A 57,671-nucleotide genomic window follows, 5' to 3' on the forward strand; every position below is an offset into this window, starting at 1 on the left:
AAAACGTCACTATCTGCCTTGCGGCCGCTTGGCTATCTTTGCTCTGCCGCCGCCGCGCTGGCGCCAGGAAACACGACGACTTTCGGGGTGAGGGTCAACAGGTTTCCGGCGCTCGCCGGCGGCGCAATCAATTTGCAGGCAGCCGCGTCCTCGTCCACGGCGGACAGCGACGCCAGCGACAACGACGCCTCCGCCGAGACCCGGGTGTGCTCCTGGCGCGGATGCTGAACAGGACTCGCGCGACCGCGATCGAAGTAGGAAACTAAGGAACGCGGCTCCGGCCGCGTTCCTTGTTTGTGCATGGCAACAAGCCGACGGGCTGAAGAGGGTGTTGCGCCGCAGGAGGGCTTTGCCGTCGCGGTTCCTTACCATGCGCATTCCTATCATTTGAAACTTCCTGCCAGGATGCAGCCCGCAATGACCGTTGCCGCACAGTTCCAGATCGATTTCCTGCAGTACCTCGACGCAGACGGGCAGCGCGTCGGCCAGGCCGCGCCATCGGCCTTCGCCGACCCGCAGCTGCTGCTGCCCCTGTTCAAGCAGATGCTGGCCGCGCGCGTGTTCGACGCCAAGGCGGTGGCGCTGCAGCGCACCGGCAAGCTGGGCACCTATCCTTCCGCGCTCGGCCACGAGGCCACCCACATCGGCATCGGCGCGGCCATGCGCCGGGGCGACGTGTTCGCGCCCAGCTACCGCGAGATCGGCACGATGTTCGCGCGCGGCGTGCGCGGGCGCGACGTGCTGCTGTACTGGGGCGGCGACGAGCGCGGCAGCGACTTCCCGCGCGAATCCGACGCCGCGCGCGACTTCCCGTTCTGCGTGCCGATCTCCACCCAGTGCCTGCACGCGGCCGGCGCGGCGCTGGCGTTCAAGCTGCGCGGCGAGCCGCAGGTGGCGGTGACCTGCTGCGGCGACGGCGGCAGTTCCAAGACCGACTTCTACGCCGCGCTGAACTCGGCCGGCGCCTACACGCTGCCGCTGATCCTGTGCGTGATCAACAACGGCTGGGCGATCTCGGTGCCGCGCGCGGCCCAGACCGGTGCGCAGACGCTGGCGCAGAAGGGCATCGCCGGCGGCCTGCACTGCCTGCAGGTGGACGGCAACGACCTGATCGCGGTACTCGAGGCGATGCACCGGGCGCGCGAGCGCGCGCTGGCCGGCGACGGCGGCAGCGTGATCGAGTTCCTCACCTACCGCCTGTCCGACCACACCACCGCCGACGACGCCCGCCGCTACCGCGACGAGGCCGAGGTCAAGGCGGCGTGGGCACGCGAGCCGATGATCCGCCTGCGCCGCTACCTGACCGCGCAGGGCGTGTGGGACGAGCAGGCCGAGGCCGCCTGGAAGGACGAATGCGCCGCCCGGGTGGACGAGGAGGTCGACGCCTACCTGGCCACGCCGGTGCAGCCGGTGGCGGCGATGTTCGACCACCTGTATGCCGACCCGCCGCCGGAACTGCTGGCCCAGCGCGCCGCGGCCATTGCCCTGGAGGAGCAGCGCCATGGATGAGATCCGCCACAAGAACGCCCCGCTCGACGCCGCCGACGCCGCCGCCCACCACGCCGCCAGCACGCCTGCGGAGGCCCCGATGAACACTGCCGCCACGACCACGCCGATCACACTGATCGAGGCCGTCACCCAGGCGCTGGCCTGGGAACTGGAGCACGACCCGTCGGTGCTGGTGCTGGGCGAGGACGTGGGCGTGAACGGCGGCGTGTTCCGCGCCACCGCCGGGCTGCAGCGCCGGTTCGGCGCCGAGCGCGTGCTCGACACCCCGCTGGACGAGACCACCATCGCCGGCCTGGCCGTGGGCCTGGCCGCGCAGGGCATGAAGCCGGTGGCCGAGTCGCAGTTCGACGGTTTCGTCTACCCGATGGTGGACCACCTGGTCAGCCACGCCGCGCGCCTGCGCAACCGCACCCGCGGCCGTCTGCACTGCCCGATGGTGCTGCGGGTGCCGTGGGGCGGCGGCATCCGCGCCCCGGAGCACCACAGCGAGGCCAACGAGAGCCTGTTCACCAACGTGCCCGGCCTGCGCGTGGTGCTGCCGTCCAGCCCGCAGCGCGCCTACGGCCTGCTGCTGGCCGCCATCCGCGATCCCGACCCGGTGGTGTTCTACGAGCCCAAGCGCATCTACCGCCAGTACAAGGAAGTGGTGGCCGACGACGGCGAGGCGCTGCCGCTGGACGTGTGCTTCGTGCTGCGCGACGGCAGCGACGTGACCCTGGTGGCGTGGGGCGCGCAGGTCAAGGAGGCGCTGGAGGCGGCCGACAGGCTCGCCGGCGAGGGCATCAGCGCCGAGGTCATCGACGTGGCCACGCTGCGGCCGCTGGACTTCGACACCATCGCCGAATCGGTGGCGCGCACCGGCCGCTGCGTGATCGTGCAGGAAGCCCCGCGTACCGCCGGCTTCGGCGCCGAGATCGCCGCGCGGCTGGCCGAGCAGTCGATGTACGACCTGCTGGCACCGGTGCAGCGCGTCACCGGCTACGACACCCATATCCCGCTGTTCCGGCTGGAGATGAAGTACCTGCCGAGCGTCGAGCGCATCGTCGCCGCGGCCAGGCGCGCGCTGGAACATGCTTGACGGGATGGCATACGCGCGTGTGGTGAGCGCGCATCGCGCACCGCAGCGCCCGCCCATCCGCATCGCCCCGGGCGATGCGGTGACACTGGGCGAGCGCGACACCGACTGGCCGCAGTTCGTCTGGACCACGCGGGCCGATGGCCTCGGCGGCTGGGTCCCGGCGGCGCTGTTCGACGCCGCGCGCGGCCCGGCGACGGCGTTGCAGGTCTACGACACCCGCGAACTGGATGCCGACGCCGGCGAGCTGCTGGCCCTGCAGCACGAGCTGGCGGACTGGTGGTGGGCGCGCAACGCGCGCGGCGACAGCGGCTGGATCCCGGCGCGCGTGCTCGCCCCCGCCACGGACGCCGGCGCGGCACCATGACCTGACCCCTATCCTGGCCGCCGCGCCGACGCCGGCGGCCCATCACCCCCTCCACTTGCCGAGACATCCATGAGCCAGACCAAGAACTTCCGACTGCCCGACCTGGGCGAAGGCCTGCCCGACGCCACCATCGTCGAGTGGTTCGTCAAGCAGGGCGACAGCATCCGCCTGGACGAGCCGCTGGTCTCGATGGAGACCGCCAAGGCGGTGGTCGAGGTGCCCTCGCCGATCTCGGGCACGGTGCTCAAGCTGGCCGGCGCGCCGGGCGACGTGATCGTCACCGGCGCGGTGCTGGCGCAGTTCCAGCCCGACCCGAACCTGCCGCAGCGCGCCGAGGGCCAGGACACCGGCCACGGCCACGGCGCCGGCGAACCGGACCAGGACGCTCCGGCGCAGGCGGCGGCCAGCGACGACGGCGGCCGCCTGGACGAGCGCCCGGCGCCGTCGCAGGCGCGCGGCGGCATCGACGCGGACCAGGAGCGCGGCGCCGACGCCGGCACCGTGGTCGGCGCGATGCAGGCCTCCGACAGCGTGCACAGCGAGCGCAGCGTCGCCGTCGGTGGCGTGCGCGCGATGCCGGCGGTGCGCGCGCTGGCCAGGAAGCTGGGCGTGGACCTGGCCCGGGTGCAGCCCAGCGGCCCGGACGGCACCGCCACCCTGGCCGACGTCAAGCGCGCCGCCGCGGCGGCCCCTGCAGGAGCGACTTCGGTCGCGACCGACGCAGGGGGGAGTTCGGCGGCCCGCGAAGAGCTCGCGACCGAAGTCGCTCCTGCGGGGGAGAGCCGGCGTTCGCGTACGCCGCTCTCCGCCGCCGGGCGTCCCATGCGCACCCAGCCGCCGGGCGTGGCCGCCAGCGGCCAGCCCGAGCAGCTCAAGGGCGTGCGCCGCAACATGGCGCGGGTGATGGCCGAGGCGCATGCGCAGGTGGTGGCGACCACGGTCAGCGACGATGCCGACATCCACGCCTGGACGCCGGGCAACGACGTCACCGCGCGGCTGGTGCGGGCGATCGTGGCCGCCGCGCGCGCGGTGCCGGCGCTCAATGCCTGGTTCGACGGCGCCGCGCTCACCCGCACCCTGCACCCGCAGGTGGACGTCGGCATCGCCGTGGATACCGACGACGGCCTGTTCGTACCGGCGCTGCGCAATGCCGACATGCTCGACGCGCGCGGCGTGCGCGAAGGCGTCGACCGCCTGCGCCGGCAGGTGGCCGATCGCAGCATCGCCGCCTCCGAGCTGACCGGCTACACCATCTCGCTGAGCAACTTCGGCATGTTCGCCGGCCGCTACGCCACCCCGATCGTGGTGCCGCCGTGCGTGGCCATCGTCGCCGCCGGCCGCGCCCGCCACCAGATGACCCCGGTGATGGGCGGGGTGGAGGCGCACCGGGTGATCCCGCTGTCGCTGACCTTCGACCACCGTGCCGCCACCGGCGGCGAGGCGGCGCGCTTCCTGCGCGCGATGCTCGACGACCTGGCGCTGCCGGGCTGAGCACCCGCGCAGCCTCCCCGCAGGAGCGCCGTAGGGGCACCGTAGGGGCACCGTAGGAGCGACTTCAGTCGCGATGGGGCTCTACCGGTAGAGCCTCATCGCGACTGAAGTCGCTCCTACAGGCGATCCCAGGCTCCGGGGCTGCCGCGGGGGTGCCGCCGCTACACTCGACATACACCTTCGACGGAGCAGCGCCATGGCCCACCGCAGCCGCCTTGCCGGTTTCATCATCGATTGCCAGGGCGGCGACCACGAGGTCGCCGCCGACTTCTGGAGCCAGGCGCTGGGCCTGCCGCGCGGGGCAACCTACGCCGACGGCGACGCCCGCTACACCGAACTGACCGGTGCGCCGGCGGCGCTGAACATCGAGGTGCAGCAGGTCGGGCATCCCTCGCGCGTGCACCTGGACATCGAGGCCGACGACATCGACGCCGAGGCCGCGCGGCTGGAGAAGCTCGGCGCGCGCCGCATCGGCTTCGTCAAGCGCTGGTGGGTGATGGAAGCGCCCAGCGGCCAGCGCTTCTGCGTGGTGCGGATGAAGCATCCCGAACGCGGCGCCGAACCCAGCACCTGGGAATGAAGCGGCCCGGCCGCATGCGCTCGACGCGCGGGGCGCCGCGGTTCCACGGGCGACGACGACGTGGCGCCGCCCTCCCCCGGCGTTTCAGTCCTCGTTGCCGTGCTGCGCCTCGACCGCCGCGGCATCGGCACGCGGCCGGCGCTTTTCCGGCCGGCTGAGGATCTCGACGTAGAAGCGGTCGTGGCTGGCGGCCACCAGCGCATCGACCGCCGGGATCAGCCCGGCCACGTCCACCACGGCGGCACTGGTCGCGTCGGCGCCCACGCGCACGTCGAAGTCCCAGAAATCGGCACCGGCGGGCAGGGCCTTGCGCCGCTCGCGCCGCAGGTACTTGCGGATGTCGTGCTTGCTGGCTTCGAGCAGGCGGTCGCGGTTCTTGCCCTCGATATCGAGCTGGTAGGTCTTTCTCACGGAATCTTGTCCTGGCAGGGGTGGAATGCAGCCGGTCGGGCGGCGGACGGATCGTCCGCCCGGTTCGCGCACCGGCCATGACGGGGCCGGTGCCGCCGGTTCGCACTCCATTATCGGCCCGCCGCGGCATTGCCGCGCCGGCAGCGCAGGCCGGGAGGCAATCGAACGCCGTGGCGCGGCCGCCGCCGGGCATTGCTGGCAAGGCGCGTTGCGCGAGGACAAGCGGGCTTGGCAAGGCATGATGACTGCGGTTCCAGCGCAGCGCGCCGCCGCCGCTGGCATTCGGCGGCGGTCGCAGTAGCCGGGAGGCCTGCCCTCGGCCTCCCATCAGTCCGGATTGCGCTGCAGCATCCGCGACGACGTGGTGGCCAGGTCCGAGGGGCAGTACACGCGCAGGCGATGGCCGTCCGGGTCCAGCGCCACGCCGGTATGGCCGAAGTCCATCACCGTCGCCTGCTGGGCGATGCGTGCGCCGCAACGGCGCCAGTGCGCCAGCAGGCCATCGACCTGCACCGGTTCGGGCACGGCGAGCGCCAGTTCGCCGCCACCGCCGCCGCCCTCGGCGGCCGGCTCGGCTTCCTCGCGCGACCACAGTCCAAGCGCCGGACCGGCATCGAAGGCGAACAGCGCGAAGCCGGGATGCGACTGCACCGGCTCGCGCTGCAGTGCCGCGCGGTAGAAGGCGACGCTGGCGGGGATGTCGGCGACGTAGAACAGCACCAGGGTGGGCTGGATCATTGCAGGGCTCCGATTGTGCAGGAGCCCCCATGCTGGCCGCCGCCGCTGTCAGCCGATGGCAGCAGTCAGTCCGGCAGGCCGGCATCGATGCCCTGCTCGCGCCGCCACTGCCGCAGCAGCTGCTGGCGCGGCAGCGGGTAGCGCTCGGCCAGCGCCTGGCAGTCCTCGATGCGGTCCACGCGGAAGTGCCGCAGCGCCTGCCGCCGCTCGCACCAGGCGACCAGGATGCGCACCTGCTCGAAGTAGCCCAGCGCGAACGGCCAGACCCGGCGTTCGCTGGCCTGGCCGGCGGCATCGCGATAGTGCAGCCGCAGCACCGCGCCATCGCGGATCGACTTGCGCAGCAGCGGCAGCCACGGCCGCGCGGTTGCCGGCAGCTCCTCGCCCGGACCGACCAGAAGCGTCACGCTGTCCAGCTGGTGGCGCACGGCCGGCGGCAGCACCGCGGCGATCTTCGCCAGGCCATCGCGGGCGGCCCCGGCCAGCGCCGGGTCGGTGCGCCGCATCACCCAGCGCAGTCCCAGCGTCAGCGCCTCCAGTTCCTCGACGTCGAACATCAGCGGCGGCAACGCGAACCCGGGACGCAGCACGTAGCCCACGCCCGCCTCGCCGGCGATGTCCGCGCCCTGCTGCTGCAGCGTGGCGATGTCGCGGTACAGCGTGCGCAGGCTGACGCCCAGTTCCTCGGCCAGCCGCCGCCCGCTCACCGGCCGCCGGTGGCGGCGCAGGATCTGCAGCAGCTGCAGCAGGCGTTGAGCACGGGACATGGCCGGTCATCATGCCAGAGCCCGGCGCGCGTCCCCGGGCCCGTGCCGCAGGCTGCTGACGGCGGCTGTCAGCAGGGCGGCGGCGGCCTCGGCGGGGTGCTGGACAACGCCTGCGGCCACGGCAGCGGCCATGACGACGCCAGCCGGCGCCCCGGGTTCGAGCTGGGCCCGATGGGCCGCGGTACGCCGCAACCGCGCGGCGCTTGCGAACCTGTGCCGCGGCTCCGATCCGGTGGCCATCTAAATCGGCTCGACCAACGGCTCGCACGCTGCCCCGCGTGCTGAGGCCTGTTGCACGCCGGCACCGGCCGCTCCGCCAGCGCCCGATAGCCCTCAGGCTCGCTGCAGGCCCGGATTGCCGTGTTCGATGGCAAACCGCGCAAAGCTCTCCAGCCTGCCGTCGGGCACCATCACCCGGTCGAGGATCTTCAGGTCGCCGGTCCAGACATCGCGGTCCACGTCGCACAGCACGTAGCCGCGCTTGTCGGTGGTGACCTTCAGGTACGGACTGTGCGCCAGCGTGTTCTCGGCCTGGGCATCGACGCCCAGGCCATCGGAGCCGGAGGAGATCGACGTGGCGAGGAACTCGCTGGAGATCACCCCGGAATCGGCGTGGTCCTGCACCAGGTCGCTGGCGTAATGGCGGTGCGCATCGCCGCACACCGTCACCACGTTCTTGAAGCCCACCTGCCGGATGTGGTCGAGCAGGCGCCGGCGGCTGGAGAGGTAGCCCGACCACTGGTCGTCGGACGTCACCGTCGCCCCGCCCTTCTCCCGTGCGTAGTTGCCCAGCGACACCTGGTGGGCGATCACGTGCCAGCGCGGGGCGGCATCGGACAGGCCATCGAACAGCCATTTCTCCTGCGCCGCCCCGGTGATGCTGCGCCCGGGCGATTCCACCTCCGCGCGGTTGCCCATGTCGGCCTGCTTGCTGCGGTACTGGCGGGTGTCGAGCAGATGCAGGTCCAGCAGGTCGCCATAGCGCGCGCGCCGATAGATCTGCATCCGCCCGTCGCGCGGGAACGCCGTGCGCCGCAGCGGCATGTTCTCGTAGTAGGCCTGGAACGCCTGCGCGCGCCGCAGCAGGAACAGCGGGCCGGGCGTGCCGTCCTGGTCGTCGCCGCCGGCCCAGTTGTTGTCCACCTCGTGATCGTCGAAGGTGACGAACCACGGCAGCGCCGCATGCGCCGCCTGCAGGTCGGGATCGGTCTTGTACTGCGCGTAGCGGCGCCGGTAGTCGTCCAGCGTGTAGAGCTGTGGGCCGACATGGTTGCGCAGGTTGGTGAACGGACGGCCGTTCATCTTGCGGATCCGCGTGGGGCTGGTGGCGCCTTCGTAGATGTAGTCGCCGTAATGGAACACGAAGTCCAGCGGTTCCTCGGCGATCTTCCGCCACGCGGTGTAGTAGCCCTCCTCGTAGTGCTGGCAACCGGCCACCGCGAAGCGCACGCGCTGCAACTGCGCACCCCGCGCCGGCAGCGTGCAGGTGCGCGCGGTTCCGGTGTCGTATCCGGCCACGTTGAACCGGTACCAGTACGGGCGCCCCGGCGCCAGGCCGTCGAGCTCGACGTGGACCGAGTGCCCCAGTTCCGGGTGCGCCAGTGCCGTGCCGCGGCGGATCACCCTGCGGAAGCCTTCGTCGTCGGCCAGTTCCCAGCCGACGACGATCGGCTGCGTCGGCATGCCGCCGCCGAATTCCAGCGGCTCGGTCGCCAGGCGCGTCCACAGCACCACGCCGTCGGGGGTGGGCTCCCCCGAGGCCACGCCCAGCGCGAACGGCGTCCTGCCGAACCAGGGCGACTTGAGCAGATTGCGCGGACTCAGGCTGCTGGCGTCCGTCTCGGCCGCCAGCAGCGATGCCATGCCCATCCATGCGCCCAGCCCGGAAAGGCCGGAAAGCGCGATGAACCGCCGGCGATTGATGCCATTCACGTCGGCCGGCCTCAGTTGTAGATGATGTGGAAGTAGAAGAAACGGCCGTAGTCGTCGATCTCGGTGCGGAACCTGCCGTTCGGCCCGGTGCTGTAGGTGGGCTGCTTGTTGAACAGGTTCTTCGCCTCGTACTTGAGCGTGACGTGCTTGGCGATCCTGTGGCTGAAAGCCAGGTTGAAGGTCATGTACGGGTCGTAGTACGAGTCGAGCCACTGCGTGTCGCCGAAGTCGACCAGCATCCTGCTGCGGTAGTTGCCCGACAGGCGCAGCTGCGCCTTCTGCCAGGGCATGCGCCAGATCAGCGAGCCGTTGAGCGACCAGTCCGGCTGGTAGAGCAGGCGGTCGAGCTCGCGGGTGCTGCCGTCGCCGATCAGGTAGTTGGTCCGGCCATCCAGGCGCGTGGCGTTGAAGAACATGTCCAAGCGCTGCCGGCCCCACTGCAGGTTGCGGTTGGAGACGGCCAGTTCGATGCCGCGCAGCCTGGACTTCTCGGCATTCATCGGCTGGGTCACCCTGTAGGTGACGTCGTCGAGGTCGGCGTAGGTGGTCAGGGTGTAGATGTCGTCCTTGATCTGCTTGTCGAACAGCGCCACCGACACCATGGCGTTGTTGCCGTTGAAGTACATGTCCCAGGCCAGGTCGAGGTTGGTCGACTTGCGCGGCTGCAGGTCCGGGTTGCCCTGCCTGATCGTGCAGTAGCCGAAACCGTCGTCGTCCTCGCCGCAGCTGGTGCTGGCTGCCTGGGCGATGTTGCTCGGCGTCGGCCGGCCGAGCGTGCGGCTGGCCGAGAAGCGCAGGCGCTGGTTGTCGCTGAGCTTGAACAGGGCGTTCAACGACGGCAGGAAGTTGCTGTAGCCGCCGCTGGTCCTGCGGAAATCGGCCGTGTACGTGCTGCCGCCATCGCCGCTGTACGGGCTGAACGCATCGAACGTGGCGTGGTCGTAGCGCACGCCGCCGACCAGCAGCAGCCGCTCCCAGGCGTACTGGGCCGAGAAGTAGGCGTCGGTGATGTCCTCCACGTACTTGTAGTCGCTGGTGTAGTCGGCATTGGGATAGGCGGCGTCGTTGTCCTGCAGCGTCGGCACCAGCTCGGACGTGAGCTTGGCGTTGTCGATCAACGGGAATCCGGAGAGGATCCCGAGCCTGGTCGAACCCGGGTAGAGGTAGTCGTTGACCGGCGCGCTGGTCTTGAAGTAGTCGAAATCGATGTCCTGCCAGATGTTCAGGTGCCGGTACTCGGCACCGGTGGCGAAACCGAAGCCTTCCGCGTCCGCGCCGACGTTGTAGCTGAAGTCGAGCCGCAGGTCGTCGATCTTCTCCTTGGCATCGCGCGCCGACACGTAGGCCTGCGCGGGATTGAGGTTGTAAGTGGATCCCTGCAGCAGGCTCGCGTCGGAAATGCCCACCGCGTTGGGGAAGCCGTGGCGGTCGTTGGCGTAGTCGGCGTACAGGTTGCTCGGGTAGGCGCGCACGCCCCAGTAGACCTGGGTGTTGTCGAAGGTCTCCTCGGTATGGCCGGCGCGGAACACCAGCTTCGCCAGCTCGCCCACGTCCCAGGTGAAGTTGGCGATCGCGCCGTAGTTACTGCGATCCCAGCGGTCGTGGCGGTTCTTGACGTAGATGCTGTTGATCTGCGTGGTGCCGCTGTCCCCGGTCTGGTCCTGGATGTCGAACCTGGCGTTGCCGTACAGGTCGGTCTTGTTCATCGTCGAGTTTTCGTAGAACCGGTACGAGTACATCAGCAACGAGGCGTAGAACGGATCGTTCGCCGGCTTCCATTCCAGCTTCACCGAGCCGCCGAAGTTGGTGATGTAGTTGGTGTAGGTGCCGGTGCTGTGGTTGCCGGGCGCGCGCAGGCCGTTCCAGTCGGCGTAATCGGTCGGCGCCGGGTTGCCGGAGGTCAGGTAGTTGCCATCGTCGTCGTGGTAGTAGTTCGATTCCACCCAGCGCTTGACGCTGTTGCGCGAGCGCTGCTGGTAGCGCCCGACCGCGACCACGCCGAACTCCTTGTCCGCGCCGAACTGGTCGGAGAACATCACCTTGGCGCTCTTGCCCCAGTGCCCCAGGGTCTTGTGGTCGCCGCCGGCACTCCGGGCGACATCGGTCTCGGCCGTGGAGTAGATGCCTGCGGCGTCGGCGAAGACGTACCTGCCGCTGCGGTCGAACGCGCTGCGGCTGATGATGTCGATGACGCCGCCGATGGCATCGGGCGCCTGCTCGGCACTGAAGGACTTGTAGATGTCGGTACGGGTGCCGATGTCGCTGGGGATCAGCTGCAGGTTGTTCATGCGCTCGCCGGAGCCGCTGCCGCCGACGCTGGCGATCGCGATGCCGTCGATCGTGGTGTAGTTGAGGTTCGGCTGCACGCCGCGGATGGTGACGTAGCGTGGTTCGCCGGCGTCCTCCACCGCGCTGATGCCGGGTGCCGACATCAGGATCTCGGCCAGCGTCTCGTCGCCGTAGCTGTCCATTTCATCGTAGATCACCGAGTCCCTGACCACGACCGACTGCTTTTTCTGGTCGATGACCTCGTGCGGCGCGATCACCTTGACCGTATCCAGGGTATTGGCGCTGCCGGCCGGCGGCTCTCCGCCGTCTTCCTGCGCGGCGGCCGGCGCTCCGGCGGATCCGCCCGGGTGTTCCAGGGCAAGGGCGGCGACCGGGGCCGAGAGGCCCATGGAGAAAAGCGAAACCGACAGTGCCCGGCGGACGGCCGGACAGGGGATGCAGCGGGAAGGATCGATCATTGCCACCACCCGGGAGGACAGCGCGCCATGATGGAAACGGTTTATTACCCGACCGTGACCAGATCCGGTGCGAGCGTCTGCAGGCCCGGCGGACCGCTACAATCGTGGCTTCCCGGCAGCCCACGCCTCCCATGACCGGATCACGCGCCCCCCTCGCCGATCGCCGCATCCTCGTCGCCGGTGCCAGCCGCGGCATCGGCTACGCCATGGCGCAGGCCTTCGTCCGCGCCGGCGCCCGGGTATCGATCTGCTCGCGCGGCACCGCCCCGCTCGAACTGGCCGCTGAGGCGCTGTCCGCACACGGGCAGCGCGTCCACCACATGGCCTGCGACGTGTCCGATCCGGCGCAGATCGAGGCCTACGTCGAGGCCGCCGCCAACGCCCTCGGCGGCCTCGACGTGGTGGTCAACAACGCCTCCGGCTATGGCAACGGCAACGACGACGCCAGCTGGCGCGCCGGCTTCGAGGTGGACCTGATGGCCGCGGTACGCTGCAACCGCGCCGCGCTGGCGCACCTGCGCCGCGGCACCGATCCGGCGATCATCAACATCAGCTCTATCAACGGCTCGCGCCCCACCCCGCGCGCGGCGGCCTATTCCACCGCCAAGGCGGCGCTGAACTACTACACGGTGACCCTGGCCGCCGAGCTGGCGCGCGAGCGCATCCGCGTCAACGCCATCGCGCCCGGCTCGATCGAGTTCCCGGGCGGACTGTGGGAGCGCCGCCGCGAGCAGGAGCCGGCGCTGTACGCCAGCATCCGCGACAGCATCCCGTTCGGCTGCTTCGGCACGGTGGAGGACGTCGCCCACGCCGCGCTGTTCCTGGCCTCGCCGCAGGCGCGCTGGATCACCGGGCAGGTGCTGGCGGTGGACGGCGGCCAGTCGCTGGGCGCCTGAGCCTCAATCGGCCAATTGCGCCGAATCGACCACGTGCACGCCCGGGCGTGGCGCCAGCGCCGCCTCGACCAGCGCGGCGGCGATGTTCTGCGCCGGATCGATGCGCCAGCGGCGTGGCAGCAGCGGCCGCAATGCGCCCATCACCTGCAGCGCCAGGTGCTCGCCGGCACGGCGCTGCGCGCGCTCTCCGCCGATCAGGCCCGGGCGCACCAGCGTCAGCGACGGGTATCCCAGCGCCTGCAGGTCGCGCTCCAGCTCGCCCTTGACCCGGCTGTAGAAGATGCGCGATCGCGCATGCGCGCCCATCGCCGAGTTCAGCGCGAACGCCTCGGCACCGTGGCTGCGTGCGCGGGCGGCGATCTGCAGCGGGTAGTCGTGGTCGATGCGGCGGAAGGCCTCGCGCGATCCGGCCTGGCGCATCGTGCTGCCGAGCGCGCACACCACCGCATCGACCTGCCACGGCGCGGCCGCCTCGGGCAGGTGCTCGAAGTCGGCCACGACATTGCGCACGCGGGCGTCGCTGCCCGGCAACGGCCGCCGCGTCAGCGCCACCACCTGGCCGCAGCGCGGATCGGCCCGCAGCCGTTCCAGCACGTGGCCGCCGACCAGCCCGGTCGCGCCCACCAGCAGGACCTTCTTCATCGCGATCTCCCGAGGCGGCAAGGCCCCAGCATAGACCGGCCGGCCCGGCCTCAGAAACTGGCGCCGACCGCCAGCACCAGGTTGTCGTGGTCGGCAAGCGGGTCGTACTTGTTGTCGCCCAGGTAGTGCGTGTACGCGGCGCTGGCGAAATAGTTGCCGGCGAACTTGGCCGCCACGCCGGCCACCAGCGTGCGGCGGCCGTCCACCAGCGCCGAGTCGACCGAGTAGCCGGACACGTCCTGGCCCCAGGTCAGGCTGGGCGACAGGGTGGCGCTGCCGAGCGCGTAGTCGAGCTGGCCGCGGATGCGGTAGCCCCAGGCCATGCGGGTGAAGAAGCCGTCGTTGACGCAGCCGTCCGGGTTCTGCACCGCGCCGCAGCTGCCGTCGAAGCCGACCGGCGAATAGCCCCAGTGGAAGCCGCGGCCATAGCGCGCCACCGACATCGGCGGCAGGTTGACGTGCTGGTACGCCGCCTCGGCCGCCAGCGTGCCGCCGCGCGCGCCCAGCAGCGGCCCCAGCGCGCGGCTGGCGCCGAGCTGCAGCTGCATCTTCTGGAAGCGGTCGTAGCCGCGCAGCAGGAAGCCTTCCGGCTGGCCGGCGGTGCGGTCGCCGACCGGCCCGCCGTTGCGGGTGAGCGCGGCGAACATGTCGGCGGTGTTGAGCTGCACCGGCAGGTCGTCGCTGTAGCTCAGCTCGCCGCTGAAGCGCCACTGCCGCCACTTCGTCGCCGCCGAGAACCCCATCAGGTGGATGCCGTCGGGGTATTCCCAGGACTCGGTGATGGTGGACAGCGTCTGCGACAGCTGCGCCTGCGCCAGCGGCACGCCGCCGGCGACCAGCTGCGCCACCAGGTCCGGCTGCAGCAGCGCGCTGTCCGGCGTGCTGGCGTTGAGGATCGGCGTGCGCGCGTTGTAGCGCATCCAGTACACGCCCAGGTCGGTGTTCCATTGCGGCACGGCGTAGCGCAGCGCGAAGCCGAACTGGCCGCCATCCTTGCCGTCGATGTCGGTGCCACGCGGCAGCACCGCGCCGGCGGCGTTCATGTAGCCGTCGCTGAGCCACTGCCCGGCGCCGGCGGAACTGGAGTTGAGCGGGTAGTAGGCATTGGACTGCAGGCCCGAGCAGCCCGGGTCGATGCCGATGTCGGTGCCGGAGAAGAACGTGCCGCACGGGTCCAGCTCGCTGGCGCGCCACTTCCACTGCCAGAAGCCCTCGATGCTGATGCCGTTGTCGAAGGCCAGCCGGCTCCACACCATCTCCACCGGCACCTGTACCTCGCTGGCGGCATCGGTGCCGGGCCGGCGCAGGGTGGTGACGTCGCTCGGGTTGACCTGGTTGAGGCCGCTGAAGAACAGCCCCTCGCCCCACTTCACCCGCTGCTTGCCGACGCGCGTGTCCCACTGCGCGTGGTCGCCCAGCTTCCAGCCGCCGTAGACGTAGGCATCGCGCAGCAGCACGCCGGAAAAGCGGTTCGAGCGCGAGAAGCCGCGGTCGCTGAGCGGGGTGTCGGCGGCGAAGCCGTTGCCGACGTTGCCCTGCGGCACGTCGTGGTCCTCCAGCACGGTGTCGTACCAGGCGCGGCCGCTGAGCGCGATGCCGACGTTGCGGTACTTCACGTCCACGCCGCTGGTGATCTTGAACAGGCCCGAGTACAGGTCGCCGGCGCCGTAGTTGAGGTTGCCGTCGTCGGAGGTGTCGCTGCCAAGCCCGGCCTGCGCGCCGCCCTTGGGCGCGCCGTCGGAGCGGAAGCCCTTGCCTACCAGTTCGCGCGCAGCACCCTCGGTGCGGATGCCCGCGCCGGCCACCACCCGGGTGTTCCAGGTCACCTTGCCCTCGCCCTCGGCGAAGTCGAACTCGGCCGCCGCCAGCGGTGCCGTGCAGGCCAACAGGAGCAGCGGGGCGGACAGGGACAGGGCGCGGCGGCTCGGCGGAATCGACATCGGCGGCGGTTCATCCGGTAGGGCTGGGCGTTATACCACCGCAACTTCCTTGCCGCTGCAACGAATGCGGCCACCGCGGTCCCGGCGGCGAGGCTCTCGAACATCGACGGCGTGGACGCTGACGGCGCAGCGCATCCGCCATGCCGTCCCGTCATTCGGGTACCCGGAACCATGCCCTTCAACGACTTCGCCGAAGGTTCCAGGTCGCGGCGCCCCCCTGAGCAGCCGCACAGGGCGGGCCTTGGCACGCCACCATTGATTCGGCCTGCGGCGGGCCTTGGCCCGCCCTGTGCCTGAGCGATGACGATCCCGCCGGACCCGCGCTTCCTGCTTGCTCGTTCCCCGATGACCCATCCCGTCTCTCGTGGAGGGCGCGCGGCTCGCAAGGCCGACTGTCCAGAGAGATGCCTCATCGGCGAAGCAGGAAAATCGACAGGCAACGGCAAGACCACGAACAACGCAAAGACCTTGAACGGCCCTGCCTTCAGAACCGGTAGGTGAAGGTCAGCGAGCCGTTGCGCGGCTCGCCCCAGGCGCCATAGCTGGAGATCTGCGAGTAGTACTTCTTGTCCAGCAGGTTGTTGAGGTTGACCTGCACGGAGAACTGCTCGGACAGGTGGTAGCGGGCGAACGCACCGACCAGCGCATAGGCCTTCTGCTCGAACCGGCCATGAGTCTCGTCCACGTCGTAGATGCGGTTCTGCCAGTTCACGCCGCCGCCGAAGGTCAGCTCGGCGAGGCTGCGCGGGGTGTAGCTGGTGTAGAGCTTGACCGTGGTCTGCGGCAGCTTGCTGTTGATGTCCGAACCGCCGGCATCCTTGGCCACGTAGCGCGATGCGCCGAAGGTGGCGTTCCAGCCCGGCGCCAGCTCGCCGTTCAGTTCGAACTCGAAGCCGCGGCTGACGGTGCCGCGCGCCGCCACGTAGGCGAACTCATCGGTCCCGGGGATCCTGTCGGTGGTGACCTGGGCCACGTTGTCCTGCTCGATGCGGAACACGGACAGCGAGGCGTTCAGGCGATCGTCGAACCAGGCTGCCTTGACCCCGACCTCGTAGCTCTTGCCGGTCACCGGGTCCAGGTAGGAGCCGTTGATGTCGCGCGCGGTCTGCGGCTGGAAGATGTCGGTGTAGCTGGCATAGGCCGACCAGGTGTCGTCGAAGTCGTAGACCAGGCCGGCATACGGCGTGGTGACCTTGTGCTGGCGGTCGGCGTCTTCGCCCTCGCTCTTCCAGTCGGTGTAGCGCGCGCCGGCGATCAGCTTCAGCGGGTCGGCCAGCGACAGGCGCACGGCGGCATAGGCGGCCTTCTGGGTGACGGTGCCGCGGCCGTACTCGGCCAGCGGCTCCCAGTCGGGCTCTGCATACTCGCTCCCGGTCCAGCCCAGGTAGGTCGGCAAGGTGTAGTACCCCGTGCCGTCTTCATTGGCAGGAAAACTGTAGGTGCCGGTGTTGATGTACCTGCGGCGGTTGTAGCTGACGCCGGCCATCAACTCGTGCTCGCGCCCGAACAACCGGAACGGGCCATCGGCGTAGCCGTCCAGGCCATCGACCTTGCGCTGGGTGACGTAGTAGCCGGAGTACGGCACCACCCCGGCGCCGGTGTCCTTGTCGAAGCCGTAGATCGTGTAGTACGGGTAGAACAGCTTGTCGGTGACGTCGGTCTGGTCGTGCGTGGCGTTGGCCTTGACCTTCCAGCCACCGGCGAAGTCGTGCTGCACGGTGGCGAAGGCGCGCTTGGTGGTGGTGTCCCAGAAGGTCCAGTCGGAGGCCGGATTGAACGACCTGGAGTAACGGGTGCGGCTGCCGTCGGAGTACCACAGCGGGAAGCCGCCCCAGGTGACGTCGTCGGACTGCTTCTTCTGGTAGTCGTAGCCCACGCTCAGCTGCGTGTTCTCGCCCAGGTCGGCATCGATCACCGCGTAGCCCAGGGTCTTCTGCTGGCTGTAGCGGTCCACGTACGAGTCGGTGTCCAGGTAGCTGCCGATCACGCGGGCGCGCACGCTGCCGCTGGCGTTGAGCGGGGTGGTGACGTCGACCGTGGAGCGGGTCCGGCCCCAGCTGCCGGCGGTGACCGAGACGGTGCCGGTCAGCTCGTGGCTGTCGGCGTGCTTGCGGATCAGGTTGACCGAGGCCGACGGGTTGCCGGCGCCGGTCAGCAGGCCGGTGGCGCCGCGCACCACCTCGACGCGGTCGTACAGCGCCAGGTCCAGCGCCGAGTCGCCGTAGCTCCAGTTCTGCACCATCGTGGTCGGGATGCCGTCGAACTGGTAGTTGTCGATGTAGAAGCCGCGCGCGTAGAACTCGAAGCGCTCGCTGTCGGAGCGGGTGTTGGACACACCGGTGGTGTTGCTCAGCACGTCGATGATGTCGTCCAGGCCCTGGTCCTCGATGCGCTGGTGGCTGATGATGCTCACCGACTGCGGGATCTCGCGCGCGGACAGGTTGAAGCGGGTGCCTGCCGTGGTCTTGCGCACGCTGTAGCCCTCGGCGCGCTCGCCCTTGACGTACAGCCGGTCGAGCGTGGCCACGTCGCCGGCGGCGGCGGCCTCCTGCGCATGGCCCGGCATGGCCATCGCGAGCAACGCGGCGAACAGCGCGCCCGGCAGGGCACCGCGGGGCGGGGCGGCGGGACGGGAAGACACATCGGCAAAACGGATCATGGGGTGACTCCAGGACAGCGATGGCAGCGCCGGGCGCCTGGCCGGCGACGGCAGCGGGAAAGAGGCAGGGATGGCTCGGCGGGCATGGGGCGCGGCTTGCAAACGACGCTCCCGGCTGGCGGTCATGACGACCCGGCCGGGTGCGCCCGGCCCCGCGAGGGAGAAGGACGGCGCCTGGCACGGCGCGCATTGTAAATGATTCGCATTGCCCCACAGCAGCGCCCGCCGCTCAAGCCGGCCACGGCCGCGCCGATAACCGGGCGTCGGCATTTGCCGGCGAACGCCGTCCGAGGACTGCCCCGCCCCATGTCGGAAGAACACGGTCAACCGCCCCGCGCGCCCGGAGGCCTGCGCCGGCTGCTGTCGCGCCGGCCCGGCCCGGCCGTGGCCGCCTCGGCCTCGGTAATCGAGGGCGACAGCCGCCGCCTGGCGCCCGCGGCCAGGCCCGCCGCGGCTGCCCCGGCCAGCGACGCCGCGGCGCTGCGGCGCCTGTTCGCCGAGGCGCACAAGCCCGAGGCGCTGCTGTGCGCCTTCGCCGACGGCATGGCCGGCCTGCACGGCGAGCTGCGCGACATGGGCCTGCGGCTGCAGGCGGCCCACGCCGGCGGCGACTGGCCCGGCTACGGCCGCGCCCTGCGCCAGCTGATCGACAAGTACATCCGCACCATCGACCTGGACAGTGCCGACGACGGCGGCAGCGATGCCGAGCGTCTGCGCGACCTGCTGCGGCACACCCTCGGCGCGGCGCTGGCGACCCTGCTGCAGCAGGCGCCGCCGCTGGCGGCCGAGGCGCAGGCCATCGGCGGCGCGCTGCGGCACTGGCAGCCGCGCCAGCCGTTGCAGCCGCTGGAGGCGCGCGTGCGCGAGCTGTGCCACCAGGTCGGCCTGCGCGGCGAGGACGTGCAGGAACAGCAGACGCTGCTGCTGGGCCTGTTCGACCTGCTGCTGGAGAACGTGGGCGAGCTGCTCGACGATCGCAGCTGGCTGCAGGGGCAGATCTCGGCGGTGCGCGACCTGATCGCCGGGCCGATCGAGCGCGGCGCCATCGAGCAGGCGCGCAACGGCCTGCGCGAGGTGATCTACAGGCAGGGCCTGCTCAAGCAGGGCATCGCCGAATCCAAGGCGGCGATGAAGGAGCTGATGGTCTCCTTCGTCGATCGCCTGGGCAGCATGGCCGCCAGCACCGGCGAGTTCCACGACCGCATCAGCGACCACTCCCAGGCCATCGCCGAGGCACGCAGCATCGCCGACCTCAACCGCCTGCTGCAGGAGCTGCTGGCCGATACCGGGCGCGTGCAGGAACAGGCGCTGCGCAGCCGCGACCATCTGCTGGCCGCGCGCGCGCAGGTGGACGAGGCCGAGCAGCGCATCGCCCGGCTGGAACAGGAACTGCGCGACGTCGCCGGACTGGTGCGCGAGGACCAGCTCACCGGCGCGCTCAACCGCCGCGGCCTCGACGAACTCTACCGGCGCGAGGCCGCGCGCACCGAGCGCAGCGGCCAGCCGCTGTGCCTGGCGATGCTGGACCTGGACGACTTCCGCCGCATCAACGAGCTGCACGGCCACGCCGGCGGCGACGCCGCGCTGCAGTACCTGGTGCAGGTGATGCACACCGCGCTGCGCAGCAGCGATGCGGTGGTGCGCCACGGCGGCGAGGAGTTCGTGCTGCTGCTGCCCGATTCCACCCTGTTCGAGGCCACGGCCGCGGTCACCCGCGTGCAGCGCGCGCTGGCGCAGCGCTCGCTGCTGTTCGAGGACGTGCGCATCTTCCTGACCTTCAGCGCCGGCGTGGCGCTGCGCGCGCCCGGCGAGACCCAGGAGGACCTGCTCAGGCGCGCCGACGCCGCCATGTACGAGGCCAAGAAGGCCGGCAAGAACCGTATCGTCAACGCCGATTGACGGCCCCGCCAGCGGGTACTTCCGCCACGCCGGCATCCTCGCTCAGGAGGGCGTTGCAAGCATTCGCTGCAGCGTGCGCGGGTGCACGTTGTAGCGCCGAGCCACTTCCTTCAACGGACTGTGGTTGTCTATCGCACGCAGCGCCTCGCGGCGCTGCTCCTCGGTCAATGCGCACCTGCGCCCGACATGGATCCCCCTGGCGCGCGCGGCGGCCATGCCGGCCCGGGTCCTCTCGCTGATCAAGGCACGCTCGAACTCGGCCAGCGCGGCCATCACGTGGAACAGCAGCATCCCCCCGGGCGAGGTGGTATCGATGTTTTCCGTCAGGGAAATGAAATGGACATCGCGTTTCCCCAGCTGGTCGACCAGTTCCACCAGCGAACGCAGCGAGCGCCCCAACCGGTCCAGCCGCCATACCGTCAGCGAGTCTCCGGGACGCAACCGCTCCATCGCCGCATGCAGTCCCGGTCGATCGAACTTTCCGCCGGAAAACCCGTGATCGGTGAGTATGCACCGGCAGCCTGCACGCTCCAGCGCGGCGACCTGCAGGTCCATGTTCTGATCTTCGGTAGAAACTCTCGCATATCCAACTTTCATTCGCCCGCCAAGTAACAGTAAACCCAAGAAGTGCCCGCGGAACCAGCGGGGAACGCAAAGCTGGCCGATGCCGCGCAGGCCGGGAAAGAGCGGTTTTGTTCACCTTTTCCAGCGGATGCCGCCGGCCTGCCGGGCCATCGAGGATTGACAAAAGCGGTCCCTTTTTTCACTCAGGATCGGAAAGCTGCTGCTAGGCTTTTTTCAGGTTTTTCAGGCAATCGACTTGGCTTTCACAAGCCGGTACCTATTTTGACGCAAGGGACCCCTTGCATGAAGGACGGCGTCACGGAAACACACACGCGCCGGCGTGAGGTCGCCCGGGCAACAGGGGATTGCCGTTGTCCGGATACGGACGCCATATCCGCGAACGCCGCGCCGACGCATGCGCTCATCGTGCTGCTGAACCATCCGCACCTGCGGATGGCCTACGGCATCGCCGTGGCGGAGCGGGTCGCGCGGGAACTGCAGTGGCGGATGCATCTGCGAGGCAGTTCCATCGCCGTGGTCGGCGAGGACTGTTTCCTGGCGACCCTGCCGGAAGGCGAGCCACCGCTCGGCGTGATCGGATGCTGGCTCGTCGCCCTGTGCAGCCAGCCCATCGCCTCTGTCGAGGGCAGCGTACTGCCGCTGATCTCCATCGGCCTGGTCCACGTCCAGGGCGTCGGCAGGCACACGCCATCGACGATCGACCGGCTGGGACCGGGCAGTGTCCAGCCGCCGCTTCCACCGCAGTACAGCCTGCAATGGCGCATCGATTACGAACGCGACATGGCCACTGCCTTGGTGTTCTTCGAAAGGATGCGCGCAGGCGCCTGCTCGCTGACGCTGCAACCGGTGGTCAGCCGGCATTCCTGCGGAACACAGCTGTACAGCGAAGCGCTGCTGCGCATACGCGACACGTCCACCGATGCTGCGCCGCCGCTGATGGACGTGCTGGGCGCGCTGCGCAGGACCGGGCTGATCCGCCTGCTCGACCATTGCGTGGTCCATGCGGCCATCGAAGGGCTGGCGCAGGACCCCGCCTTGCAGCTGGGATGCAACATTTCCGCCTGGAGCACGGTACTGGACAGCTGGTGGAGCGAGGCGATCGACCGTCTCTCGCGCCTGCCGGAAGTGGCCTCGCGCCTGACCATCGAACTGACGGAAGACGTGCCGCTTCCCGACCCGCGTTCGGCGCTGGCGCTCGTCAACCGACTGCACCAGCTTGGCTGCCGCGTCGCCATCGACGACTTCGGCGCGGGAACCGGTGCCGGCGGGCTGGAATTCAGCATCCGCGCGCGACCGGACGTGATCAAGATAGACCGCAAGTTCCTCCAGGCGGCCCACCGCAGCGGCCGCGAGCAGCGCGCCTTCGCCCACCTGGTAGGACTGTGCCGGACACTTGCCGACTACGTGGTCATGGAAGGAGTGGAACAGCCCGGCGATCTGGTGCATCTGGATGCGGCCGGTGTCGACTGGTTCCAGGGCTATCTGGTCGATGGATGGGAGAAGGCGCCGGTACCGGTGCCGATGCGGACGCCGGGGCGATGGGACGCGAACCCTCCGTCCATGTGATCCGACCGGCCTTGCCGGTGCCGGGCCAGCCGCCGCGCGCGGCGGACAGCGATGATGCGCGTGGCCGCAAACGGCGGCACGGGCGCCGGCCAGGGCCATGCCGCCACCGCCCGATCTCCCGTTTCCGGCGCAGGCCCGTCCACAGGAGCAGACCCGCATGATCTTCTTCCCGAAAATCGTGATCGGCGACGGCGAGCGCGGCCTGCTCTATCGCGACAGGCGCCTGCGCGGCGTGCTCGTCCCGGGCATCCACCGCTACTTCGATCCGTTCCGGCGCATCGAGGTGGAGGTGTACCCGGTCAACGCGCGCAGATACACCGGACCGGACGCCGGAACGCTGCTCGCCAGCCTCGGCGGCGAGGCCTACCGGCATTTTCTCGTGGCCGACATCGGCGAGGCCGAAGTCGGCCTGCTCAGCCGCGACGGCAGGCTGGAGGAGGTCCTGCCGCCCGGCTCGCGCCAGCTCTACTGGCGGGGCGAAGCCGACCTGCAGGTGCACACGCTTCCGCTGGAGCGGGTCCCGCGGGTTCCCCCGGACATCCGGCTGCGGCTGCGCCAGCTGGGCCTGTTGCCGCGCGTGGCGGTCACGCTGGACGTGCCTTCCGGATGGGCCGGACTGGTGACCATCGATGGCCAGATGGCGCCGGTGCTGGCGTCAGGCAGCCATGCGTTCTGGAACTTCCAGAGCAATATCCTCGCCGAGACGGTCGACCTGCGGGTGCAATCGCTGGAAGTCGACCGGCAGGCGCTGCTGACCCTGGACAAGGTGAGCATCCACATGAACCTGACGGCGAGCCTGCGCGTGCACGATCCGGCGAAGGCGCGCCAGATCGCACAGGTGGACGTCTTCGTCCGGCACCTCCTGCAGCACGCGTTGAGAAGCATCGCCGCGTCCCGCTCGCTCGACGAACTGGTCCAGGACAGGTCGGCGTTGGACGAGCAGATCCAGGCCCGCCTGTGTCCGGCGCTGCACGGCTTCGGCATCGAGATCCTCGGCATCAGCGTCAGGAACATCCTGCTGCCGGACCCGCTGGCGGAGAACCTCAACCGCCAGGCGGAAGCCAACAACCTGGCGGCCGGCCCGCCGGCACTGTCACCGACGGAAACCGACGCTCTGCAGGCCATGCTCGGCATCGCGCAGATGATCGGCAGTTCGACACGGCCGCTGAGTCCGCTGCCTGCCGCCCGTCCGCCCCACTCCATGGCCGGCCCCGACTAGCAGTGCCATCGGACAGGACGGTCCGTGCCCGGCCAGGGCGTGTCAGCGGCGCAGCCGCTGCACGCCGGCGACTGCCGCAAGCACGATCGCGCCGGCCAGCACGCCGGTGACCAGGCTGCCGAGGTTGGATACCACCATGCCGGCCACGCCCTGCGGTGCGATCCCCTGCACGAAATGGTGCAGCGGCGCGATGCCGTGCACCAGGATGCCGCCGCCGACCAGGAACATGGCCAGCGTGCCGACCACCGACAGCGTCTTCATCAGCCACGGCATCGCCGCCAGGATGCCGCGCCCCAGCAGCGCCGCCGCCGCGCCCTTGCGCAGCAGCCAGGTGCCGACGTCGTCGAGCTTGACGATGCCCGCCACCACGCCGTAGACGCCCACCGTCATCGCCAGGGCGATGCCGACCAGCACCAGCACCTGCTGCAGGAACGGGGTGCCGGCCGGGATCACGCCCAGCGACAGCACGATGATCTCGGCCGAGAGGATGAAGTCGGTGCGGATCGCGCCCTTGACCTTGTCCTTCTCCAGCGCGACCACGTCGACGCTGGTGTCGGCCAGTGCCTGCATGCGCTCGGCCCGGCGCTGCGTCTCGTCCTCCTTCGAATGCAGGAAACCGTGCGCCAGCTTCTCCACGCCCTCGTAGCACAGGAATGCGCCGCCGATCATCATCAGCGGCACGATCGCCCAAGGCAGCCAGGCGCTGATGGCCAGCGCCGCCGGCACCAGAACCGCCTTGTTGAGCAGCGAACCCTTCGCCACCGCCCACACCACCGGCAGTTCGCGGTCGGCGCTGACGCCGGTGACCTGCTGCGCGTTCAGCGCCAGGTCGTCGCCGAGCACGCCGGCGGTCTTCTTGGCGGCGACCTTGGTCAGGATGGAGACATCGTCCAGCAGCGTGGCGATGTCGTCGAGCAGGGTGAACAGGCTGGCTCCGGCCATGGGGCGTTCCGTCGGATGGGGGGGGAGCGGGATTCTCCCCGATTCTCCACCGCTCCGGCATGAAATCCTGCTGCCGTCGGCGGCGGGCGCCCGGGCCGGCACGCTCCACCTGCACGCCGCCGACACATTCCCCAACGTCGGGTGTGACCCAGTTCGCAACAAACATTTCAGTCAGCTTTGTGTTGGCATGCTCCGTGTCATACGGTTGTCATGGTGTCATGCACTGTGGCGACACCCATCCGGCAGGTGACGTGCGTGCGCACGCCTGCCCAACTCTTCACCGGATGAGCGTCGAACATGGCCTGGATCCTGCTGGTTTCGCTGTTGTTGCTGGTGGCGCTGACGCTCGCTTCGCGTCGCTGGGTATGGATGAAGGCCGCGGGGCTGTCGCTGCTGCTGGTGGCGCTGAGTTCGTGGTGGCTGATCGACCGCCTCAGCGGCGACGGCATCAACGCCGCCACCCTCTACCACCTGAGCGCGGACATGGAAGGCGCCGGCGTCGGCGACTTCAAGGGCTACATCGCCGCCTACTTGGCCCTGCTGCTGGTCTCGCTGCTGCCGCTGGCGCTGCCGCGCATCCGCCGCTTCGCCCGCGACAGCCGCGGCCACGCCTCGCTGGCCGGCTTCGTGGCGCTGTTCGTGGTCGCCGTCGGCGCCAGCCCGCTGTATGCCGACGGCCGCCGCATCTACCACCAGCTGCAGCCGGTGGACTACACCCCGGTGGTCGCCGAGTACGTGCGCCCGGAGCAGCCGCTGGCCAAGCGCCGCAACATCGTCTGGATCTACGGCGAGAGCCTGGAACGCACCTACCTGGACCAGAAGGCCTTCCCCGGGCTGATGCCCAACCTGTCGCGGCTGGCGGCGCAGGGCCTGGACTTCCGCAGCCTGGACTCGGCCGAGGGCGGCGGCTGGACCATCGCCGGGCTGGTGTCGTCGATGTGCGGCGTGCCGCTGACCACCTCGCCGGGCGACGAGAACAGCATGGGCCGGATGGGCCGCTTCCTGCCCGAGGCGCAGTGCCTGGGCGACTACCTCAAGGCCCAGGGCTACAGCAACCACTACGTCGGCGGCGCCACCGGCCTGTTCGCCGGCAAGGGCCACTTCCTGGAAAGCCACGGCTTCGACGAGGTGCGCGACCTGGAGTACTTCCAGCAGCGCAAGATCGGCCCGGAGCACTTCTCCACCTGGGGCGTGCACGACGACGTGATGCTCGACGACGCCTGGGACAGCTTCCAGAAGCTCGCGCGCAAGGGCCAGCCGTTCATGCTGACCGCGCTGACCATGGACACCCACCATCCGGCCGGCCACCTGCCGGTGTCGTGCAAGGACACCCGCTACGAAAGCCGCTACGGCAACATCGGCCTGCTCAACGCGCTCAAGTGCAGCGACCGGCTGATCTACGAGCTGGTGCAGAAGATCCGCAACAGCCCGCAGGGCGAGGACACCCTCATCGTCATCGCCTCCGACCACCTGGCCATGCCCAACGACCTCAGCCGCGTGCTGGCCAAGCTCGACCGCGAGAACCTGCTGCTGTTCCTGGGCAAGGACATCGTGCCGCAGCAGGTGGCCGCGAAGAACGGCACCACGCTCGATTCCGGCGCCACCCTGCTGAGCCTGCTGGACCCCAAGATCGACGCCATCGGCTTCGGCCGCTCGCTGCTGCTGCCGGCCAGTGCGCGCGCCAGCGCCAGCGCCGCCGCCTTCCGCGAGGACGGCAAGGACTACCCGCGCTACCTGGCCTACGCGCGCTCGCTGTGGACCGGTCCGCCCAACCGCACCCTGCGCATGGACGAGGACGAGCGCGTGGTCATCGGCGCCCAGCAGGTCAAGCCGCCGGTGCTGCTGGAGTACGACAGGCAGTGGAACATCAAGGCGGTGTACCTGGAGAACACCTCGCGCCAGTTCGAGCGCGCCAACCGCCGCAACACGCTGGCCTACGTCGACCGCTGCACCGCCTTCGAGGACGGCTCGGTCGACGGCGACTGGTGCGCGCTGCTGGTGGACCGCCACAGCGGCAGCCGGCTGGTGCACGACGCCGATCTCAAGCGCGGCATCGAGGTCGGCGCCGGGATCGGCCAGGTCGCCGACGCCTCGGCGCGGGTGCGGCAGTCGTTCATGATCACGCGCAAGGCCGAGAAGGCCAATCCCGGCCGCTACATCCTGCAGGTATGGGCGCGGCAGCAGCCGACGCGGCCGTTCTGGATCGAGGCGATCTCGGCCAACGGCAAGGTGGTGATGGCCCAGCAGTGGGTGCAGCCCGACGCCTCCGGCAGGATCAGCGTGCCGCTGGGCCTGGACTACGAGGTCGACGACCTGGAGATCCGCGCCTGGCTGGACTACACCGAGCGGCTGGCGGTGGAGAGCTACGCGCTGGTGCCGTCGCTGGACGCGGACGAGAGTTCCTGAGCCTGTCCCAAGGATCCGCAGCAGCGACCTGTGTAGGAGCGACTTCAGTCGCGATGGGGCTCTACCGGTAAGGCCTCATCACGACTGAAGTCGCTCCTACGTCGTTCCTATGTCGTTCCTGCGCATGTGGCCGCCTGGCGGCGATCGCGCGCCCTGTCGCTATTCCCGGCCGCCGCCGTCCCTGTCCTGGTGCACCTCGCCGACGATGCGGATGTCCTGCGGCGTGGCCAGGGCGATGTGCTCCTCGGCCAGGGCCTCGAGCAGGCGGAAATACAGGTCGCTGCGCACCCCGTAGACGTTGCGCGGACTGGAAACATAGGCGAACGAGTTGATCGCCACCTGTCCGCCGGCGATCGAATCGATGAACACCGACGGCGCCGGCTCGTCCAGCACGCCCGGGTGCTCGGCATAGAGAGCCAGCAGCAGCTCGCGCACCCGTCCCACGTCGCTGCCCAGCGGCAGCGAGAACTGGATCTGCACGCGCCCCAGCGGGCTGGACATGGTCATGTTGCGGATGGTCTTGGTGATCAGCTCGGAGTTGGGCACGATCAGCGTCGACTTGTCGGCCACCTGGATCTCGGTGGAACGCACGCTGATGCGGCGGATGTCGCCCTCCTGGTCGCCGATCTTGATCCAGTCGCCGATCTTCACCGGCCGCTCGGCCATCAGGATCAGCCCGGAGACGAAGTTCTGGGTGATCGCCTGCAGGCCGAAGCCGATGCCCACCGACAGCGCGCTCACCATCAGCGCCAACTTCTCCAGCCCCAGCCCCAGCGCGGTCAGCGTCCACAGCGCCACCAGCGCGATGCCGAGGTAGCGCGCCACCGTGGCGATGGACGACTTGGAGGAGGCGTCCAGTTCGGTCTTGGGCAGGTAGGTGTCCACCAGCCAGCGCTGGATCACCTGCATCAGCCCCAGGCCCACCGCCAGCACGATCAACGCGCGCAGCAGGTCGCCCGGCATCAGCTTGAGCTTGCCGATCTCCAGGCCGTTGTTGGCGATGTCCATCCAGCCGAACAGCGTGGAGAAGTTGGAGCCGAACGGCTGCAGCACCGCACTCAGCCCGAACACCAGCAGCATGATGCGCAGCACCGCCGACAGCAGCACCCCCGCCTGCTCCATGTGGCTGGGCCGCAGCCCCAGCGCGCTGTTGGCGGCGCGACCGAAGCGGCTGTCCGGGGCGAACAGCCAGCGCGAGAAGTCGTCGGCGAACATCGTCAGCACCGCCAGCGCGCCGAGCACCACCGCCACCCAGATCACCTGGCGGGTGGCGAACAGGGCGAAGTCGACATAGCCGGCCAGCACCGCCACCAGCGCCACGGCGACCACCAGGTTGACCACCAGCGCCACCAGCACCACGACCGAGCTGCGGCGCTGCGGCGCGGGCGCCGGTTCGCCCTCGGCGGCCGGCGCGTCCTGCGCCGGCGGGCGGTGCAGGCGCAGCAGGCTGGCGATCATCGCCATCACCAGCAGCGCGAACGCCAGCGCCACCGCACCCTCCACCACCAGCGTGGTGGAGGCACTGGTGCGCCCGGCGCGGTTGATCAGCAGGACCAGCCCGCTGATCCAGGCCAGCAGCGCGGTGGCTCGCGCATAGCGGCGCAGCCGCACCGCGGTGGCGTCGTCGATCGGCAGCAGCCGCCACGACGGCTGGTTCGGCATCAGCAGGCTGGCGCTGACCGCGCTGATCAGCGCGGACAGCACGCTGATGAGGACGAAGTTGCCCGCCAGCAGTTCCAGCCGCGGCGGCAGCGCGCCGATCCCGAGCAGCGCCTGCACCACCAGCGCCGCCGCCAGGCCCGGCATCAGCGTGCGCACCAGCAGTTGCCACAGCGCCAGCCCCGACCGCCGCAGCCGGCTGCCCGGCGCATTGCGGCTGGCGGCGTAGCGCCGGCCCAGCCAGCGCAGCAGCTGGTTCAGCGGCCACAGCAGCAGCGCCGCCGCCACCAGCTCGGCCAGCGGCAGCATCCAGCCGTCCTTGGCCACGCCGCTGCGGATGCCGTCGGCGACCACGCCGTACAGCGCCCGCAGACGCTGCAGGTCGTCCGGGAACTGCTGCCCGACCTGCCGCCAGGTCGAGGCCGCCAGCGGCGAGGAATAGCGCCGCGACAACTGCGCGCCCAGGCGCTGGCCGAACTCGCGCTCGATGGTGGCGTTGAGCTGCTGTGCCTCAACCTTCAGCAGGCCGGCGCGCTTGATCTGCGCGTCGACCTCGCTGCGCTGCTTGTTCAGCTCGGCGCGGCGGGTGGTCAGTTCCCGCGCCTCGGTGGTGCCGTCCGCGGCCGCGCCCAGCTGCGCCAGCCGCGCATCGAGCTGGTCGCGCTCCGGCGTCAGCGAACGCTCCACCGACTCGGCGTCGCGCTGCGCCGCCAGCACCGTGTCGCCCAATCCGCGCAGCGCATCCTGGTCGTCGGTGTCGTCCAGCTGCTTCTGCACCGTGGCCAGCGCCTTCTCGGCCTGGTCGAGCAGCGCCACCGGATCGGTGTCGGCCGCATCGTCCTGCACCTGCGCCAACGCCGGCATCGCCAGCAGCAGCCAGCCGCACAGCAGCAGCCACGCGTACAGGCGGCGACGGAGGGGAGATTCGGGGATCAGGCTCGGCACGGGCTTGGGCAGGCTCACGGGAGGAGCCGGCATATTAAGCCAGCGAGGGTGCAGGCCTGGTGCCGGTAGCCAAGCAAGGTCGCGCGACCTGTAGGAGCGACTTCAGTCGCGATCGGGCCTCACCGGTGAAGCCCGATCGCGACTGAAGTCGCTCCTACGGCCGGGCTACACGCTCATCCGCACTTGCTGTATCCGCAGTTCAGGCAGGTCGCGCAGCCATCCATGATCACCAGCGCCTTGGTGCTGCACTTGTGGCACATGGTGGCCGTGGGCGGGAAGCTGGCGCCCTCGCCGGTGACGGCGATGTCCTCCTCGTGCTCGGCGGTGGTGTCGGCCGGCCGCGCCGAGTCCGCATCCAGGTCGAGTCCGCCGCCGGCTACGTCCTTCCCGGCGCCGGGGCCGGGCGCTCCCGGTTCTTCAGTGTTTTTTTTTGAACGGTCCTCGAACTGCCTGCGCTTCTCGGCGATCAGCGCGCGCTGGTGCTCGCTCATCTCCGGATCGTGCAGCAGGCCGATCGACTTGAGGTGGTCCTCGACGATGTTGCCCAGCTCGGCCACCAGCGACGGCATGTACACGCCACCGGCCTTGAAGTAGCCGCCCTTGGGATCGAACACGGCCTTCATCTCCTCCACCAGGAAGGTGACGTCGCCGCCCTTGCGGAACACCGCCGACATGATGCGGGTCAGCGCGACGATCCACTGGAAGTGCTCCATCGACTTGGAGTTGATGAAGATCTCGAACGGGCGGCGCAGCTCGTGCTCGGTGCCGGCGTTGAGCACGATGTCGTTGATGGTCACGTAGAAGGCGTGCTCCACCAGAGGCGACTTGATCTTGTAGGTGCTGCCGATCAGTACCTCGGGGCGCTCGATGCGCTCGTGCATCTGCACGATGTTGTCGGCCGGACTGGCGGCCTCGGCGGTGGCGCGGTCGATCGACGCGGCGGGTACGGGCGCGGCCGCTTCGCGCGCCTTGTCCTCGGCAGTGACGACGGCGTAGCCCTTGATTTTCTTGTCGATCTTGACGGCCATGATGCGTGTCCTGGTTGCGTTGTTCGGTTCGGCCCGTTCCCGGCCCTCTCCCGCAACCGGGAGAGGGGGGACTGGAGCCTGTTTCAGCGGGTCTTGCTGGCAGCCTTGCCGGCGGCCCTGGGAGCGGTCTTCTTCGCGGCCTTGGCGACCTTGGCCACGGTCTTCCTGGCCGGTGCCTTCTTGACAGGTGCCTTCTTGGCCGGCGCTTTCTTCGCCGGCGCTTTCCTGGCCGCCGCCTTCTTGGGCGCGGGTTTCCTGGCCACGGCCTTCTTGACCGACTTCTTCGCCGCGGCGGTCTTGCCGGCGACGGCCTTCTTGGCCGTGGCGACGTCCTTCTTCACCGTCTTTCTGGCCGCGGCGGCCTTCTTGGCCACGCTCTTGCCGGCCTTGGCGACATCCTTCTTCGCCGTCTTCTTCGCAGGTGCCAGCCGGGTGGAGGCCTTCTTCCTGGCCGCGGTGGCCTTCTTCTTCAGCGTCGCCGCCTCGGACTGCGCGCTGGCCTTGGCGGCCTCGAGCTTCTTCCTGGCGCTGGCGACGCCCTTCTTCACGCTCTTGGCGGCTTTCTTGACCACCGAATCCGCGCGCCTGGCGACGGTCTTCTCGACCTTCTTGACCGCCTTCCTGGCCTTGGCCACGCGCGTGTTCACTTCCTTGCGCGCCTTGACCGCGGTCTGCTTGACCGTGGCCACCGCCTCGGTGGCGGTGGCTGCAACGGCATCGCCCAGTTGGCCCGCGCTTTCCTTAACGTTCTCGGCGGCCTGCGAAAGGGTCGCCGTCACACCATTACCGTTGCTCATATGGCCCTCCTCCGGGCGTCAGTGTCGTGTTGCGTGAGCGATGCTATACCGATGCCATGCGGCGTGGAACGGGGATGCAACGGGGTGCGGAAGCGCTGCCGGGAAGCTGCGGCCGGATCCGGCCGCGGCCGGCGCCGCGAGCGGGCGCCGGCCCTGCTCAGAACTTGCCGTAGTAGCCTTCCTTGAGGGCGTCGAACAGGTTGGCGGCGGTATGCATCTCGCCGTCGTACTCGATCTGCTCGTTGCCCTTGACCTCGACCACGCTGCCGTCCTCCAGCTCGAAGCGGTAGGTGGTGTTCTCCAGGTCCGCCTCCTTGACCAGCACGCCCTGGAAGGCGGCCGGGTTGAAGCGGAACGTGGTGCAGCCCTTGAGCCCCTGCCGGTAGGCGTAGCGGTAGATGTCCTTGAACTGCTCGTACGGGTAGTCGGTGGGGACGTTGGCGGTCTTGGAGATGGAGCTGTCCACCCACTTCTGCGCCGCGGCCTGCACGTCCACGTGCTCCTTCGGGCTGATGTCGTCGGCGGCGATGAAGTAGTCCGGCAGGCGCGCGGCCTCGTCGTCGGCGAACGGTATCGCCTTGGGATTGACCAGGTGGCGGTAGGCCAGCAGTTCGAAGGAGAACACGTCCACCTTCTCCTTGGACTTCTTGCCCTCGCGGATCACGTTGCGGCTGTAGTGGTGGGCGAACGACGGCTCGATGCCGTTGGAGGCATTGTTGGCCAGCGACAGCGAGATGGTGCCGGTGGGCGCGATGGAACTGTGGTGGGTGAAGCGCGCGCCGCTCTCGGCCAGCTCGTCCACCAGTTCCGGGGCGACCTCGGCGATGCGCTGCATGTAGCGGCTGTAGCGCGCGTGCAGCACCTTGCCCTCGATCTGCTGGCCCACGCGCCAGCCGTCGCGCGCCATCTCCGGGCGCTTGCGCAGCATCTCGGCGGTGACCTCGAAGGTCTCGTCCATGATCGGCGCGGCGCCCTTCTCGCGCGCCAGCGCAAGCCCGGTCTCCCATCCGGCCAGCGCCATCTCGCGGGCGATGGCCTCGGTGAACCGGCACGACTCGGGCGAGCCGTACTTCATCTTCAGCATGGTCACGGTCGAGCCCAGACCGAGGAAGCCCATGCCGTGGCGGCGCTTGCGCTCGATCTCGGCGCGCTGCTGCGGCAGCGGCAGGCCGTTGACCTCGACCACGTTGTCGAGCATGCGGGTGAACACCCGCACGACCTCCTTGTATTCCTCCCAGTCGAAGCGCGCCTTGTCGGTGAACGGCTCGCGCACGAAGGTGGTCAGGTTGACCGAGCCGAGCAGGCAGGCGCCGTAGGGCGGCAGGGGCTGCTCGCCGCACGGGTTGGTCGCGCGGATGTTCTCGCACCACCAGTTGTTGTTCATCTCGTTGACCTTGTCGATCAGGATGAAGCCCGGCTCGGCGTAGTCGTAGGTGGACACCATGATCATGTCCCACAGGTGGCGGGCGCGGATCTGCCCGTAGACCTTGCAGGCAACCAGGCCGTCGTCGCGGACGATGTAGTTCTCGTGCAGCGGCCACTCGCGCCACACCACCCGGGCCGGGTCGGCCAGGTCGATCTCGCCCTCTTCCTTGCGGTTGACCGGGAACACCAGCGGCCAGTCGCTGTCGTCCTCCACCGCCTGCATGAAGCCGTCGGTGATCAGCAGCGACAGGTTGAACTGGCGCAGGCGCCCGTCCTCGCGCTTGGCGCGGATGAAGTCCTTCACGTCCGGGTGCGACACGTCGAAGGTGCCCATCTGCGCGCCGCGGCGGCCGCCGGCCGAGGACACGGTGAAGCACATCTTGTCGAAGATATCCATGAACGACATCGGCCCGGAGGTGTAGGCGCCGGCGCCGGCCACGAACGCGCCGCGCGGGCGCAGCGTGCTGAACTCGTAGCCGATGCCGCAGCCGGCCTTGAGCGTGAGCCCGGCCTCGTGGACCTTCTCCAGGATGCCGTCCATCGAGTCGGCGATGGTGCCCGAGACGGTGCAGTTGATGGTGCTGGTGGCCGGCTTGTGTTCCTGCGCGCCGGCGTTGGAAGTGATGCGGCCGGCCGGGATCGCGCCGTGGCGCAGCGCCCACAGGAAGCGCTCGTACCAGTGCTCGCGGGTCTGCGGGTCGGCCTCGGCGTCGGCCAGCGCGCGCGCCACGCGCCGGTAGGTGCCGTCGATGTCGGCGTCCAGCGCCTCGCCCTGCTTGGTCTTCAGCCGGTACTTCTTGTCCCAGATGTCCAGCGAGGCGGGCTGCATCGGAATGCCGTCCGGACGGGTCTTGACCACTTCAAGGCGCACCGTGCTCATTGTTGCTCGTTCTCCTTCGACCTTCCCGATGGGAGGATGTCGCCATCCTGCTGGGCCCGGGACGAACAGCGAAGACGCCGGCGACCGACGCGATGCGCAGGGCATCGATCGGAATTATGGTCGGTTGGATCACGCCGCCACGCCATGCGTCATCGCCCGCTTCCCGAGGCTCTGTTGATGTCCCAAGCCAAGACCCTACAACTTGGGTTTGTGCGCCGCTTTACCGCTATATCTAGTGGCCGGCGAGGCGTTCCAAGCTACGCGCGGCGACCCCGCCTGTCAACGTCCGCACGGCCGCGGACCGCGGCCGCGGAACGGGCGCGGCCGCGCTTTCACTGGCGGTTAAATCGGGGCGCGGCACTCTCGTTCAGGTTGATCGACGGGCACTCCGTACCCATCCTTTCGTTCCCTGACCCCTCCCTCCGTTTCCTCCACGGAATCGACACGCCCATGCGACCGCTTCCCACCCTGCTCACCCTCGCCCTGGCCGCGGCCTTCGGCGGCTTCGCCGCCACCGCGATCAACGCCCACCTGGACAACCGCGCCCAGGCCGAACCCACCGCGCTCGCCGCCCCGGCCGCGGGCAGCCTTCCCGCCACGGTGGCCGGCCAGCCGCTGCCGACGCTGGCGCCGATGCTGCAGCAGGTGATGCCGGCCGTGGTCAGCATCAACACCAAGCAGGTGGTGCGGGTACGCAACCCGTTCTTCAACGACCCGTTCTTCCGCCGGCTGTTCCCGGACATCCCGCAGGAACGCATCAACGAGTCGCTCGGCTCGGGCGTGATCATCGACGCCAAGCAGGGCCTGGTGCTCACCAACCACCACGTCATCGACAACGCCGACGACGTGCAGGTGACGCTGGCCGACGGCCGCAGCCTCAAGGCCGAGTTCCTGGGCTCCGACGCGGACACCGACATCGCGCTGATCCGCATCACCGCCGACAAGCTCACCGCCATCCAGCTCGCCGACAGCGGCCAGCTGCGGGTGGGCGATTTCGTGGTGGCCATCGGCAACCCGTTCGGCTTCACCCAGACGGTGACCTCGGGCATCGTCTCGGCGGTGGGCCGCAGCGGCATCCGCGGGCTGGGCTACCAGAACTTCATCCAGACCGACGCCTCGATCAACCCCGGCAACTCCGGCGGCGCGCTGGTGGACCTGCAGGGACGCCTGGTGGGCATCAACACCGCCAGCTTCAACCCGCAGGGCAGCATGGCCGGCAACATCGGCCTGGGCCTGGCGATCCCCTCCAACCTGGCGCGCAACGTGGTCGAGCAGTTGCTCAAGACGGGCGTGGTGGTGCGCGGCACGCTGGGCATGGAGACGCAGAACCTGACCGCGCAGATGGCCCAGGGCCTGGGGCTGGACAACATCCGCGGCGCACTGGTCACGCGCGTGCTGGCGGGTTCGGGCGCGGCGGCGGCAGGCGTGCAGCCGGGCGACGTGGTGGTCGCCGCCAACGGCCAGCGCGTGGACAGCGCCGAGTCGCTGCACAACTACGAGGGCCTGCAGCCGGTGGGCAGCACGGTGGCGCTGGACGTGCGCCGCGACGGCAAGCCGCTGCAGCTCAAGGCGGTGCTCAAGGAGCAGGCGCGCGCGGTCAAGGGCGACAGCCTCGACCCGCGCCTGGGCGGTGCCACCTTCACCGACCTGCCCGAGTCGCTGCGCCAGTCCGGCCTGAACGGGGTGCTGGTGAGCGAGGTCGCGCGCGGCAGCCGCGCCGCCGCCAACGGCCTGGCCAAGGGCGACATCGTGGTCGCCAGCACGGTGGGCGAATTCGCCGACCTGGCCAGCTGGCGCGCCGGCTTCGAGCGCAAGCCGCAGCAGCTGGTGGTGCGCATCCTCCGCGGCAACCGGCAGTACGACGTACCGTTGCAGTGATGGCGAGGGCGCCGGCCGTGCTGCGGCCGTCGCCCCGCCGTGACACCCCCTACACCGGGGCGATGCTATTTGTGCCCTTCCACGGTCATGCAACCATGGCCGTTCCCATCAGTCCCCAGGAGATCGCGATGAGCCCCACCAACACCGAACAGCTGAAGGAAAACCTGAGCGAAGCCGGCTCCCACCTCAAGTCGGCCGCCTCTGCCGCCAGCGAGGCGATCAAGGGTGCCGCCGGTGCCGCCGGCGACGAGCTCAAGCTGGGCAAGGCCAACGTCAAGTCGGAGCTGTCCGATACCGCGCTGTCGGGCCTGAACGCGGCCGAGTTCGGCGGTGCCGCCGCCAAGGAGCAGGTGGACGTGCTGCTGGACAAGGGCCGCGACCTGCTCGACAGCGCCACCGACCTGATCCGCGAGAAGCCGCTGGCCTCGTTCGGCGTCGCCTTCGCCGCCGGCTGGCTGATCGCCAAGCTGGCCCGCAGCAGCGGCGAGAAGTAAGCCGGTCGCGTGAGCGAGCACGACACACGACCCGGGGACGGCGCCGCCGACGCGGCGCCCGAGGACACGACGCCTTCGATCGAGGCGTCGCTGCGCCAGTTCGGCGCGGCCGGCCGCGAAGGACTGGACGCGACCCTGGACACCGGCCGCGCGCTGCGGCGCCTGCTGTTCGCCGACCTGGCACTGGCACGCGCGGCACTGGCGCGCGCGCTGGTGTGGCTGACGGTGGCGGTGGCGTTCGGCGGCTCGGCGTGGCTGCTGCTGATGGGCGTGGTGATCGCACTGCTGCAGGCGATGGGCTGGTCGTGGCTGGCCTCGATCTCGTTCGCGGCGCTGATCAGCCTGATGGTCACCGGCATCGGTGCCTGGCAGGCGCTGCGCTACTTCGAGATGAGCAGGCTCCAGGCCACCCGCCGGCAACTGGCGCGCCTGGGCATCGGCGGCGACGGCGATGCCGACACCGACGACGAAGACGAAGCCGTTCCGCCCGCTTCGTCGCAGGGAGCACCGACGCCATGAAGTTCGAACAACTGCAACGACGCATCCAGCGCGCCGAGGAACTGCTGGAGGGCCGCGAGCAGCAGGTGGCGACGCAGTGGTGCGTGCTCAAGCGGGTCTGGCGCGAAGGCTGGACCCCGTTGCGCATCGTCGTCGCCGGGTTCGGCCTGGGCTTCCTCGGCGGCCGCACCGAGCCGGTGGCCGCCATCAACAGCGTGGCCGCCAAGCTCGGCGGCGCGCCCAAGCTACTGCAGATGATCTCCACGGTCTCCGGCCTGTTCGCCGCAATGCAGGCGCAGGACGCCTCCGACCAGGCCGAGCGCGCGGCCGACCAATCGCAGGACGCCGCCGCCGACGCCTCGCAACCGCCGCAGCCGGACCAGGCCCCGCGCCCGGCCCGGCGCGTCGACGCTGCCGCAGCGGAGCACGCCCCGCCGCGGCCGGCCGAGGCGGCCACGGAAATGTCCGAGCGCTATTGATCCGGCGACGTGGCGATGGCCGGGCCCGGGACGCCGCAGACGGGCTCTGCCGGCACCGGCCGTGCCGCCTTCGGCTGGCGTTCCCTGGCTGGCCCCGTAGCCCTGGCAAGCGAAGCGCACCAGCCACAACCATGCCCCGGAAGCGCTTCGCCTACCCGGACCACATCGCGGCGGCGCGTCGCCGCATCGCGCCCGCCGACGCTCACGTCCGCCGCACCTTGTCCGGGCCGATAATGCCCGCCCTTGTCCCGTGCCGGCTGCCGGCCTCGCCATGAACCAACCCGCCGACGCTGCCCGACCCGCCCACGACGAGCGTGCCGCTCCCCCGCTGCCGCGTCCGCGCGCGCCGATGTCGCTGGTGGTGCTGGCGACGCTGGCGGTCGGCTTCACCCTGTGGGCGGCGCAGGAGGTGATCCTGCCGATCCTGCTGGCGGCGTTCTTCGCCCTGGTCGGCAACCCGATCCTGCGCCTGCTGGGGCGGCTGCATGTGCCGCGCTTCCTGGCCGCGCTGCTGGTCATCACCCTGGGCGTGGCCGGCACGGTGGCGCTGACGATCCAGCTGGCCGGGCCGGCCACCGAGTGGGTGCAGCAGGCACCGCGGCAGATGCGCCAGATCGCCAACAAGGTGCGCGACCTCACCAAGCCGGTGATGCAGGCCAACCAGGCGGCGGAGAACTTCGCGCGGGTGGCCGGCGGCGAGGGCAGCCGCCGCGTGCAGGTGGTGCGCACCCAGCTCGACGATCCCTACCGCGCCCTGGTGCGCACGCCCAAGCTGGCCGCCTCGGTGCTGGCGGTGGTGCTGCTGACGTTCTTCTTCATGGTCTACGGGCAAAGCCTGCAGCGCCATGTCATCGCGCTGATGCCCGGCCGCCAGCAGCAGCGCTTCACCGCCGACATCCTGCGCTCGATCGAGCGCGAGGTCTCGCGCTACGTGCTGACCATCAGCGTGATCAACACCCTGGTCGGCGCGGTGCTGGCCGGCATCCTGTACCTGCTCGGCATCCCGGTCCAGGAAGCGGCGCTGTGGGGCACGGTGGCGGCGCTGCTGAACTTCGCCCCCTACATCGGTCCGCTGATCGGCGTGGTGCTGATGCTGCTGATGGGTTTCGTCGAGTTCCGCGACCCGCTCGCCGCCGCCCTGCCGGCGCTGCTGTACCTGGCGCTGCACACGCTGGAAGGGCAGATCGTCACCCCGATCGTGCTCGGCCGGCGCATGGCGATCTCGCCGCTGATGCTGATCCTGGCGCTGATGCTGTTCGGCTGGCTGTGGGGCATGATCGGCCTGCTGCTGGCGGTGCCGATGCTGGTGTGCATCAAGCTGGTGCTGGGCAAGCTCGAAGGCATGCAGCGCTGGGCCCGGCTGCTGGAGTGAACGGCCGTGACCGGCGCGCGTTGGCGTAAAATGGGCCGGTGAACTTTCCCGTCCGTGCAATCACCCTCGATCTCGACGATACCCTGTGGCCGTTCGCGCCGATCGGCGAGCGCATCGACAACGTGCTGCACGACTGGCTGCAGCAGCACAGCCCGCGCACCGCCGAGCTGTTCCCGATCGCGGCCATGCACCGCCTGCGCGCGCAGGTGTTCGAGCACAATCCGCACCTGGCCTACGACCTCGGCGCGATCCGGCGGCTGACGCTGCAGCAGGCGCTGGCCGCCAGCGGCGCCGACACCGCCCTGGTCGAGCCCGCCTACGAGGTGTTCTACGCCGAGCGCAACCGCGTGGAATGCTATCCCGACGCCCTCGGCGCGCTGGCGCGCATCGCCGCGCGGGTGCCGGTGGCCGCGCTCACCAACGGCAACGCCGACCTGCAGCGCATCGGCCTGGAGCGGCACTTCGTGTTCCAGCTCGGTGCGCGCGAGCACGGCGCGGCCAAGCCCGAGGCCAGCATCTTCCACGCCGCCTGCGCACGCCTGCAGCTGCCGCCGTCGCAGGTGCTGCACGTGGGCGACCACATCGAGATGGACGTGGTCGGCGCCATGCAGGCCGGGCTGCGCGGCTGCTGGATCAACCGCGAGCGGCAGCACTGGACGCATCCGCAACTGCAGCCGGACCTGCATTTCGACACCCTCGCCGGGCTGGCCGACTGGCTCGATGCCCAGGCCGGGGATACCCCTTCCACCGCCGGCGCCTGATGCCGGCCGCGGGCGCCGGCCCGGCGCCTGCCTCGAATACGCCTCCAGGAGGACGTCCCCCATGTCACTTCCCATCGGATTCACCGCCGACGCTGCCGACGCGCTGCCGCTGCACGTGCTCGACCGCGAAGGCCTGGCCGCCTGGCGGCAGGCGCAACCGGCCGCGATCGGCGGCTGGCTGGAGCAGCAGCGGTTCACCGCGGCCGCCGGCAGCTGCCTGCTGCTGCCGGGTGCGGCCGGCATCGCCGGCGCGGTGATCGGGGTGGGCGACCGCCTGGACGCGCATGCCTACGCGCACGCGCCGTTCGCGCTGCCGGCCGGAAGCCGCTGGCGCCTGGCCGGCGGGCTGGCCGAGGCCGAGCAGGCCGCGCTGCAGCTGGGCTGGGGCCTGGGCAGCTATCGCTTCGCCCGCTACAAGCGCCCGTTGCGCGAGCCGGCGCAGCTGCTGGCCACGCCGGCGCCGGAGGTGGCCACGCTGATCGACGCCTGCCTGCGCGTGCGCGACTGGGTCAACACGCCGACCGAGGACATGGGCCCGGAGCAGCTCGAGCAGGCCGCACGCGAACTGGCGCAGGCGCACGGCGCGCAGGTCGCCGTCATCAGCGGCGACGAACTGCTGCAGAGGAACTTCCCCACCATCCACGCGGTCGGCCGCGCCTCCCACCGCGCGCCGCGGCTGATCGAGCTGAACTGGGGCGACAGCGCCCACCCGCACGTGGCGCTGGTCGGCAAGGGCGTGTGCTTCGACACCGGCGGGCTGGACCTGAAGAGCGCCGACGGCATGCGCAACATGAAGAAGGACATGGGCGGCGCCGCGCACGCGCTGGCGCTGGCCGGGCTGGTGATGGCCAACGCGCTGCCGGTACGGCTGACGCTGCTGGTCCCGGCGGTGGAGAACGCGGTCGGCCCGGACGCGATGCGCCCCGGCGAGATCGTCACCACCCGCACCGGGGCCACGGTGGAGATCGACAACACCGACGCCGAGGGCCGGCTGATCCTGTGCGACGCGCTGGCCTACGCCGGCGAGCAGCGGCCCGAGCTGATCCTGGACTTCGCCACCCTCACCGGTGCCGCGCGCGTGGCGCTGGGCCCGGACCTGCCGGCACTGTTCGCCAACGACGACGCGCTGGCGCAGGCCTGGCTCGACAGCGGCGCGCAGACCCGCGACCCGGTCTGGCGCATGCCGCTGTGGCGCCCGTACCTGCGCTACCTCACCAGCCACGTCGCCGACCTCGCCAACGCCGGCTCGCGCATGGCCGGCGCGGTCACCGCCGCGCTGTACCTGGAGCGCTTCGTGCCGGCCGGCATCAAGTGGGCGCACCTGGACGTGTACGCCTGGAACGACAGCGAACGTCCCGGCCGCCCGGCCGGCGGCGAGGCGCTGGCGCTGCGCTCGGCCTGGGCGATGCTGAAGGCGCGCTACGGCCGCTGAGCGTCCTGCGCCCGACGTTGCCTGCGATAACGACGCAACCACCCGTGGCCCGGGCAAGCGCCACCGACCGGGGCAACCGGACCCGGCTGCGAGGGTCGTCCCGGGTGAGGCCTTCGGCCTGGCCCGGGCTGCGCGGCTGCGGCCGCTGACCGGACCGTCCGGGTTTTCATGGGGAAGGCCCCGGCCGGCCGGCCTTGGCCCGCACCACCCCGGGACCCGGTGCGACCAGCCCCGGCCGCCGCAGCGGTGGGCCGAGGCCCACCCCATGGCGACAGCAGAAACATGGCGACAGCAGAAACAATGCGTAGTCCGGGGCCACGCCCACGGTGCCCCACGGAATCCGGACACCCGGCGCCTGGCTGACCCGGGCACCCGGCACGCCGGCCGCGTGGGACCGGCCTACCTGCCGGCCAGCATCACCTGGTCGCGGCCGTTGCGCTTGGCCGCGTACAGCGCCTCGTCGGCGCGCTGCAGCAGCAGTTCGGGGGTGTTGCCGTGCGGCAGCAGCCCGGCCACGCCGATGGACACGGTGGCCGCCGGCAGTTCCGCGCCCAGGTGCTGGACCCGCAGCTCGGACACCGCCTTGCGGATCTCCTCAGCGCGCGCCAGCGCCGCCTCGGGCGCGGCCTCGGGCAGGATCAGGGTGAACTCCTCGCCGCCGTAGCGGCAGGCGATGTCCTCCTGCCGCGACATCGCCTGCAGCAGCTTGCCCAGCCCGGCCAGTAGCGCGTCGCCGCCGGCGTGGCCGTGGGTGTCGTTGAAACGCTTGAAGTGGTCCAGGTCGAGCATCATCAGCGCCAGCGGCAGGTTGCGCCGCTGGCAGCGCGCCAGTTCGCGCCCCAGCGACTCCTCCAGATAGCGGCGGTTGAACAGCCCGGTGACCGGGTCGCGGATGGACTGGATGCGCAGGCGCTCCTGCAGCTGCAGGTTGGACAGCCCCATCGACAGCTGCTCGGCGGCGGTGTCGATGATGTGCGTGCGCGACATGAAGGCTTCGTCCGGCGCCGAGACATAGATGAAACCCAGCTGCACGCCCTGCGCCATCAGCGGGATGCAGGCGCTGGCGGCACCCTCCGGGCCAGGCCCGTGCACGTGCACGCAGAAGGCATCGCCGCTGCGGCTGCGCGCCAGGTAGGGCTGGCCGCGGCGCAGCGCCCAGCAGTCGCCGACCGGCAGCATGTCCTCGGACGGCAGTGCGTGCGTCCCCCAGTGCACCAGGGCCTCGGCGTAGTCGCGCGAGGCGCGGACGCGGTAGATGGTGCCGCCGGTGCCCGGCAGCAGCCGCAGCATGACGTGGGTGGTGAGCTGCAGCGCCTCCTCGGTATGGGTGCAGCTCTGCAGCATGCTGGCGAAGCGGCTCAGCTCGCCCAGGTCCGCGGCGGCGCCCTCCAGCTCCTGCACGCTCTGGCGCAGCTTGCGGTTGCCTTCCAGCGACTTGCGCTCGGCCAGCTGGCGGCGGCGGTTCTCGCGCAGCATCATCACGTAGACCATCACGATCACGCCGATGCCGAACGGGATGCCCGCCATCGCCAGCATCTTGAGCAGCATGGCGCTCTCGTGGCTGGACTGGTCGCGCGCGCGCAGCAGTTCGGTCTCGGTCTCGGTCATCTCGGCCAGCAGCGCACGCACGGCCTCGGCGGTGGGGCGCGCGTCCTTGTGGATGCCCCCCGGTACTGCCGCCAGTCCCTGCCGCTCGTAGACGGCCAGCGTCGCGGCGATCTGCTCCTGGCGCATCTGCAGCAACCGGTCCAGGCGCTTGAAGCGCGCCACCTGCTGCGGGTTGTCCCGCACCGCCTCGCCCAGCCCCTTGAGCACGATCGGCATGCGTTCGCGGGCGGCGTAGTAGTCCGCCAGCGTGGACACGCGGCCGGCCAGCATGTAGCCGCGCTGCGCCGCCTCGATGTCGCGCAGGGTGGCATCGACCTGGTCGATGCGCGCGATCACGCTGTGGGTATGCGACACCCATTCGGCGTCGCTGATGAAGCGGTCCGCCCCTGCGGTCACGCCGAAGCCGATGCCGAGGAAGATCAGGCTGGCCAGCAGCGGGCCGAGATGGCGGGCTAGGAAATACTTACGAGCCATGGAGGAAAGACGACGGCAGGCAGGGGGGAGGACGGAAGTGGCGCCGCCCCTGCCGGCACCTTCGTGGCCCGGCATGCTACTACAGCCAGCCTTTCTGCCGGGCCAGGCGGTAGGCCTCGACGCGGTTGCCGACGCCGAGCTTGCCGATGCATCCGGACAGGTAGTTGCGCACGGTGCCGGGCGAAAGGCCCAGCCGCCCGGCGATCTGCGCCGCCGACAGCCCCTCGCCCGCCAGCCGCAGCACGCCGCGCTCGCGCTCGCTGAACGGATCAGCCTGCGACCAGGCGTCCAGCGCCAGCTGCGGATCGATGGCACGGCCGCCGCGGTGCACCTGGCGCAGCGCCGCGGCCAGCGTCTCGGCCGGCGCGTCCTTGAGCAGGTAGCCGCCGACCCCGGCGTCGAGTGCGCGGCGCAGGAATCCCGGGCGCGCGAAGGTGGTCACGATCACCACCCGCACCGGCAGGGCATGGCGCTGGACCCGCTGCGCCAGTTCCAGGCCGCTCAGGCCCGGCATCTCGATGTCGGTGACCAGCACGTCCGGACGCAGCCGCTGCAGCTCGCGCCAGGCGTTCTCGCCGTCGCCGGCGCTGCCGACCACCTCGATGTCGTCCTCCAGCTCGAGCAGCGCCGCCAGCGCGCCGCGCAGCATCGCCTGGTCCTCGGCCAGCAGCACGCGCATCGCATCGTCTCCACGCTTCACCTTGCCTGGCACATTAGCAGAGCGCGCCGCCCCGCCGCGCCTATCCCGCCGCCGCGCGCAGCGGCAGCGCCGCCTGCAGCCGCGTCCCCTGCCCGCGCAGCGAATCCACCCGCAGTTCCCCGCCCAGCGCCTGCAGCCGCTCGCGCATCCCGCGCAGCCCGTTGCCCGGGGCGATGTCGCCGCCGCGGCCGTCGTCGCTGACCTGCAACAGCGCGCGGTCGCCGGTGCAGGCCAGCTCGATGCGCACGCTGCGCGCGCGTGCATGCCGCTGGATGTTGGTGACGGCCTCGCGCACGGTCAGCGCGAACACGGTCTCCAGCTCCGGCGGCAGCGCGATGGCGGACAGGTCGTAGCTCAGGCCGATGCCGTCGGCCTCCAGCAGCAGGTGCGCCGAGGCCAGCTCGGCGGCCAGTTCGGCCGCGCGGATGCCGGTCACGGCATGGCGCACCTGCGCCAGCGCCTCGCGCGAGACCCGCGCCACCTCGTCGATCTCGTGCCGCGCGCGGCACGGATCGCGCTCGACCAGGCGCCCGGCCAGGTCAGCCTTGAGCGCCACCAGCGACAGCGTGTGCCCGAGCAGGTCGTGCAGGTCGCGGCCGATGCGCTCGCGCTCGGCGGTGGCGGCCAGCCGCCGCACTTCCTCGTGCGAGAGCTTCAGCGCGGCGCTGGTGCGCTGGTTGCGGCGTTCGACATGGACCAGGGTGCCGATGACCAGCGTGGTCACCGGCACCCAGACCAACGTCGTCCACGGATAGCCCAACCACCTGGCGAACGCCAGCAGCGCCACGTTGGCCAGCGCGATCTGCAGCAGGCGCAGCCACAGCGGACGCATGTCCCCGCCGCCGAACATGACGCAACCGAACACGAAATAGGTCAATGCCGGCGGATACCAGCGGAACAGCACCAGCGACAGTGCGATCATGCCCAGCGCGCACGCCCCGACCCGCCGCCGCGGCAGCATCAGCGTCGCCGCGTACAGCGCCAGGAACAGCGGATACGAGAGCAGCGTCAGCCCCAGCCAGCGCAGGTCGTAGCCGCGCGGGGTGAATATCGGCACCACGAACACCCAGGCCGTCCACAGCAGGTGCACGGCCTCGATCCAGGCCGGCTTGCCCTGTCGCAGCGTGTCCGCCAGCAGGGAATCGGGGGCCGGGTACATCCATGCGGGCAAGGGCCGGCTCATCTGCAGTCTCCATGTCGTCGGGCCCGCGGGCCGCGACTCAGCCACGGCGCAGCCGCCGCAGCGCAAGCGCGAAGCATAGCGCCGCGACCGCCAGCGGCATCGCCACGTGCAGCAGCGGCGATCCCAGCGCGGACTGGCCGGCAACGTGCAGCGCCAGTTGCGCCAGGTGCCACGACGGCCACAGCGGGGCCAATGCCGCGAACACCGGCGGCAGCAGAGACAGCGGCAGCCACAGTCCCGACAGCAGCGCCAGCGGCAGGTACACCAGGTTGACGATGGCCGGTGCCGCCGAGGCCGAGGCGCAGCTGCCGATCAGCAAGCCGATGGCGCAGAACGGCAGCGCCGCCAGCACATCCACCGCCACCAGCGCCAGCCCCTGCGCCGGCGAGATCTTCACGCCGCCCAACGACGTCCCGGCCGCCAGCAGCATCAGCGCGATGAGCAGCGCGAACAGCATCGCCATCAGCATCCGCGCCAGCAGCCATGCCGCCGGGGGCGCCGGCAAGGCGCGCTTGAGGGTGAGCAGCCCGCGCTCGCGGTCGATCGCCAGGGTGACGCCGAAGCCGAACAGGCCCGGCGCCATCGCCCCGAACACGCCGTAGGTGGCCAGCAGGTAGGCCGAGCCGTTGCCACGTGCCAGCAGCACGCCGAACAGCAGATAGAACAGCAGCGGGAACAACAGCGAGGGGATCGCGAAGGCCGGCGTGCGCAGTACCCGCAGCAGTTCGCAGCGGGCCTCGGCGAGATAGATCGGCCATTCGCGCACATGGCCGCTGGCGGGCCGGCGGTCGGTGGGTATGTTCATGCGGCCTCCGCGGTCCGGGCGATGTCGAGGAAGGCTTCGGCCAGGCCGGCGCGCTGCACTTCCAGTTCGGCCAGTTGCGGATCGGCGGCGAGCAGTCGCGCCACCACGGCTTCGGCGCGCGCCACGACGATCTCCAGGCGCATGCCGTCGGCGCCCACCGCCTTCACCTCGTCCCACTGCGCCACCTGCGCGGCGGCCAGCGCGGTGCGGCAACGTATCCGCGACTGCCCCACCCGGGCGCGCACCTCGTCGATGCCGCCTGCGGCGACGACGCTGCCGCGCTGCAGCACCACCACGCGATCGGCCAGCGCCTCGGCTTCCTCCAGGTAGTGTGTGGTCAGCAGCACCCCGCAACCGGCGCCGACCATCTCGCGAATCGAGCGCCACAGCCGCTGCCGCGCCTCGACGTCCAGCCCGGTGGTGGGCTCGTCGAGGAACAGCAGGCGCGGCCGCCCGCAGATCGCCAGCGCGAACTGCACGCGCCGCTGCTGGCCGCCCGAGAGCTGGCCGTAGCGGCGCCCGAGCAGGTCCTCCAGTCCGGCCAGCGTGGCGCAGTCGGCGATGCTGCGCGGCGCCGGGTAGTAGCGCCGGGTCAGGTCGAGCAGTTCGCGCACGCGCAGCACATCGGGCAGTCCCGCGCTCTGCAGCATCACCCCGATGTCGCGGCGCGCGGCGCGCTCGCTGGCCGGCAGGCCGCCCAGCAGCGCCTGGCCGCGGTCCGGGCGGTGCAGGCCGAGCAGCAGGCCGATGCTGGTGCTCTTGCCGGCGCCGTTGCCGCCGAGCAATGCGAGCAGTTCGCCCGCGCGCACTTCCAGGTCCACCCCGCGCACGGCATGGGCCGCGGCGAAATGCTTGTGTGCGCCAACCAGGCAGGCCAGCGGCGGGAACGGAATGGGCGGCATCGGAGTGCTCCGGCGGGACGTTGCGTGCAGCCTGCCGTGCCGCCGATCGCACCTGCAGTCACGGCCGTCAGCGAATCCGGGTGACAGCTGTCACTGGCCGCTGCGAAGGCGTGCGCGCATGCTGCAGGCCGCCGATCGGGGCGCGGCGAGGCAGCGGATGACTTCCGGCAGCTTGCGGCAGCCGCCCCGCGCGGTCACATTCGCTCCATCTTTCCGTCCCGTATCCACGATGAACGCATCCGCCGACCTGCTGAAGGAACTCCGCATCGACCGCAAGGCGCCGCCGTCCGAGCCGCCGCCCGGACGCAGGCGCGGCTGGATCGTGGCGATCGTGATCGCCGTGCTGCTGGCGCTGGCCGGCCTGGCCTTCGCCCTGCTGGGCCGCGGCCGCGCGCCGGAGGTGCACACCGCGCCGGTGGTGGCGATCGCCCCGGGCGGTTCCTCGTCCTCGGTGCTCGACGCCAGCGGCTACGTGGTGGCCCGGCGCATGGCCACGGTCTCGGCCAAGATCACCGGCAAGGTGCGCGAGGTGATGATCGAGGAAGGCATGCGGGTGGAGGAAGGCCAGGTGATGGCCACGCTCGACCCGATCGACGCCGACGCCCAGCGCCAGCTCGCGGCCTCGCAACTGGAAGCGGCGCGCTCGCAGGTGGACAACATGCGCGCGCAGCTCACCCAGGCCGAGGCCGAGGCGGGCCGCCTGCAGGCGCTGGTGGCGCAGCAGCTGGTGTCGCGCTCGCAGTACGACCAGGCGGTGGCGCAGCGCGACGCCCTGCGTGCACAGCTGCAGAGCGCGCAGCGCAACGTGCGCGTGGCCGGCGACCAGCTCGCCATCTCCGACCTCAACGTGGACAACAACATCGTGCGCGCCCCGTTCGCCGGCGTGGTCACCGCCAAGGCGGCGCAGCCGGGCGAGATCGTCTCGCCGCTGGCCACCGGCGGCTTCACCCGCACCGGCATCGGCACCGTGGTGGACATGGATTCGCTGGAGATCGAAGTGGAAGTCGGCGAGTCCTACATCGGCCGGGTGCAGCCGAAGATGCCGGCCGAGGTGGTGCTCAACGCCTATCCGGACTGGAAGATCCCGGCCGAGGTGATCGCGATCATCCCGGCCGCCGACCGCGGCAAGGCGACGGTGAAGGTGCGCGTGGCGATCCAGGTGAAGGATCCGCGCATCGTGCCGGACATGGGCGTGCGGGTGAGCTTCCTGGAGAAGCCGCAGCCGCAGCAGGACGGGCCGCAGGGCGTGCGCGTACCCGCCAATGCGCTGGTGCAGCGCGGCGGGCAGACGCTGGCTTTCGCGCTCAAGGGCGACGACCGCGTCGAGCAGCGCGCGGTGAAGGCCGGCATCGAGATGGGCCAGGACCGCCAGGTGCTGTCGGGCCTGGCGGCGGGCGAGACGGTGGTGGTCGAGCCGCCGCAGGAACTGGAAGACGGCGCCAAGGTGAAGCTGTCGCCGGCACCGCAGTAGTCAGTGTCAACGCTGTCCGCACGGGAGCAAGCCCCCAAAGGACAGCGCGAACCCCCTGCTGTTGCTGTTGCTGTTGCTGTTGCTGTTGCTGTTGCTGTTGCTGTTGCTGTTGCTGTTGCTGTTCTGCCCCCTCCCTTGCGCGAAGCGCAGGGGAGGGCTGGGGAGGGGTGCTCTTGCAGTTGCTTTGGCTCTTGATCTACCGGGTTCCCTTCCGAAGCGGCGGAGCCAGTGGGTAAAACCCCGCAGGGGCGGCGCACATGGATGTGCGCCGTTCGCGGCAGGGGCAGGATGCCCCTTCCGCGAATTCCCGCTGGCGGAGCAGACCTGGAGCGCGCAGCGCGGAAGGCGCGCAGGCAGGGCGTGCTTTCTTTTGGTTACCTTTTCTTTGCACGAGCAAAGAAAAGTAACTCGCTCCGCAAGGAGCGAAAGCCCTTGATCTTGCTGTTGTTATTGCCGTTTTTGTTCCACCACGCCAAACGAGGACAGAAGCAACAACTAAAGCCAAAAGCTTTCGCGCCCCTTCGGGGCACGAGCCACCTTTCTTTGCTCGTGCAAAGAAACGTGGCCCAAAGAAGCGCTTTCCCACAGCCGCAGGCTGGTCAAGCACGCCCTGCCTTCGCGCCCTCCGCGCTTACGCGCTCCGGGTTCGCGGATCCGGCAGGAACTTACGGAAGGGGCATCCTGCCCCTGCCGAAAACGGCGCACATCCATGTGCGCCGCCCCTGCGGGGTTTACCTGCCGGATCCGCCGCTACGGAAGGGAGCCGATAAGTCAAAAGCCAAAGCAAGAGCCCCCCTCCCCAGCCCTCCCCTGCGCTTCGCGCAAGGGAGGGGGCAGAACAGCAACAGCAACAGCAACAGCAACAGCGGAAATTTTCCCGATCTTCCCTGCCACCGCGCCAGCGTGCCGGCACGGACCAAACGCCACCCAGAGGAATCGCCATGTCCACCCTCGTCTCACTGCGCAACGTCACCAAGACCTACCAGCGCGGCCCCGAAAAGGTCCAGGTCCTGCACGGCATCGACCTGGACATCGAGAGCGGCGACTTCGTCGCGCTGATGGGCCCGTCCGGCTCCGGCAAGACCACCCTGCTCAACCTCATCGGCGGACTGGACACCCCCAGCGGCGGCGAGATCGAGATCGACGGCCAGCGCATCGACCGCATGAGCGGCGGCCAGCTCTCCACCTGGCGCAGCCACCACGTCGGCTTCGTGTTCCAGTTCTATAACCTGATGCCGATGCTCACCGCGCAGAAGAACGTCGAGCTGCCGCTGCTGCTGACCAAGCTCGGCGCCGCCGACCGCAAGCGCCGCGCGCAGATCGCGCTGACCCTGGTCGGCCTGGCCGATCGCCGCGACCACCGTCCCAGCGAACTGTCCGGCGGCCAGCAGCAGCGCGTGGCCATCGCCCGCGCCATCGTCTCCGACCCAACGTTCCTGATCTGCGACGAGCCCACCGGCGACCTGGACCGGCATTCGGCCGAGGAAGTGCTGGGCCTGCTGCAACAGCTCAACCGCGAGCACGGCAAGACCATCATCATGGTCACCCACGACCCCAAGGCGGCCGAATACGCCACCCACACCGTGCACCTGGACAAGGGCGAGCTGGTGGCCGAGGCCGCGTACTGAGCGCAGCGACAGACGGAGCATCCCGATGAAATACTTCTCGCTGATCTGGGCCCAGCTGTTCCGCAGCCGGACCCGCACCTCGCTCACGCTGCTGTCGGTGGTGGCCGCGTTCCTGCTGTTCGGCCTGCTCGACTCGGTGCGCGTGGCGTTCAATTCCGGCGGCAGCGTCGACGGCGCCAATCGCCTGATCGTGGCCTCGCGGCTGTCGATCACGCAGACGCTTCCGATCAGCCTGCAGCGGCAGATCGAGTCCGTGCCCGGGGTCGGGCAGACGACCTACGCCATGTGGTTCGGCGGCGTCTACCGGGACATGAAGAACTTCTTCCCCAACTTCTCGGTGGCGCCCAACTTCTTCGACGTCTACCGCAACTACGAACTGCCGCCGGAGCAGAACAAGGCGTTCCAGGACACCCGCACCGGCGCCGTGGTCGGCGAGTCGCTGGCCAACAAGCACGGCTGGAAGATCGGCGACACCATCCCGCTGCAGGCCACCATCTTCCCGCGCAGCGGCAGCAACGACTGGCCGTTGCAGCTGGTGGGCATCTTCCGCGTCAAGGACCGCAACGCCGTGGGCGAGGAGAACCAGCTGGTGATGAACTGGAAGTACTTCGACGAGGCCAACGACTACATCAAGGGCAAGGTCAGCTACTACACCGTGGTGCTGGACAACCCCGACCACGCCTCGCGCGTGGCGCAGGCGATCGACGCGCTGTCGGCCAACTCCGACCACGAGACCAAGTCGCAGACCGAGTCGGCCTTCCAGCAGGCCTTCGCCAAGCAGTTCGCCGACATCGGCCTGATCGTCACCGCGATCATGGGCGCGGTGTTCTTCACCCTGGTGCTGCTGACCGGCAACACCATGGCGCAGGCGGTGCGCGAGCGCATTCCCGAGCTGGCCACGCTGAAGACGCTGGGCTTCACCGACGCCACCGTGCTGACCCTGGTGATGGTCGAGTCGGTGCTGCTGATCGTGCTCGGCGGCTTGCTCGGCATGGGCCTGGCGGCACTGATCGTGCCGGCGCTGGCGAGCGCATCGCAGGGCATGCTGCCGATCCGCAGCATCCCGTGGCAATCGTGGGCGGTGGCGCTGGCGCTGATGCTGTGCATCGGCGCGGTGGTGGGGCTGCTGCCGGCGCTGCGCGCACGGCGGCTGAAGATCGTCGATGCATTGGCCGGCCGCTGAGCGGAGGAGGACATCATGAAATCCAGGAATTGGCTGTGGAACCTGCTTTCGATCCTGCTGCTGGCGCTGCTGCTGGCGATCTGGATCGTGCTGCCGTGGTATGGCGTGCTCGCCGTCGCGGCGGCCGTCGCGCTGTGGCTGCTGCTCGCCCGCAGCGGCCGGCTGGCGCTGGCGGCCGCGCGCATCGGCATCGCCAGCCTGCCGCAGCGCTGGGGCGCCTCGTCGGTGATCGTGGTCGGCATCGCCGGCGTGGTCGGCGTTCTGGTGGCGATGCTGGCGATGGGCGAGGGCTTCAAGGCCACGCTCGCCAGTACCGGCGACGACAGCAGCGCGATCGTGCTGCGCGGCGGCTCGCAGGCCGAGAGCAACTCGGTCATCACCCGCGACCAGGTACCGCTGGTGGCCAGCCTGCCCGGCATCGTCCGCGGACAGGACAACCGCCCGCTGCTCTCGCCGGAGATGTCGCAGGTGGTGAACCTGGCCTCCAAGGCCGACGGCACCGATACCAACGTGCAGTTCCGCGGCATCGGCGAGCTGGGCTGGGCGGTGCACGACAAGGTCAGGATCGTGCAGGGCCGCAGGTTCGGCGCGGGACTGCGCGAGGTCGTGGTCGGCCAGGGCGCGCTGGGCCAGTTCCGCGGCCTGGAGGTCGGCAGCACGCTGGCCCTGGGCCGCGAGCAGTGGACCGTGGTGGGGGTGTTCGCCTCCGGCGACGCCCACGACTCGGAGCTGTGGGGCGACGCGCAGACACTGGCCTCCACCTACAACCGCAGCGCCTACCAGTCGATCACCGTCAAGACCGGCGACAAGGCCGGCTTCGAGCAGTTCAAGGCGGCGATGGCCGCCGACCCGCGGCTCAAGCTGGACGTGGAGACCACCCGCACCTACTACGCCAAGCAGGGCGGCGGCATGAGCACCCTGATCACGGTCCTGGGCACGGTGATCGGCGCCATCATGGCGGTGGGCGCGGTGTTCGGCGCACTCAACACCATGTACGCGGCGGTGGCAACGCGTGCGCGCGAGATCGCCACCATGCGCGCCATCGGCTTCCGCGGCCTGCCGGTAGTGGCCGCGGTGATGCTGGAGACGATGCTGCTGGCGCTGGTCGGCGGCGTGCTCGGCGGACTGGTCGCCTGGCTGGTGTTCAACAACTACAGCGTGTCCACCCTGGGCAGCAACTTCAGCCAGGTGGTGTTCCAGTTCCGCGTCTCGCCGGAACTGCTGTGGAGCGGGTTGAAGTGGGCGCTGGGCATCGGCCTGGTCGGCGGGCTGTTCCCGGCGCTGCGCGCCGCGCGGCTGCCGATCACCGCGGCCTTGCGCGAGGTGTAGGCCGCACGCGGAACCCGAGCGCGGGACAAGGCTCTCGGGTTCCCGGAACCGGATAGAGGCACGAGCGCCGAACCTCGTTCTCGTCATCCCCGCGTTCGCATTGCTGTCGGGAGAAAATTCAGGATCGGACAGTTGTCAGCCGAAGTGGCATGGCTCGCGTTCGGAAGAATTGAACGCGTCGTCCCCGCGCAGGCGGGGAACCGGCGACTTGCGCGGCGAGATCAATCGGCTCCGCAATCTCCCGGTAGTTCCGCCTTTCAAGGCACAGGCACTGGTTCCCCGCCTGCGCGGGGACGACGAGCAACGGATGGCGGCCCACGACCCGGCTTTCCCCGGACCGCGGAGCGAACCCGGCGCCCCGCATCGGCGCCCCGTCCGGACCGGCCGCGTCCTTCGTCGCGCCGGCCCGGCGCTGAACGCCGACCGCACTGTCACCCAACTGTCATCCGGGCGTGGTAGATGGCGCGGGCACGGTGCCGTTAGCCTGCACGACCCCCGACGCCGTGCCCGCCTCCATGAAACGCCTGCTCGTGCTCGCCGGGCTGCCGGTCCTCTGCCTGGGCCTGTGGCTGACCGGCTGCTCGCTGTCCACCTCGTTCTCGCTCAGCCGCCAGCTGGAGGCGCCGCAGGGCGCCTCGCCGCTGCTGGACGCCGGCCGTATCGCCCAGGCCATCGCGCGGGTGCCCCATCGCAGCGGCTTCACCACTTCGCGCGACGGCGTGGCGCTGTTCTGGCGGGTGATCGATCCGGGCGACTATCGCCTGAGCTATCGCTATTCCGGGCAGGGCCGCAGCCATGCATCCGGCCGGCCGCTGGACGTGGACTTCGACTTCGCGCCGCCGCCGGCCACCGCCGCGGCGCAGGTCCCGCGCGGCACGCTGGTGCTGCTGCACGGCTGGATGATGGACGGCGACTCGCTGCTGCCGTGGTCGCTGACCTTCGCCCGCGCCGGCTACCGCGTGCTCACCCTGGACCTGCGCAACCACGGCCACTCCGGTCCCGGCCCGTCCGGCTACGGCACGCGCGAGTCCGACGACCTGGTCGACGTGCTCGCCGACCTGCGCAGGCGCGGCGAACTGGCCGGGCCGCTGCACCTGTTCGGCATCTCCTACGGCGCGGCCACCGCGCTGTTCGCCGCCGACAAGCTCGGCCCCGAGGTCGCGAGCGTGGTGGCGCTTGAGTCGTTCGACAACGCCGGCCGCGGCATCCGCGACATGGTCCCGCACATGCTGGCCAGCGAACCTTCCAACTGGGAAGGCCGGGCGCTGCTGGGCTATGCACGCTGGCGCTACGCCGACCGCGACCTGGGCGCGGTGATCGGCGAGGCCGACCGCGCGCTCGGACTGGACCTGGACCGCATCGACGTCGCCCCGGCCCTGCGGCGCGCCGCCGCCCATACCTGCACCCTGCTGCTGCACGGCGACCGCGACCAGCACATCCCGGTCGCGCACGGCCGCCGGCTGGCGACCGGGGCGCCGCAGGCACGCTACGTGGAAGTGCGTGGCGAGGACCACATCAGCCTGCCGCTGCGGCTGGACCTGCTCGGCGACGTGGTCACCGACTGGATGGCGCGCTCGCCGTCGGCCGGGGGCGGCTGCGGCCAGCCGCACCTGCCGGACGCCGCCGGCAACGACCTGCTGGTGCAGGGAGTGGACGGCCGCCGCGACTCGCGCGGCTGAAGCCGCCGGCGGCGCTCCGCTATCGCGGCTTGTGCCGCCGCGCCATCCGGTGCGCGCGTATCACCCGCATCGCGGTCCAGGCGGCCGCCGCGAACACCAGTCCATTGGCCACCACCACCGGCAGCGCGCCGATCGCCAGGCCGTAGCCGACCCACATCAGCGCACCGATCATCTGCAGCGAACGCAGCAGCACCGGGCGGTGGAAGAAGTAGGACGCCACGAACACCGCCGTGGCACCCCATCCCAGGTATTCGATCGCAGGCAAGAAACGCCTCCGTGTGATGAATGCTGCGGGCAGCCTAGCAATTCATGCGCAAGGCCGGCGTTCACGCCGGAGCGGACCGCCGCAGGCCGTCGCCGACGAACAACAGCAGGCCCGCCCAGATCACGGCGAAACCCGCCGCCCGCGCCGCGTCGAACGGCTCGTGGAAGAACCACACGCCCAGCAGCAGCTGCAGGCTCGGCGCGATGTACTGCAGGATGCCCACCAGCGACAGCGGGATGCGCTTGACGCCGTAGGCGAAGCCGATCAGCGGCAAGGCCGTCACCACCCCGCCCAGCACCAGCAGCAGGTCGTCGCGCAGGCCCCAGCCATGCACGAAGCCGCCGCCGTGGCCGTTCTCGGCCCAGGCCACGAACGCCATCGCCGGCAGGAACAGGTACACGCTCTCCACGCCGAGCCCGGCCACCGGATCGACCGCGACGATCTTGCGCAGCAGCCCGTACAGCCCGAACGAGGCCGCCAGGCCCAGCGCGATCCACGGCGGCGTGCCGGCATCGAAGGTCAGCCAGGCCACGCCGGCGCCGGCCAGCGCCACCGCCAGCCACTGCAGCGCGCGCAGGCGCTCCTTGAGCACCAGCACCCCGAGCAGCACGTTGACCAATGGATTGATGAAGTAGCCCAGGCTGGTCTCGATCACGTGGCCGGCATTGACCGCCCAGATGTACAGGCCCCAGTTGAACGCGATGGCCAGGCTGGTGACCGCCAGCGTGGCCAGCGCGCGCGGCTGCCGGGCGATGTCGCGCCACCATCGCAGGCGCGAGGACAGCAGCAGCCAGCCCACCACCAGCAAGGCGCTCCAGACGATGCGGTGGGCGATGATCTGCGGCGCCGGCACCGCCTTGAGCAGGTGCCAGTACAGCGGCACCAGCCCCCACAGCACGAAGGTCAGCGCCGTGATCGCGAAGCCGCGGCGGCGGTCGCTGTCGGCGTTCATCGTGCCCGCGCCAGCGTCAGCACCACCACGCCGGCCAGGATCACCGCCATCGCGGCGATGTCGTGCGCGCTGAAGCGTTCGTGGCCGATCCATGCGCCCAGCACCACCGCGATCACCGGGTTGACGTAGGCATAGCTGCCGGCCAGCGCCGGGCGCACGTTGTGCAGCAGCCAGACATAGGCGGTGAAGGCCACGATCGAGCCGAACACGCACAGGTAGGCCAGCGCCCACATTCCCTGCGCGGTGGGCCAGCCCTGCACCCGCTCGCCGCTGGCCAGCCCGGCCACCACCAGCAGCACGCCGCCGCACAGCATCTGCCCGGCCGCGGTCATGAACGGGCTGGGCAGTTCGCGCCCGCGCGACCAGACCGAGCCCAACGCCCAGGCCACCGGCGCGATCAGCAGCAGCACCAGGCCCTGCGGCGAAGCGGTCAGGCTGCTGCCGGCATTGAGCCAGACCACGCCGGCGAAGCCGATCGCGATGCCGAGCCATTCGCCGCGGCTGGAGACCTGCCCGCGCACGGCGCCGAACAGCGCCATCCACAGCGGCACCGAGGCTATCGCGGTGGCCGCCAGTCCCGAGGACACGCTGCGCTCGGCCAGCACCACCATGCCGTTGCCGAGCAGCAGCAGCAGAGCCCCCATGATCGCCATGTTGCGCCACTGCGGCCACGTCGGCGCCGCCGCGCCGCGCCAGCGCAGCACCACGTACATCACCGCACCGGCGACGATGAAGCGCCCGCCCGAGATCAGCGTCAGCGGCGTCACCCCGCCTTCGAGCGCAAGCCGGATCGCCAGGTAGGTCGAGCCCCAGACCACGTACACCAGCAGCAGCGCGACCACGATGCGGACACCGTGCGCGGACGAGGCGGGAGGAGCATCGGCGGACATGGCAAGCGCACGCGGGGAGGGGAGCGAGATTCTAGGGGAGGCGCGTTGCCGGCGATATCGCGCATCGGTATCAGCGCACGATTCGGCATCCGGACTTTCCTCGCCGTTGCAGCTCGATGGCCAACTTTCGCCGGACTTGCGTGCATCCACCGCACCGCACGCGCCACCCGGAACTCAATATTCCACCAGGCAGCGTGCTGCCAGTCCCGGGACCCTTGGATCGGCCCCACGTGGCCGACGCGCGAGGGACCGCCGGCGGCGACCGCGTGCGTGGCGCCGACCGGGTCGTCACCGCCGTGGCCGAGGGGCCGCCGTTCCCATCAGCGTCGGGCCTGGCCCCGACCTACTTCCGCGCGGCCTCGCTGCGGTCGCGTGCGGCCTTGAACTCCGAGCCGTCCTGCCAGCGCGGCCACTGGCGGTCATTGGCCAGCTCGGCGCCGAGGTCGTACACCAACTGGGTATCGGCGGCATGGCCGCTGGCGTCCCAACCGGGGTGCCAGCGATCGCACGGCTGGTGGTAGCAGTCGGCGAAGTACTTCTCGCGCAGCGCCTTGCCCGCGGCCACGCCGCCGTCGAGCTTGTCCAGCCCGGGACCGACGGTGATGGCCGGCACGCCGAAGCGGGCGAAGGCGAAGTGGTCGGCGCGGTAGAAGAAGCCCGACTCCAGGTTCGGATCCGGCGAGTAGCTGCGCCCGCGCGCGGCGGCCACGCGCGCCAGGTCGCCCTCCAGCGAGACCCTGCCCAGCCCCCACGAGGCGATGTCGCGGGTCGGGCCGTCCGGGCTGAACATCTCCATGTTCAGCACCGCCACGGTCCGCTCCAGCGGCGCCAGCGGATGCGCGGCGTAGTAGCTGGCGCCCAGCAGCCCCTTCTCCTCGGCGGTCAGGGCAATGAAGTACAGCGAACGCTGCGGGCGCGGGCCGGCGGCGAAGGCGCGCGCCAGCTCCAGCACGCTGGCCACGCCGGTGGCGTTGTCGATGGCGCCGTGGCGGATGCGGTCGCCCGAGGCGTCGGCCTGGCCGACACCGAAGGCATCCCAGTGCGCGGAGAAGATCACCGTCTCGTCCGGATGGCCGGCGCCCTCGATGCGGCCGATCACGTTGTGGGTGACCACGCGCTCGCGCTTGACCTTGAAGTCGACCGACAACCGCGCATCGCCCAGCGCCAGCGGCGTGAAGTCCGGCCGCTGCGCGGCGCGCTTGGCGGCCTCGAAGTCGAGCCCGGCGCGCTGGAACAGCGACACCGCCAGCGCCCGCTGCATCCAGCCGCGCACCGGCACGTGCTGCGCCAGCGCGTCGGCCTGGCTGCGCTCGATGTCGAACACCGGCGACAGCCCGGAGCTGCGCACCGTGTTCCAGCCGTACGCCGCCGGCGCGGTCTCGTGCACGATCAGCACGCCGGCGGCGCCGCGCCGCGCGGCTTCCTCGTACTTGTAGGTCCAGCGGCCGTAGTAGGTGACCGCCTTGCCGTCGAATGCGCCGGGTTCGGCGGTCTCGAAGTCGGCATCGTTGATCAGCACCACCGCGACCTTGCCCTTCAGGTCCACGCCCTTGTAGTCGTCCCACTGCCGTTCCGGCGCGGCGATGCCGTAGCCGACGAACACCAGCGGCGCGTCCTGGATCGACACGCGATCCAGCGGGCGCAGGCTCTGCAGGGTCACGTCCTCGCCGTTGACCAGCGCCTGCGACTGCCCGCCCACCGCCAGCGTCGCGGTGACCGGCCCGTCCACCTGCGCGCGCACCAGCGGCACCGCCTGCGTCCAGCCGCCGTCCTCGCCGCCGGGCTGCACCCCGGCCTTGCGGAACTGCTCGACCAGGTAGGCGACGGTCCTGTCCTCGCCGGGCGTGGCCGGCGCGCGGCCCTCGAACTCGTCGGAAGCCAGGATGCGCACGTGCTCGGACAGGGCTCGCGCATCGATCGCGGCCGTCGCGTCGTTGGCGGCCTGCGCCATGCCTCCGACGAACAGGCAGGCGGACAGCAGCAACATGCGCATCGGATTCACGGCGGGGCCTTCATCGGCAGAAACGAGGGCGCCTAGTGTACAAACCGCAACGACTTTCCTGTAGGAGCGACTTCAGCCGCGATGGGGCTTCACCGGCAAACCGATCGCGACTGAACGGCCTCGGCATGCCGGAGCAACCCCTACGGGAAGCGAAGGCGGCGCATCAGCGCGCGCGATCCAGCCAGCAGGCCAGCCCCTGCGCGTTGAGTTCGATGTCGCTGTGCAGCACCTGCTCCACGCCCTCGTCGTCGAGCCGGCAGCCATGCCCCCGTGCCCGCTCCAGGTACAGCGCGGTCAGCGCCGCGACCATGCAGCGATGGCGGTCGGCGCGCCCGTCGCAGTTGCGCGCGATCTCCACCATCGCCGCGATCTGCTCGAACAGGGCCTGCGCCAGTTCGCGCAGGCCCTGCACCCGGCCGTAGTGGGTCAGGTACACCGACTGCGGCGCATGGCTCATCAGCCGCTCGATCGAGGCGACCATCGCCTCGGGCTCGAACTGCACCGGCGAGGATGTCGGAATCACGAAGGCCCCCTGCGCGCTGTCCAGCTCGCGGTAGGAAATGCCGAAGGTGTCGCCGCTG

General features: G+C 70.4%; 46 protein-coding genes and 1 pseudogene (2 of these 47 running past the window's edge). 23 read left to right on the plus strand and 24 right to left on the minus strand.

All coding sequences use genetic code 11. The annotated features are described in order from the left end of the window. From LRX76_RS06000 to LRX76_RS06025, 6 genes are all read left to right on the plus strand, one after another. Positions 1–228, plus strand: the 3' end of a protein-coding gene (locus LRX76_RS06000) for a lamin tail domain-containing protein (RefSeq protein WP_231803082.1). Its footprint begins 3,363 nt before the window's first position; 228 of the gene's 3,591 nt are visible here — the last part of the coding sequence; its start codon lies off the left edge, out of view; its stop codon occupies positions 226–228. Between the two features lie 189 nt (positions 229–417). Continuing rightward, complete coding sequence (gene pdhA, locus LRX76_RS06005; protein ID WP_231803084.1) at positions 418–1,509, plus strand: pyruvate dehydrogenase (acetyl-transferring) E1 component subunit alpha; 1,092 nt, start codon at positions 418–420, stop codon at positions 1,507–1,509. Beyond that, complete coding sequence (locus tag LRX76_RS06010) at positions 1,502–2,587, plus strand: alpha-ketoacid dehydrogenase subunit beta (protein WP_231803086.1); 1,086 nt, start codon at positions 1,502–1,504, stop codon at positions 2,585–2,587. The genes pdhA and LRX76_RS06010 overlap by 8 nt, the downstream gene beginning before the upstream one ends. Before the next feature lie 4 nt (positions 2,588–2,591). Further along, the gene (locus LRX76_RS06015) at positions 2,592–2,951 is read left to right on the plus strand and encodes an SH3 domain-containing protein (protein WP_231803088.1); all 360 of its coding nucleotides are present in this window, start codon (positions 2,592–2,594) and stop codon (positions 2,949–2,951) included. A gap of 69 nt (positions 2,952–3,020) precedes the next feature. Continuing rightward, the gene (locus LRX76_RS06020; protein WP_231803090.1) at positions 3,021–4,442 is read left to right on the plus strand and encodes a dihydrolipoamide acetyltransferase family protein; all 1,422 of its coding nucleotides are present in this window, start codon (positions 3,021–3,023) and stop codon (positions 4,440–4,442) included. A 196-nt stretch (positions 4,443–4,638) separates the two neighbouring features. Then, positions 4,639–5,022: a VOC family protein gene (locus LRX76_RS06025; protein ID WP_231803092.1), complete on the plus strand. Its 384-nt coding sequence runs from the start codon at positions 4,639–4,641 to the stop codon at positions 5,020–5,022. Positions 5,023–5,106: 84 nt separating this feature from the next. Here LRX76_RS06025 and LRX76_RS06030 read toward each other — a convergent pair whose 3' ends face one another. The 5 genes from LRX76_RS06030 to LRX76_RS06050 all read right to left on the minus strand — a co-directional run bounded on the left by LRX76_RS06030 (position 5,107) and on the right by LRX76_RS06050 (position 11,548). Next, on the minus strand, positions 5,107–5,433 hold the full coding sequence (locus LRX76_RS06030; RefSeq protein ID WP_231803094.1) for a DUF6172 family protein: 327 nt from the start codon (positions 5,431–5,433) through the stop codon (positions 5,107–5,109). Positions 5,434–5,760: 327 nt separating this feature from the next. Next, a complete protein-coding gene (locus LRX76_RS06035; protein ID WP_231803096.1) occupies positions 5,761–6,171 on the minus strand; it encodes a VOC family protein in 411 nt (136 codons plus the stop codon). A 65-nt stretch (positions 6,172–6,236) separates the two neighbouring features. Then, entirely contained in the window at positions 6,237–6,938 is a 702-nt protein-coding gene (locus LRX76_RS06040) for a YafY family protein (RefSeq protein ID WP_231803098.1), read from the minus strand. A 333-nt stretch (positions 6,939–7,271) separates the two neighbouring features. After that, positions 7,272–8,870: an alkaline phosphatase D family protein gene (locus LRX76_RS06045; RefSeq protein ID WP_331716753.1), complete on the minus strand. Its 1,599-nt coding sequence runs from the start codon at positions 8,868–8,870 to the stop codon at positions 7,272–7,274. Positions 8,871–8,881: 11 nt separating this feature from the next. Next, positions 8,882–11,548: a TonB-dependent receptor gene (locus LRX76_RS06050; protein WP_231803102.1), complete on the minus strand. Its 2,667-nt coding sequence runs from the start codon at positions 11,546–11,548 to the stop codon at positions 8,882–8,884. Between the two features lie 200 nt (positions 11,549–11,748). Between LRX76_RS06050 and LRX76_RS06055 the strand changes: the two genes are divergently transcribed. After that, positions 11,749–12,513 (plus strand): SDR family NAD(P)-dependent oxidoreductase, encoded by a 765-nt coding sequence (locus LRX76_RS06055; protein WP_231803104.1) that lies wholly within the window; start codon positions 11,749–11,751, stop codon positions 12,511–12,513. A 3-nt stretch (positions 12,514–12,516) separates the two neighbouring features. On the opposite strand, the gene LRX76_RS06060 is transcribed toward LRX76_RS06055, so the two are convergent. The 3 genes from LRX76_RS06060 to fhuE all read right to left on the minus strand — a co-directional run bounded on the left by LRX76_RS06060 (position 12,517) and on the right by fhuE (position 17,754). Beyond that, positions 12,517–13,155 carry an NAD(P)H-binding protein gene (locus LRX76_RS06060; protein WP_231803106.1) on the minus strand — a complete coding sequence of 213 codons (639 nt, stop codon included), beginning with the start codon at positions 13,153–13,155 and terminating at the stop codon, positions 12,517–12,519. Positions 13,156–13,205: 50 nt separating this feature from the next. Further along, positions 13,206–15,095 carry a DUF1302 domain-containing protein gene (locus LRX76_RS06065; protein WP_231803108.1) on the minus strand — a complete coding sequence of 630 codons (1,890 nt, stop codon included), beginning with the start codon at positions 15,093–15,095 and terminating at the stop codon, positions 13,206–13,208. Positions 15,096–15,579: 484 nt separating this feature from the next. Further along, positions 15,580–17,754 (minus strand): ferric-rhodotorulic acid/ferric-coprogen receptor FhuE, encoded by a 2,175-nt coding sequence (gene fhuE, locus LRX76_RS06070; RefSeq protein ID WP_231803110.1) that lies wholly within the window; start codon positions 17,752–17,754, stop codon positions 15,580–15,582. Positions 17,755–18,060: 306 nt separating this feature from the next. Here fhuE and LRX76_RS06075 point away from each other — a divergent pair, with 306 nt between their 5' ends. Further along, the gene (locus LRX76_RS06075; RefSeq protein ID WP_231803112.1) at positions 18,061–19,653 is read left to right on the plus strand and encodes a GGDEF domain-containing protein; all 1,593 of its coding nucleotides are present in this window, start codon (positions 18,061–18,063) and stop codon (positions 19,651–19,653) included. Positions 19,654–19,695: 42 nt separating this feature from the next. Here the strand turns inward: LRX76_RS06075 and LRX76_RS06080 are convergent, their stop codons facing one another. Beyond that, a complete protein-coding gene (locus LRX76_RS06080) occupies positions 19,696–20,250 on the minus strand; it encodes a recombinase family protein (RefSeq protein WP_269450735.1) in 555 nt (184 codons plus the stop codon). A gap of 270 nt (positions 20,251–20,520) precedes the next feature. Here LRX76_RS06080 and LRX76_RS06085 point away from each other — a divergent pair, with 270 nt between their 5' ends. Both LRX76_RS06085 and LRX76_RS06090 read left to right on the plus strand, forming a co-directional pair. Further along, complete coding sequence (locus LRX76_RS06085) at positions 20,521–21,804, plus strand: EAL domain-containing protein (RefSeq protein ID WP_231803116.1); 1,284 nt, start codon at positions 20,521–20,523, stop codon at positions 21,802–21,804. Positions 21,805–21,982: 178 nt separating this feature from the next. Further along, positions 21,983–23,023, plus strand: a complete 1,041-nt coding sequence (locus LRX76_RS06090; protein ID WP_231803118.1) for an SPFH domain-containing protein — start codon at positions 21,983–21,985, stop codon at positions 23,021–23,023. Positions 23,024–23,065: 42 nt separating this feature from the next. On the opposite strand, the gene LRX76_RS06095 is transcribed toward LRX76_RS06090, so the two are convergent. Beyond that, positions 23,066–23,965 (minus strand): DUF808 domain-containing protein, encoded by a 900-nt coding sequence (locus tag LRX76_RS06095; RefSeq protein WP_231803120.1) that lies wholly within the window; start codon positions 23,963–23,965, stop codon positions 23,066–23,068. 297 nt (positions 23,966–24,262) lie between these two features. Here LRX76_RS06095 and LRX76_RS06100 point away from each other — a divergent pair, with 297 nt between their 5' ends. Next, on the plus strand, positions 24,263–26,371 hold the full coding sequence (locus tag LRX76_RS06100) for a phosphoglycerol transferase I (RefSeq protein ID WP_231803122.1): 2,109 nt from the start codon (positions 24,263–24,265) through the stop codon (positions 26,369–26,371). A gap of 159 nt (positions 26,372–26,530) precedes the next feature. On the opposite strand, the gene LRX76_RS06105 is transcribed toward LRX76_RS06100, so the two are convergent. The 4 genes from LRX76_RS06105 to LRX76_RS06120 all read right to left on the minus strand — a co-directional run bounded on the left by LRX76_RS06105 (position 26,531) and on the right by LRX76_RS06120 (position 33,105). Then, positions 26,531–28,993, minus strand: coding sequence for a DUF3772 domain-containing protein (locus LRX76_RS06105; RefSeq protein ID WP_331716754.1), 2,463 nt, complete (start codon positions 28,991–28,993; stop codon positions 26,531–26,533). Between the two features lie 155 nt (positions 28,994–29,148). Next, complete coding sequence (locus LRX76_RS06110) at positions 29,149–30,003, minus strand: NrdJb (protein WP_231803124.1); 855 nt, start codon at positions 30,001–30,003, stop codon at positions 29,149–29,151. Positions 30,004–30,086: 83 nt separating this feature from the next. Next, positions 30,087–30,800 (minus strand): hypothetical protein, encoded by a 714-nt coding sequence (locus LRX76_RS06115; protein ID WP_231803126.1) that lies wholly within the window; start codon positions 30,798–30,800, stop codon positions 30,087–30,089. A gap of 157 nt (positions 30,801–30,957) precedes the next feature. Then, positions 30,958–33,105: an adenosylcobalamin-dependent ribonucleoside-diphosphate reductase gene (locus LRX76_RS06120; protein WP_231803128.1), complete on the minus strand. Its 2,148-nt coding sequence runs from the start codon at positions 33,103–33,105 to the stop codon at positions 30,958–30,960. A gap of 450 nt (positions 33,106–33,555) precedes the next feature. On the opposite strand from LRX76_RS06120, the gene LRX76_RS06125 reads away from it, so the two are divergent. From LRX76_RS06125 to LRX76_RS06155, 7 genes and pseudogenes are all read left to right on the plus strand, one after another. Then, positions 33,556–34,983 (plus strand): Do family serine endopeptidase, encoded by a 1,428-nt coding sequence (locus LRX76_RS06125; RefSeq protein ID WP_231803130.1) that lies wholly within the window; start codon positions 33,556–33,558, stop codon positions 34,981–34,983. Positions 34,984–35,111: 128 nt separating this feature from the next. Next, positions 35,112–35,477 (plus strand): hypothetical protein, encoded by a 366-nt coding sequence (locus tag LRX76_RS06130; protein ID WP_231803132.1) that lies wholly within the window; start codon positions 35,112–35,114, stop codon positions 35,475–35,477. Between the two features lie 9 nt (positions 35,478–35,486). Then, positions 35,487–35,996 (plus strand): phage holin family protein, encoded by a 510-nt coding sequence (locus LRX76_RS06135; protein WP_231803134.1) that lies wholly within the window; start codon positions 35,487–35,489, stop codon positions 35,994–35,996. Beyond that, positions 35,993–36,331, plus strand: a pseudogene (locus tag LRX76_RS06140) (hypothetical protein); the annotation flags it as partial. The gene LRX76_RS06135 and the pseudogene LRX76_RS06140, both read left to right, overlap by 4 nt. Positions 36,332–36,725: 394 nt before the next feature. Continuing rightward, positions 36,726–37,826: an AI-2E family transporter gene (locus LRX76_RS06145; protein ID WP_231803138.1), complete on the plus strand. Its 1,101-nt coding sequence runs from the start codon at positions 36,726–36,728 to the stop codon at positions 37,824–37,826. Positions 37,827–37,864: 38 nt separating this feature from the next. Further along, the gene (locus tag LRX76_RS06150) at positions 37,865–38,587 is read left to right on the plus strand and encodes an HAD-IA family hydrolase (RefSeq protein WP_231803140.1); all 723 of its coding nucleotides are present in this window, start codon (positions 37,865–37,867) and stop codon (positions 38,585–38,587) included. A 61-nt stretch (positions 38,588–38,648) separates the two neighbouring features. Beyond that, on the plus strand, positions 38,649–40,019 hold the full coding sequence (locus LRX76_RS06155; RefSeq protein ID WP_231803142.1) for a leucyl aminopeptidase family protein: 1,371 nt from the start codon (positions 38,649–38,651) through the stop codon (positions 40,017–40,019). A 399-nt stretch (positions 40,020–40,418) separates the two neighbouring features. Here the strand turns inward: LRX76_RS06155 and LRX76_RS06160 are convergent, their stop codons facing one another. From LRX76_RS06160 to LRX76_RS06180, 5 genes are all read right to left on the minus strand, one after another. Beyond that, positions 40,419–42,101, minus strand: coding sequence for a diguanylate cyclase (locus tag LRX76_RS06160; protein WP_231803144.1), 1,683 nt, complete (start codon positions 42,099–42,101; stop codon positions 40,419–40,421). 79 nt (positions 42,102–42,180) lie between these two features. Then, positions 42,181–42,780 carry a response regulator transcription factor gene (locus tag LRX76_RS06165; protein WP_231803146.1) on the minus strand — a complete coding sequence of 200 codons (600 nt, stop codon included), beginning with the start codon at positions 42,778–42,780 and terminating at the stop codon, positions 42,181–42,183. A gap of 61 nt (positions 42,781–42,841) precedes the next feature. Continuing rightward, positions 42,842–43,984, minus strand: a complete 1,143-nt coding sequence (locus tag LRX76_RS06170) for a sensor histidine kinase (RefSeq protein WP_231803148.1) — start codon at positions 43,982–43,984, stop codon at positions 42,842–42,844. Between the two features lie 37 nt (positions 43,985–44,021). Further along, positions 44,022–44,789 (minus strand): ABC transporter permease, encoded by a 768-nt coding sequence (locus LRX76_RS06175; protein WP_231803150.1) that lies wholly within the window; start codon positions 44,787–44,789, stop codon positions 44,022–44,024. Continuing rightward, a complete protein-coding gene (locus tag LRX76_RS06180) occupies positions 44,786–45,691 on the minus strand; it encodes an ABC transporter ATP-binding protein (RefSeq protein ID WP_231803152.1) in 906 nt (301 codons plus the stop codon). The genes LRX76_RS06175 and LRX76_RS06180 overlap by 4 nt, the downstream gene beginning before the upstream one ends. Positions 45,692–45,920: 229 nt before the next feature. On the opposite strand from LRX76_RS06180, the gene LRX76_RS06185 reads away from it, so the two are divergent. From LRX76_RS06185 to LRX76_RS06205, 5 genes are all read left to right on the plus strand, one after another. Beyond that, positions 45,921–47,162 carry an efflux RND transporter periplasmic adaptor subunit gene (locus tag LRX76_RS06185; RefSeq protein WP_231803154.1) on the plus strand — a complete coding sequence of 414 codons (1,242 nt, stop codon included), beginning with the start codon at positions 45,921–45,923 and terminating at the stop codon, positions 47,160–47,162. 941 nt (positions 47,163–48,103) lie between these two features. Further along, entirely contained in the window at positions 48,104–48,790 is a 687-nt protein-coding gene (locus LRX76_RS06190; RefSeq protein WP_231803156.1) for an ABC transporter ATP-binding protein, read from the plus strand. Positions 48,791–48,815: 25 nt separating this feature from the next. Then, complete coding sequence (locus LRX76_RS06195) at positions 48,816–49,973, plus strand: FtsX-like permease family protein (RefSeq protein WP_231803158.1); 1,158 nt, start codon at positions 48,816–48,818, stop codon at positions 49,971–49,973. A gap of 15 nt (positions 49,974–49,988) precedes the next feature. After that, positions 49,989–51,302 (plus strand): ABC transporter permease, encoded by a 1,314-nt coding sequence (locus tag LRX76_RS06200; protein WP_231803160.1) that lies wholly within the window; start codon positions 49,989–49,991, stop codon positions 51,300–51,302. Positions 51,303–51,817: 515 nt separating this feature from the next. After that, positions 51,818–52,981 (plus strand): alpha/beta fold hydrolase, encoded by a 1,164-nt coding sequence (locus tag LRX76_RS06205; RefSeq protein WP_331716755.1) that lies wholly within the window; start codon positions 51,818–51,820, stop codon positions 52,979–52,981. Between the two features lie 19 nt (positions 52,982–53,000). Here the strand turns inward: LRX76_RS06205 and LRX76_RS06210 are convergent, their stop codons facing one another. The 5 genes from LRX76_RS06210 to LRX76_RS06230 all read right to left on the minus strand — a co-directional run. Next, positions 53,001–53,246, minus strand: a complete 246-nt coding sequence (locus LRX76_RS06210) for a hypothetical protein (RefSeq protein WP_231803162.1) — start codon at positions 53,244–53,246, stop codon at positions 53,001–53,003. Between the two features lie 61 nt (positions 53,247–53,307). After that, entirely contained in the window at positions 53,308–54,198 is an 891-nt protein-coding gene (rarD, locus tag LRX76_RS06215; RefSeq protein WP_231803164.1) for an EamA family transporter RarD, read from the minus strand. Further along, the gene (gene yedA, locus LRX76_RS06220) at positions 54,195–55,088 is read right to left on the minus strand and encodes a drug/metabolite exporter YedA (protein ID WP_231803166.1); all 894 of its coding nucleotides are present in this window, start codon (positions 55,086–55,088) and stop codon (positions 54,195–54,197) included. Before yedA ends, rarD begins: the two co-directional genes overlap by 4 nt. Positions 55,089–55,431: 343 nt before the next feature. Next, complete coding sequence (locus LRX76_RS06225) at positions 55,432–57,081, minus strand: M28 family metallopeptidase (RefSeq protein WP_231803371.1); 1,650 nt, start codon at positions 57,079–57,081, stop codon at positions 55,432–55,434. A 172-nt stretch (positions 57,082–57,253) separates the two neighbouring features. Next, positions 57,254–57,671 carry the final stretch of an MBL fold metallo-hydrolase gene (locus LRX76_RS06230; RefSeq protein WP_231803168.1) on the minus strand. The gene runs 512 nt beyond the window's last position, so only the last 418 of its 930 coding nucleotides appear in the window; its start codon lies beyond the right edge, outside the window — the gene reads right to left on this strand; its stop codon occupies positions 57,254–57,256.

This window comes from Stenotrophomonas sp. MMGLT7 (genome assembly GCF_021168555.1).
Classification (GTDB): domain Bacteria; phylum Pseudomonadota; class Gammaproteobacteria; order Xanthomonadales; family Xanthomonadaceae; genus MMGLT7.

Excerpts from the sequence above, each read along its gene's own strand:
- LRX76_RS06160 (WP_231803144.1), bottom strand. The coding sequence starts at position 42,101 with ATGGCTCGTAAGTATTTCCTAGCCCGCCATCTCGGCCCGCTGCTGGCC.
- LRX76_RS06195 (WP_231803158.1), top strand. The coding sequence starts at position 48,816 with ATGAAATACTTCTCGCTGATCTGGGCCCAGCTGTTCCGCAGCCGGACC.
- LRX76_RS06145 (WP_231803138.1), top strand. The coding sequence starts at position 36,726 with ATGAACCAACCCGCCGACGCTGCCCGACCCGCCCACGACGAGCGTGCC.
- LRX76_RS06110 (WP_231803124.1), bottom strand. The coding sequence starts at position 30,003 with ATGGCCGTCAAGATCGACAAGAAAATCAAGGGCTACGCCGTCGTCACT.
- LRX76_RS06035 (WP_231803096.1), bottom strand. The coding sequence starts at position 6,171 with ATGATCCAGCCCACCCTGGTGCTGTTCTACGTCGCCGACATCCCCGCC.
- LRX76_RS06200 (WP_231803160.1), top strand. The coding sequence starts at position 49,989 with ATGAAATCCAGGAATTGGCTGTGGAACCTGCTTTCGATCCTGCTGCTG.
- LRX76_RS06065 (WP_231803108.1), bottom strand. The coding sequence starts at position 15,095 with ATGTCGATTCCGCCGAGCCGCCGCGCCCTGTCCCTGTCCGCCCCGCTG.
- LRX76_RS06075 (WP_231803112.1), top strand. The coding sequence starts at position 18,061 with ATGTCGGAAGAACACGGTCAACCGCCCCGCGCGCCCGGAGGCCTGCGC.
- LRX76_RS06095 (WP_231803120.1), bottom strand. The coding sequence starts at position 23,965 with ATGGCCGGAGCCAGCCTGTTCACCCTGCTCGACGACATCGCCACGCTG.
- LRX76_RS06205 (WP_331716755.1), top strand. The coding sequence starts at position 51,818 with ATGAAACGCCTGCTCGTGCTCGCCGGGCTGCCGGTCCTCTGCCTGGGC.
- LRX76_RS06040 (WP_231803098.1), bottom strand. The coding sequence starts at position 6,938 with ATGTCCCGTGCTCAACGCCTGCTGCAGCTGCTGCAGATCCTGCGCCGC.
- LRX76_RS06190 (WP_231803156.1), top strand. The coding sequence starts at position 48,104 with ATGTCCACCCTCGTCTCACTGCGCAACGTCACCAAGACCTACCAGCGC.
- LRX76_RS06180 (WP_231803152.1), bottom strand. The coding sequence starts at position 45,691 with ATGCCGCCCATTCCGTTCCCGCCGCTGGCCTGCCTGGTTGGCGCACAC.
- LRX76_RS06025 (WP_231803092.1), top strand. The coding sequence starts at position 4,639 with ATGGCCCACCGCAGCCGCCTTGCCGGTTTCATCATCGATTGCCAGGGC.
- LRX76_RS06185 (WP_231803154.1), top strand. The coding sequence starts at position 45,921 with ATGAACGCATCCGCCGACCTGCTGAAGGAACTCCGCATCGACCGCAAG.
- LRX76_RS06015 (WP_231803088.1), top strand. The coding sequence starts at position 2,592 with ATGGCATACGCGCGTGTGGTGAGCGCGCATCGCGCACCGCAGCGCCCG.
- LRX76_RS06170 (WP_231803148.1), bottom strand. The coding sequence starts at position 43,984 with ATGAGCCGGCCCTTGCCCGCATGGATGTACCCGGCCCCCGATTCCCTG.
- LRX76_RS06080 (WP_269450735.1), bottom strand. The coding sequence starts at position 20,250 with ATGAAAGTTGGATATGCGAGAGTTTCTACCGAAGATCAGAACATGGAC.
- pdhA (WP_231803084.1), top strand. The coding sequence starts at position 418 with ATGACCGTTGCCGCACAGTTCCAGATCGATTTCCTGCAGTACCTCGAC.
- yedA (WP_231803166.1), bottom strand. The coding sequence starts at position 55,088 with ATGTCCGCCGATGCTCCTCCCGCCTCGTCCGCGCACGGTGTCCGCATC.
- LRX76_RS06010 (WP_231803086.1), top strand. The coding sequence starts at position 1,502 with ATGGATGAGATCCGCCACAAGAACGCCCCGCTCGACGCCGCCGACGCC.
- LRX76_RS06055 (WP_231803104.1), top strand. The coding sequence starts at position 11,749 with ATGACCGGATCACGCGCCCCCCTCGCCGATCGCCGCATCCTCGTCGCC.
- LRX76_RS06060 (WP_231803106.1), bottom strand. The coding sequence starts at position 13,155 with ATGAAGAAGGTCCTGCTGGTGGGCGCGACCGGGCTGGTCGGCGGCCAC.
- LRX76_RS06085 (WP_231803116.1), top strand. The coding sequence starts at position 20,521 with ATGAAGGACGGCGTCACGGAAACACACACGCGCCGGCGTGAGGTCGCC.
- LRX76_RS06120 (WP_231803128.1), bottom strand. The coding sequence starts at position 33,105 with ATGAGCACGGTGCGCCTTGAAGTGGTCAAGACCCGTCCGGACGGCATT.
- LRX76_RS06165 (WP_231803146.1), bottom strand. The coding sequence starts at position 42,780 with ATGCGCGTGCTGCTGGCCGAGGACCAGGCGATGCTGCGCGGCGCGCTG.
- LRX76_RS06130 (WP_231803132.1), top strand. The coding sequence starts at position 35,112 with ATGAGCCCCACCAACACCGAACAGCTGAAGGAAAACCTGAGCGAAGCC.
- rarD (WP_231803164.1), bottom strand. The coding sequence starts at position 54,198 with ATGAACGCCGACAGCGACCGCCGCCGCGGCTTCGCGATCACGGCGCTG.
- LRX76_RS06175 (WP_231803150.1), bottom strand. The coding sequence starts at position 44,789 with ATGAACATACCCACCGACCGCCGGCCCGCCAGCGGCCATGTGCGCGAA.
- LRX76_RS06225 (WP_231803371.1), bottom strand. The coding sequence starts at position 57,081 with ATGCGCATGTTGCTGCTGTCCGCCTGCCTGTTCGTCGGAGGCATGGCG.
- LRX76_RS06020 (WP_231803090.1), top strand. The coding sequence starts at position 3,021 with ATGAGCCAGACCAAGAACTTCCGACTGCCCGACCTGGGCGAAGGCCTG.
- LRX76_RS06115 (WP_231803126.1), bottom strand. The coding sequence starts at position 30,800 with ATGAGCAACGGTAATGGTGTGACGGCGACCCTTTCGCAGGCCGCCGAG.
- LRX76_RS06125 (WP_231803130.1), top strand. The coding sequence starts at position 33,556 with ATGCGACCGCTTCCCACCCTGCTCACCCTCGCCCTGGCCGCGGCCTTC.
- LRX76_RS06050 (WP_231803102.1), bottom strand. The coding sequence starts at position 11,548 with ATGGGCCTCTCGGCCCCGGTCGCCGCCCTTGCCCTGGAACACCCGGGC.
- LRX76_RS06155 (WP_231803142.1), top strand. The coding sequence starts at position 38,649 with ATGTCACTTCCCATCGGATTCACCGCCGACGCTGCCGACGCGCTGCCG.
- LRX76_RS06100 (WP_231803122.1), top strand. The coding sequence starts at position 24,263 with ATGGCCTGGATCCTGCTGGTTTCGCTGTTGTTGCTGGTGGCGCTGACG.
- fhuE (WP_231803110.1), bottom strand. The coding sequence starts at position 17,754 with ATGATCCGTTTTGCCGATGTGTCTTCCCGTCCCGCCGCCCCGCCCCGC.